Source organism: Rhizobium sp. CF142 (assembly GCF_000281145.1).
In the GTDB taxonomy this organism is placed as follows: Bacteria; Pseudomonadota; Alphaproteobacteria; order Rhizobiales; family Rhizobiaceae; genus Rhizobium.
On record NZ_AJWE01000010.1, the window covers coordinates 1 to 57,671 of the forward strand.

Consider the following 57,671-nt stretch of genomic DNA (forward strand, 5'->3'; position numbering starts at 1 on the left):
TCAAACGTAATCCAGACGTCAGATCAAACTCCTCCGATTTCATCTCCGTCTGAAACCGGGGTTCATAATGCACCGCCGGGAGCGGGACGTTGCGATCTGGCGGAAAAGTTGAAATTGTCATTGTGCGCTAACCCTTGCTTGAGGTTGCGCGGAGATGGTTTCGTAGAGCTTTTCCATCGACCGCATATATGCCTTCATGCTGAAATGGCTGAGATAATGGGCACGCGCCCTGGCCGACAGGTGGCTGCGGATGTCTGGATCCGTAACCAGTCTCGCTAGGGCCGCGGCCAAAGCATCCTTGTCTCCGACAGGGACGAAGACGCCATTTTCGCCGTCGGAGATGACCTCGTCGTGCGCTCCGACACGGGTGGTGACGACAGCAAGCCCGTGGGAAAGTCCTTCGAGCACCGCCATAGCCAAGCCTTCGGCATGCGAGGGCAAGACCAGAATATCGGCACGGGCACACAGCGCACGCGTCTCGTCGGCGCCAAGCCATCCTGGCATCTCCACCAGACCTGAAAGGCCCATGTCTGCAGCCTTGCGGCGATAATCCTCTACAGGCCCGTCGCCTGCCAGCACGGCACGCCACCGAAGGTCTTTCATGACCGGATGGCTGAGGGCGAGCAGAAGTTCCGGAACGCCTTTGCGTTCGCTCAGGCGACCAAGGAAAACGATCAACGGCGGTTCACCGGCACGAACATTGTGCGCGCCGGGATCGGGGACGCAATTGTGAGCGATCACGAGGCGGTGCTCGTCTACGCCCAGAAGTGTCGCGAGTATCATGTGATCTCGTTGGCCCAGCGCCACGACGCAATCAGCACGCTGAAACATGCGGCGTATGAGCGATTGCTGACGCGGCGAGCGGGCAGCAAAGTCGCTGGCATAATCGTAGTCGTGCAGGTGCAATATGTGAAAGCACCCGAGCAAATGGGCAGCCTCGGTCAGGATCAGTTTTCGGGAGGTGCTGCCGCGGCCCGCGATATGGATATGGTGAATGCGTGTCGGATCGACGATTCGATCCTTTGCCATCGTCAGGATGGCGCCTAGCAGGCGCAGCGACGACGTCGCCGCGGACCATCGGGGGCCTCTTGTGTCGGTGACGGCATGGTCTGCCCCGCCTTCTTTCGCGGTGCTGGTTATATAACCGACCAACCTGCCAATGCCGCCGCCGTTCTCGCAGCCACCCGGCACATAGTGACGGACGCTTGCCGTGTTCCGCATCGCCATCTGATGACCATCCGCGAGTGCTTTCATCAGCATGATCCGACCACCTCGCGATAGACGGCTGCGGCCCGGGCGCCGACCTGTTCGGGCGAATTCGGTCCTGTGGCCCATTCGAGCGCGTTGGCGCCGAGATTGTTTCTAAGCTCGCTATTGTCGGCCAATGTCCGGATGGCTTTCGCGAGCTCTTCCGCATCGCCCGGCGGAACCACCATTCCCAATCCGTTGGGCTGGACGGTCGCTCGCAATTCGCCCACGTCAGTCACGATAACGGGTTTGCCGAACGCCGCGGCAAGGTTGAGCACGCCGCTTTGGGATGCTTCGGTGTAGGGAAGGACGACAATGTCGGCATCGAGGAAAAGCTGGGCGACCTCCTCGTCTTCGATAAAACGGTTGCGAATATCGTAGTGACCGGCTTCTCCCATGAGTGGCTTGAAGACCCAGGGATCGTCGCCGCGGCCTGCGACCGTAATGCGCAGATTGGGAAGTGCATCCTTGAGCATGGCCTCGGCGCGGATCAGATGCTCCAAGCCCTTGTAAGCGAAAATCCGTCCAAAGAGCAGGACGCGCACAGTTCCGTCGGCGGCACGCCGCGCCATCTTCTGCCGCCGTGCGAGTTCCGCATAGCGATGGATAGCCGGATGCGACAGGACATGGACGCAGTCCGGGGATTTTGAATATCGATCGAGGACCATCCGCTTCAGCCCCTCGCCATGTACGACGACATGCCCTGACTGTCTCACCATCAATTCCGGAGCCCAGCCGGGCAGCGTGCGCGTATCGGAATCGCCGGGATGCACCTCCACATCATGGACGGTGGTCACGAGCGGGATCGGGCGCCAAAACGGCGCGGCAAAGTTCAGCCAGAGCGTGGAATTGCTTAGGAGATGAATGAGGTTCGGCTGCTCGTGTCGGATGAGACGCGTGAGCTGATGCAGGAACCAGGGATTGGCAAGAGAGCGGTGCCGTGGCCAGTCCAGAAGGTGAAGATCGACGGCTGGATCGAACCAGGAAGCAAGATGCGCGTAACGCCGGCGCGGAACGCCAAGGACGACCGGCATGTGTTGGGCAACGCCGCTCGCGTAGGAAATGGTGTAGTCTTCCAGTTCGGAAACCAGCAGCAGCGCCTTCATTTGGCTGCCTCCGAGAAGCCCACGTCCCGACTGGGGCGAGGAAGGTGGTAGGCGCTACGCAACGCGTCGCGCGTCCGCCGCAGCAGGTTTGGTTCTCCAGCGAAAAACAGCCCTTCGACAGCAAGCTTGAGCCGGGTGCGCGCATTGACGCCATCCAGCTCTGCTGCCGCCATCTGATAGGGATAGTGATCCGAGAGACTGAGCCTTGCCGGCAAGTCGTGGAATGAGAGAAACCGGTTCGTCGCTTCGACACTACGCTGCCAATGCGCCATTCGCCTTTTCAGCATGGAGACATCATCGATTGGCCGGTACCAGTTGTTGTTATGAATTCGGTAGAATCCAAGTGAGTCCGGTAAGGCGGCAACGTCGCCCAGAAATGGATAGATCCCCGTGAGCCATGCGTCGGCGGATATGCGGAACTGTTCGGGAATAGGTCCTGCGGCATCCCACGCGCTGCGCCGTACGGAAACGGCAGATGTCATCGGGAAGGGCCACCAGCCGGCCGATTTGGTCAACTGCGGCGACAGGTCTCCCGAACACAGGGTCCGGGGGATCGGCTTGAGGGTCGGCGAACCATCGATCGAAGTCGGCTGAAGTCGGTGATAGACAAGCGATACTTCGGGATGCGAGCGAAAAGCCGCTATCGTCGCCGACAGCTTGCCCGGCGCCCACCAGTCATCAGCGTCCAGAAAACAGAGGATGCCGCCGCTGCTGGACTTCACTGCGGCGTTGATCGCGGCCGCCTGTCCCGCGTTCTCCTGAAAGATCACCTTCACCCGGCTATCATAGGCTTCCAGAACGGAACGCGACTCGTCGCTGGACCCATCATCGACGACGATTATCTCGGCGTCGGCAATCTCCTGGCTCAAGACGCTGTCGATCGCATGCCCGACGAAACGACCATAATTGTAATTGTTGATAAGAACGCTGATGCCTTGCCGCTCCATGACGCCCTCTCAAGCGGCTTGCTGCGCTGCACCGCGGCGCAGCAACATGATCATGTCCGTTGGGACCTCCATGATGGCGACATCCAGGGGATCCCTATGCTTAACCGGGATCTCGCATGGAGCTGGAGAGGTCGCCGCCAAAAATGCCGGGACGAGTGACGCTTCCATCATGTAATGTGCAGAACTAGGACCAGAACGCGAAACCATAGGAATCCCAACCCTCTAAGCATCAACTACGAACAATCAGCCTGCGCCGGAACCATCGCCTTACGTCATCAGAAACTACCGCCCAGCCATGTCCTTTGCGCTATGCATTCCTTTCCAAGCTACCGGTGAATGGACACACGCAACATCTGCTCTTATTGGCAATCCCCTAGACCCTGGCCGCCACCCTTTGGGGGAGGGAACCGCCGAGGGCGTAAGTGCAACCCGGTCCCTGGATAATGGGTGCATGCTTTAGACGTAGATGCCGCCGCTGTCGGGTAAGTTCGCTGCGGATGCGGTCGGATTGTTGTGAGGCTGTTTTGATTTCGCCAGCCGATGTTGCCGGCGGCGACGGTATCAGGATCGCAGTCAAACTGATCGAAAGTGCCGCACTGTTCGCGCCACCGGCGGCTCACCGTGCGACCGACGTAGCCCTGCGCACCATTTTCGATGGTGCGCAGTCGTGGCCGGTACGATTATGTGCATTGAGATCAGTGCCTGGGTGTGGTTAGGCAGGTGCCCCGATAATCGGTGGAACAACGTTGTTGACAGCGAGCTGTGACAGCACGTCCGCACTGAGCGTTCCCCGAATGCCGGGATGGCGATGGCGGCCTTCCTCGGCATAGGAGTAGGTCTCCGCATCCGATGGACCGAATGTCATGAAAACCGCGACGCGGTCAGGCGTCCTGCTGAGCCGTCGAATGATTGATCGCGTCACGGTGAATGCCTTCTGAACGTCCAGGCGAAGCAGTGGCCCGATCCGCTCGAAGAATTTGCGCAGGCTCCTGTCAATCAGTGTCGGCATCTGCCCGGCATGTTCGATACGCACGTCGAAGATGATCGCATCGCCCGCCCGTACCCCGAGCCCTTTCGCTGGCAGGCTCTGGACCAAACCCTTGAGATGGGATCTTGGGCGTACCTTCAATGTGGCGTTCGAGTTCTCGTCCTGGTCCTGCAGGTAGAATGCGATCTTGTAGACCCTGAAGCTCTCGTCCGAGAAAATACTTCCATCAACGCAACGAGGATGGTGAGGGACGTCATTATGCCACGACGATGTCGTGTTGATCATGAGATCGCATTCGCCTGTAAGAACGACATCGAGCGGTTGCGTAATTTCCTTGAGGCGATTGAGGATCGTATCGGCGGTCATAAACCTGGCGACTTCGTCCACGGCATACATGGCGTGAAGCTGGAATTTGCCGCCGTACAGATACTTGCCGCCGGACCTCAGATATTGTTTGGCAACCCGCCGTAATCTTTCCACCTGCTCAGGCGCCAGGACATCCCTGATGACGATATAGCCATCAGAGGTCAAATCGTTCTGCAGCTGGTTGGTCATGCTGGGCGCCTTTGAAGGCTCTTTGGCGGGCACCCGGAATTCGTCTATTGAATTCACCCCTGTTGAATTCGCCATTGTCTCTCTCCCCGGCTTTGTCGCGCTCAAACCTCCCCAGCTTTGGCCGCGCTAAAGAGACTGTCTTCTGCGGCCGCGCGAAGGTCAAACCGCTCTTTTGGGGTAACGCTTATCAAAAAGAGCAATCAGGCATACCCCGAGGACGCTGCCTTACTTCGAATATTGTAATTCATTTCTATACAGAACGCAGAAATGGGAAGTCTTTCTACGTCCAATAGCTACAGCTGCAAGTATGGAGCCAACAGGCTTGCCAGCATATTCTAGCTGCAGTTTCAGTTGGCAAAAGCGTAGGTCATGAGAAATTCACCAGCAGACAGAAACCAAACTTCAGTCCTTGATCCAAAGGGTTCCCTGAAGTGGACGAATGTCCTTGGTGTTCGAGTTTCCGCAGTCAACCTCAAAAGCGCGACCGGGCTTATCGAAAAGGCGATTGAAGACGGCAGGAAAGAATATGTGTGCGTTCGCGACGCACACGGTGTCGTGCGGTGTCAAAAAGATCACGAGCTTCGGTCCATCCATAACCGGGCGTTCCTCGTAACCCCCGACGGCATGCCGTTGGTTTGGGCACTGAAACACGCTGGTCATGTGGAAAGCGACAGGGTCTACGGACCCGATCTCATGTTGTCCGTTTTCACTGCCGGCAGCTCCAAAGGCTTGCGCCACTTCCTTTATGGCGCGACAGCCGAAACGCTCGAGCAACTGCAGGCGCGCCTTCTCGCAAAATTTCCACAGGCACGGATCGTTGGCTCCTATGCGCCGCCCTTCCGCCAACTGTCGACGCAGGAGGAAGCGGATACTGCCGACCGGCTCAATCGGTCGGGCGCCGATATCATCTGGGTCGGGTTGAGCAGTCCCAAGCAGGAGCTCTGGATGGCGCGCATGCGCGACCGCCTGGAGGCGCCGATGCTCATCGGTGTCGGTGCTGCCTTCGATTTCCACGCCGGCCTCAAGCGCCAGGCTCCGAGGATCATTCAAAGAAGCGGCTTCGAATGGGTGTTTCGTCTTCTATGCGAGCCGCGACGGCTGTGGCGGCGCTATGCGCTCGTCGTGCCGACCTTCATCTCACTGACTGCCTTCCAGAGATTGGGCCTTCGAAAGTTTCCGATCGAAGACGCCGTTTCTGGATCGGGTGCGTCGGGACAAAGGCCGTAGAGGAGTAAAAGCATCATGTCCTCATTTGCGCCGTCAGCGATAACATCGGGTCCGTCGAAGACATCCGCCACAAATGACATGGCGTCCCGGGCAATTCCGGCAGGTTCCGTGCCACCGATAGCAGCCAGGACCATCGACCCCTTAGGGCAGTCAGGGCTGAATATGCCGATTGCACTACGGCGCCGGCTTCCTCGGGTTGCAACGTCGTCATTCCTGGTTGCCGGCGACATTGCAAGCTATCTGGTTGCCTATTTTGTTCTCCTGCCCGTTCTTCCCAGTGGTTCGGAGAGCACAGTTGTGGAGCGTACTTTCACCCTCGCAGCATTGGCTGCGATCGTTCTTTATGCATCGGCCGGCCTCTATCCCGGATATCGACTGCACGACCACGAACATCTGCGGCGGCGCACGATAGCTGCCGTCAAGGTGGCTGTCCTGGTGGCTTTCGGAGCAATCATCCTACCGGAAGGGGAACGACTGCTGCTTGCCATCATTGGTTTCCTCAGCCTCGGGCTGGTCGTTCAGCCATTCATGCATTGGTTCGCACGCGGCCTGTGCTGGAAACTTGGAATCTGGGGGGAGCGTGCGGTGCTCATAGGGGGCCGCAATCTTATCCCTACGCTTATGGCGCATTTCAAGGACCATTGGCAGTATGGCATCCGGCCGGAGCCGTTTTCGCCCGAGGACGCATCGTCCGACGGCGGGCCGTCCATTGCCCTGATTGCGGGTGACGCGGGCTCGCTTGTACCCGATCTGGCGGCGATGCGCGGGAAGTTCGCCGAAGTTATTCTCCTGTCCGATACGCCGAGCCTCAAGGTCAGCGGTTTGCGACCTGCGGATGTCGGCGGAGAGATCGGTATTCGACTCACCACCGGTGGGAGTTCGGTCAATACGGACCTGGTTCGCCGGATCCTCGATCTCGCGATCGCGGTCCCTGCAGCAATCGTGGTTGCGCCCTTCATCGCGATTGCGGCCGCCGCAATCTACGCCATCGATCCGGGACCTGTCTTCTTCCGACATGCCAGGGAAGGACTGTCCGGCAAGCCGGTGCACGTCCTGAAATTGAGGACGATGTACAGAGATGCGGAACAGCGCCTCGAGGCATTGTTCCGAGAGAACCCCGCCATGCGGGCCGAGTGGTTGGCCCATTTCAAGCTCAAGGACGATCCGCGCGTGCTGCCGGTTATCGGACATCTCCTGCGCACTTCGAGCTTCGACGAGCTCCCACAACTGGCGAACATCATTGCAGGCGAGATGGCCATCGTCGGACCGCGTCCGTTTCCGGAATATCACCTCCTGGCGATGGACGGCGAATTTCGAAACAAACGCCGTTCCGTAACGCCGGGGCTCACGGGCCTTTGGCAGATATCCGAACGAAGCAATGCGGATATCGAGCTGCAGCAGCAACTAGACGAGTTCTACATCGACAACCGGTCCCTGTGGTTCGACTGCCAAATCCTTCTCAGCACAATCCCTGCGGTCTTCAAGCGCAGGGGAGCCTACTAGCCATCCTCGTTTCTGCGGGGCAACCATCAACAACGGAGCACACCAATGCACGGACAAAAGCGAATTATGGTAACCGGCGGCACCGGCTTTCTGGGATCATTCCTGTGCGAAAGGCTCTTGCGAGAAGGCAATGATGTCCTCGCCGTGGACAATTACTATACCGGCTCGCGCGACAACGTGCTGCATCTTCTCGACGACCCACGTTTCGAGATTCTTCGCCACGACATTACCTTCCCGCTTTATGTGGAGGTCGATGAGATCTACAACCTCGCCTGTCCGGCATCTCCGGTCCATTATCAGTTTGATCCCGTTCAGACGGTCAAAACCAATGTACACGGGGCCATCAATATGCTTGGTCTCGCCAAACGCACCAAGGCGAAGATCTTCCAGGCATCCACGAGCGAAGTCTATGGCGATCCGGCGGTCCATCCTCAGCCCGAGGAGTATCGAGGCAGCGTCAATCCCATAGGGCCGCGGGCGTGCTACGACGAAGGCAAGCGGTGTGCCGAAACATTGTTCTTCGACTACCATCGTCAATATGGCGTGGAAATCCGGGTGGCACGGATCTTCAATACCTACGGGCCGCGTATGCAGACCAACGACGGCCGCGTCGTCTCCAATTTCATTGTTCAGGCGCTTCAAAACGAACCGATCACCATCTTCGGCAACGGCACGCAAACGCGTTCGTTCTGCTACGTGGATGATCTGATCGAGGGCTTCATCCGCCTGATGGGCGCGCCGGCCGGTGTCACAGGCCCGATCAACCTCGGCAATCCGGGAGAATTCCAGGTTCGGGAACTGGCCGAAATGGTCATCGAAATGACGGGATCGAAATCAAGCATCGTTTACAAGCCTCTGCCGGTCGACGATCCGACGCAGCGCAAGCCGGACATCAGCCGCGCAAAGCAGGACCTGGGCTGGCAGCCGACGGTGAACCTGCGTGAGGGGCTTGAGAAGACGATCGCCTATTTCGAGTGGAAGCTTTCTGGCGGAACCAGGAGCATGCCTGGCGTCAGGTCCCCACAACCGGCTTACACCCATCTGCCCACCCCGGCCGTCGGCCTTCCTGTTCAGGAAGCCGTATCGATCGGCACGTGAACAGCAACGTCGATCACAAGGCGAAGCTCGTTTTCTTTCGATGGGATGGTGCCGGAAACATGAATGTGCACAGCATACCAACAGGAGCCGCCTCTGTGGGCGCAAAACAGCGGTTAGGCCCCATCGTCTTTGCAGTCGATGCGGCCTACGCCGTTCCCTTGGCGACGGCCCTTAGATCGGTCGCCGAGAACAACAAAAGCGCATGGCCTCTGGATATCCATGTCATTCATGAAGGAATAGGCGAAGAAAACAAGCGACGGATCTTTGATTCTCTGCCTGCAAACTCTGCCGTCATCCAGTGGCATCCCATCGGCACTTTGTCCTTCGCGAGCGGATTTTCCACTCGCCCCGGCGTCTCGAAGATGACCTTCGCGAGGATCCTTATGCCGCAGTTCCTTCCGGAGACCTGCAGCCGAGTTCTGTATCTGGATGGTGACATCCTCGTGCTGACCGCGCTCGAACAGTTGTGGAATATCGATCTGGGCGAGGCAGTGATCGGGGCCGTACCGGATTACTGGTTGGATAATGTGGTGAGCAGCGGCCGGGGTGCTACAGGCGGGGCAAGGGTCGAGCGCTACTTCAACGCCGGCATTCTTCTTATCGACCTTGCAAGATGGCGAGCCGAGCGAATATCGGAACGATCTTTGGATTATCTCGATCGCTTTCCGACCACGGAATATTCGGATCAGGACGCTCTCAACGTCGCCTGCGACGGAAAGTGGAAAGTCCTGGACCGCGTCTGGAATTTTCAGTTCGAGCCTACGCAGGCGATCTCCCGTATCGCGCTCGAGCATAAGCCCGCGATCGTTCATTTCGTGACCAATGTGAAGCCCTGGAAATCAGGAAGCTTAAGCCCGAATGTCGCATTCTACGATGCGTTTCGATCCCGGACCCGTTTTGCGCTCACGCGCCGGGAGCGCGCTCAAAGCGGCTTGAAGCGTGCAGGCTCCCGGCTGCTTGCCCGATCCGCCTTCTTGAGAGCTGCATGGTCCTGCACGAAATCGGCCATGCGGGCGCACGCCTCAACGCTGGCGCGAGTGAATCGGGGAGCGAAGAACACATAAGAGTTAAACCTAGCCGAATTCAGGGTTCCATGAAATGCCCCGAACGAAACGATTGCCTGCGGAGGAATAAGTTTGCAACGTGTCGATGTCGTAATTCCATGCTACAACTACGCGCATTTCCTGCAAGAATGTGTTGAAAGCGTTCTTTCGCAAGCCAATGTCGATGTGCGTATCCTTATTCTGGATGACGCCTCGCCAGACAATACGCCGGAAGTCGGAATGGCCTTGGCATCCCGGGACAAACGGGTGACGTATCGGCGGCACACGGTAAACGAGCGCCACATTGCCACTTATAATGAGGGGATCGAGTGGGCCGGCGGCGACTTATTCCTGCTTCTTTCTGCAGATGATTATCTTTTGCCGGGCGCACTGGGCCGCGCCGCAGAGCTTATGCACAATCATCCGGATGTCGGTTTCACGTTCGGGAACGCGCTCATCGCTGAGTCAGATGGCATCATAACCAAGCGGGTCGATCCTCTCGGAGACAATAATGTGCCCGCCATGCAGATCTTGTCCGGTCCGCAGTTCATGCGGTTGAGCGGAGCAAGCAACCTGGTTCCGACGCCGACGGCCGTCGTGAGAACGGCGTTGCAAAAGCAGGTCGGCGGCTACCATAAGGAACTGCCCCATGCCGGCGATATGGAGATGTGGCTGCGGCTCGCATCGCACGCCGGAGTGGGCTACATCAACGAAGATCAAGCAGTATACCGCAGACATGCTTCGAATATGTCGCTGCAATACTATGGACAAAGTATTCTTCCCGACCTTCGACAAAGAAAACAGGCTTTCGATATTCTGTTTCGGCAGGGCGCAGATAGCCTCAAGAAAGATGAGAAACTAAGACGCTTTCTTGCCAGAGATCTCGGGAAAGAGGCGCTTCGACTGGCCGGCATGGCGTTCAATAATTTCGATGTTGCTACAGCCGTGGCTATTCAGCGCTTCGCTCTGGAGGTTTCCCCCGAAGTGCGAAATTCATTGCCCTGGATCAAGTTGGTCTGCAAGCAAACCATCGGGCCCAAATACTGGTGTGCCTTGAATTCTATTGGGCGACGAGTTGCAGGATGAGTGGTTCATCTGGTTCATCCGCAGGGCACGGAAACAATAGCCGATGGTTGAGCGGTTGATCGTTGCTCACGCCAAGACGGGTATGTAAGGCAGAAAATCGGGGATCTTCGACAGTTTCGAACGCGCTATGGCGACTTCAGATATTCGGGTAAGCGACAACGGGTCGAGGTGCAGCGGCTTAAACAGAACCCCGGTGGCCTTTTGGTCTGCGCCACCGGGATAAGTTAGAGCAAGAACGTGCTTGCGGCATGTGAAAAGCTTTGATCGGACGACGGCGTCAGCACGGCGTCTTATTCGCGCTGAAGCCGGAAATACTACCCTGAAACAGATCATTGAGCTTGAACACAACTTCCGTTCTGTTCGTTGCTTTGACCTTTTTCATGATATTGCGAACATGTACCTTGACGGTGCTTTCTCGCAGATTGAGCTCATAGGCGATGATCTTGTTCGCCTTTCCGCGCCGAAGTGCCTCTACGACTTCGGCTTGACGATCCGTGAAGATCCCGGCCAGCGGGCGAGCGGTCGTGTTGCTGGACTCCAGCAAGTGACGCATGGCGAATAGCGTGCTTGCAGGCACGAAAACGCCGCCCGCTACCGACAGCGCGATCAGCTCCATGCAGACGCTGATGCTGACCGAGGCAGGTATGTAGCCCTTGGCCCCGTACTCGATCGCCCTCACGATTTGGCCGAAATCGTCGCTGTCAGCCAATATGATGACTGGTATCGCCCCGAATTCCGCAGCAAGGCTCCTGATCTGCCCCGAAACGGAGGGCTCATCGATCTTCTTGCCGCCAATGTTCAGGAGGATTGCCGAAAGCGGCGGATATTCATCGCATTTCTGCTTCCACTCCTCAACACTTCCGAATGCCAGGATAAGTAAATCCGTCTTGTAGGCGGCCATGCACTGCGCGAGGCATTGCCGATCCAGTTCACGGTTGTCGAGGATCACCAAAGAGTGCTTTGGCCTCGACTGCAAGCTCAAACCAGTGGAACTATTATCTACCTTAAGTGGAAGAGCTACATTTTCCTGCCTAAGGTCTAAATTTGGTACAAGCGCTGAATTCACTGCTTCATCCTCCCCAGCCGAGTTTCACTACGCCTCAACAACAACCGAACACTCAAGCCCTTCAGATATGAGGGTTTGGCAGCACTAAAGTAGGAATTAAATACCACAGTTCCTTTTATCTTAAACTAGCTAATATAGGCTAAAGGAGCAGATTAGTTCCATCGTAAGGTGTAAAGAGGACGTAATTCTTGGTATAGGCTTATGAGATACTAGGCCGTTCGCGGAGGGGTTGATTACGTTGCTCCTTGGTTACGCACGGAACTGCTAAACGCATGAAAATAATGCTCACCCCCGGCGCATGATCGGGGCCGGTCCGCGCCTGTTCCACCACCAACGTTGATCGTTGGCTATGAACTTCGGCTTACATCGTCATGGGTAGATACGTCTTTAGGTGAATAAGCTTAGACGTTTTGTTTCTTTACTCCGATGATGAAAACAATTCTCTTTAAATGGAAAGAAATATTTGTTTTTTCGAAATGAAACCTTGGGCGCAATCATATGGTTGACGGTTTCATTTGGAAATCAGGGTTTGTTGAAGAGTAAGGGGTGCATGCGTATGATTGCATCAAACGTAAAGCTGGATGATAGCTGCGTCATCCATCATCGAGATCTTGTGAATCTCTATGGCTGCACGATCGGCGCGGGAACGCGCGTCGGCACTTTCGTTGAAATCCAGAAAAACGTCCTCGTCGGAAAAGACTGCAAAATCTCCAGCCATTCCTTCATCTGCGAAGGCGTGACGCTGGAAGACGGTGTTTTTATCGGCCACGGGGTGATGTTCACCAATGACACGTACCCGCGCGCCGTCAATGCGGACGGCAGTCTGCAGACCGAAACAGACTGGGTTGTCATCCCCACGCTGGTCAAGCGCCACGCGTCGATCGGCAGCAATGCGACCATTCTGCCTGGCGTAACCATCGGAGAAGCCGCGCAGGTCGGCGCCGGGGCAGTTGTAACGAAGGATGTGCCTGCGGGCGCCATTGTCGCCGGCGTTCCGGCCAGGATTACCGGTCGCGTTCATGACCGATCAGTTGACATGCAAGCGTTGGGAGGAATGCGATGATCGGTATTGCTGTTGTTGGATATGGGTATTGGGGCCCGAACCTGGTTCGCAACATCTCGGAAGCGGCCGGTGCGCAGCTCATTTCAGTCTGTGATCTCAATGTCGAACGGCTGGCGGCTGTCAAAAGCCGCTACCCCGCCGTGACGATCACCGACGATTTCGAGGAAGTCCTGCGTGATCCCAGAGTGGATGCCATCGCTATCGCGACGCCGGTCTTCACCCATTTCAAGCTCGCAATGCAGGCTATGATGGCCGGAAAGCATGTCTTCGTCGAAAAGCCGATGGCTTCGACGACGGAGGAAGCCTCGCGAATGGTCGAAGAGGCCACACGCCGACGTCTCGTGCTGGCCGTGGATCACACCTTCGTCCACACCGGCGCCGTCCGCAAGATGCGCGAACTGGTCGAGAGCGGTTTGGGCGACATGTATTATTACGACTCGGTTCGGGTCAATCTGGGGCTCTTCCAGCATGATGTCAGCGTCATCTGGGATCTTGCAGTGCATGATCTCTCGATCCTGGACCATGTCGTACAGGAAAGGCCGGTGGCTGTTTCAGCGACAGGCATGAGCCATGTACTCGGCGAGCCGGAGAACATCGCCTATCTGACGCTCTTCTTCGAAAGCAAGCTCATCGCTCACATCCACGTCAATTGGCTGGCACCCGTCAAGGTGCGCCGCACGCTGATCGGCGGCAGCAACAAGATGGTCGTCTACGACGATCTGGAGCCCAGCGAAAAAATCAAGGTCTACGACAAGGGCATCACGCTGAACCCGAATTCTCAGGCCTACGGCGAGAAGGTGCATCAGATGATGGTCGGCTACCGCAGTGGCGACATGTGGGCACCCAAGCTCGATATGACCGAGGCATTGAAACGCGAACTGGATCAGTTCGTTGAGTGCATCGAGCAGAATTCGCGGCCCATTACGGACGGCCATGCCGGCCTGCGTGTCGTTCGCATTCTTGAAGCCGCAAGCCGGTCGCTCGCTCAGCGCGGCCGTATCATCGAGCTCGAAGAGGCGAGGCGCATTGCATGATCCCCTTTCTGGACCTGAAAGCACAATATCAATCCATCAAGAGCGAAATCGACGCCGCCGTGCTCGGCGTCCTGGCCTCGGGACAATACATACTGGGCGAGGAGGTCATGCGTCTTGAGCAGGAGTTCGCAGATTATTGCAACGTCAAGCATGCGATCGCCGTCAATACCGGGACAAGTGCTTTGCATCTGTCCCTTCTTGCGGCGGGCGTCGGCCCCGGCGATGAAGTCATCACCGTGCCTTTCACCTTTGTCGCGACGGTGTCGGCGATCTGCTACACCGGTGCACGACCGGTGTTCGTCGATGTCGAGCCAGTGACGCTCACAATGGATCCGGCTGAGATCGAGGCGAAGATAACGCCCCGGACCAAGGCCATTATTCCCGTCCACCTCTACGGCCAGATGGCCGATATGGACGCGATCAAGGCGGTCGCCGACCATTACCGGATACCGGTCATCGAGGATGCCTGCCAGGCGCATGGAGCTCGCTACAAGGGTACTCGCGCCGGCAGCATCGGCACATCCGGTTGCTTCAGCTTCTATCCAGGCAAAAATCTCGGCGCCTGCGGCGAGGGAGGTATCGTCGTCACGAACAGCGACGATCACGCCAAGACGATGCGCATGCTGCGTGACTGGGGTCAGGAGCAGCGCTATCACCATCTGCTGAAGGGCTTCAATTATCGCATGGATGCCATTCAAGGCGCTATCCTGCGCATCAAGCTCCGGCATCTCGAAGCCTGGACCGAGGCCCGTCGTGCTCATGCCCGCCGCTACTCGTCTCTGCTCTCAGGATCAGTGCATTTGAAGACGCCTCTCGAAATTACCGACCGGCGCCACGTCTACCACGTCTATGCCGTCAGAAGCCGCGATCGTGATGCGCTTCAACACACTCTTACTGCGGAAGGCATTCAGTCCGGGCTGCACTATCCGATCCCCGTTCATCTGCAGAAGGCCCATGCCGATCTTGGTTACCAAGCCGGTGATTTCCCAGTCTCGGAAGCCGCGGCACGGGAGGTCCTCTCGCTGCCGATCTATCCCGAGATGCCTGCGTGGCACGTCGATCAGGTGGCCGCTGCGCTGGAGTACGCCTATGTCAGCTAGTCGTGCAGGCGAGGCTAGGGTCGTGCAGGCGGTCCATGGCCGCCACGAAAGGCCGGCGGACCCAGCCTACCACGCTGGGTTAGCCGAAGAACTCAGGCAATCATACGGGCGCGCCGGCCTGATCGAGCTCTACGGTCGCTTCGCCAGCGGTGACGGTGTCGTCGACACCCTGATGCGGAAAGCCATCTGGCAAGCGATTGCGCGCAGCTGCGGCACTGGATTGCAGGTCGCAGGCGGTGCCGGTTTCAAACATCCGGAAACGTTCGAAATCGGCAATGGCGTGTTCATCGGCGCCCAGGCCTATATCCAGGGGCGCTTCGACGGCACTTGCGTGATCGGCGACAACGTCTGGATCGGCCCGATGGCCTATTTCGACGCGCGCGACCTGGTGATCGAGGATTGTGTCGGCTGGGGGCCTGGCGCCAAGGTGCTTGGCTCAGCCCACACGGCAGTGCCGGTTGACGTGCCAATCATCCGCACGGATCTCGAAATCAAGCCGGTCCGCATCGGCGCATGGGCCGATATCGGTACGAACGCGACCATTCTTCCTGGCGTGACGATCGGGAAGGGGGCGATCGTCGGAGCGGGTGCAGTCGTCGTCTCCGATGTTGAGCCGTTTTCAGTTGTCGCCGGTGTGCCGGCGAAGTTCATACGCTGGCGCACGGAAGCCGATCCTGTGCTGGATATATCGCGTGGAGGAAGATCGTGAGAAATCAACGGGTGCTCATTACCGGAGGAGCCGGCCTGATCGGGTCGCATATCGCCGATCTCGTCGCATTGGAAAAACCGCGTGAGATCATCATCCTCGACAATTTCGTGCGCGGACGCCGGGACAATCTCAGCACGGCAATAGCCGGTGGGTCCGTCAACATCATCGAGGGAGATATCCGCGACAGAGCGCTGCTCGCGAAAACCTTCGAAGGCGTCGACATCGTCTTTCATCAGGCGGCCATCCGCATCACGCAATGCGCGGAAGATCCGCGGCTCGCCTTCGATGTGTTGGCCGAGGGCACGTTCAATGTCCTTGAAGCAGCCGTCAAGGCAGGTGTGTCGAAGGTCGTTGCTGCCTCTTCTGCCTCTGTGCTGGGGCTTGCCGAGAGCTTTCCGACCACCGAAGCGCATCATCCCTACAATAACAGGACGATCTACGGCGCGGCCAAGACATTCAATGAGGGGCTGCTTCGCAGCTTCGCTGACATGTACGGCCTGCGTTATGTGGCGCTTCGCTATTTCAACGTCTACGGGCCGCGAATGGACGTTTACGGCGCCTATACCGAAGTGCTGATCCGCTGGATGGAGCGTCTGGCCGCCGGAATGCCGCCCGTTGTCTATGGAGACGGCAGTCAGACGATGGACTTCGTCGATGCACGCGACATCGCCCGGGCAAACCTGCTGGCTGCGAAGAGCGATGTCACGGATGAGGTGTTCAATGTCGCGAGCGGCAGGGAAATAAGCCTCCTGGAACTCGCTCAGATGCTGAGCAGCATCATGGGGGTCTCGCTCGAACCGCAGCACAAAGAGGCCCGTGCGGTCAATGGCGTGACCCGTCGTCTTGCCGATATCACCAAGGCCGAGAAACTCCTGGGATTCAAAGCGGAAATATCGATGGAACAAGGGCTTCGCGACCTTGTGGCCTGGTGGCAGCTGACGACTGCTGCAGCAGGAGGTCAAGCTGCATGAGCCCGTCACCGTCTACAATTCCGGTCGCCAAGCCCGTTCTTGGGGAGGAAGAGGCCGAGGCTGCGCGCCGTGTTATTCTGTCGGGATGGGTGACGCAGGGGCCGGAAGTCGCTGCTTTCGAGATCGAATTTGCGGCCTTTGTCGGTGCGGCGCATGCCTGCGCCGTTTCCAACTGCACGACTGCGCTGCATCTCGCCCTGAAGGCTGTCGGTGTCAGCGCCGGTGATGAAGTCATCACGGTCAGCCATTCCTTCATCGCAACCGCGAATGCCGTTCGGTACTGCGATGGGGTGCCCGTATTTGTCGACATCGAGGCGGACGGCTACAATATCGACGCCAGCCTGATCGAAGCGGCAATCACGCCCCGCACCAAGGCAATTCTCTGCGTGCATCAGCTTGGCATGCCTTGCGATCTCCGCTCGATCGTGGAGATCGGCAAGCGCCTTCAGATACCGGTTATCGAGGATGCAGCCTGCGCGACGGGAAGCGAAATCCTCTGGGACGGGCGCTGGGAAAAGATCGGCAAGGCGCATGGCGACATTTCCTGCTTTTCCTTCCATCCCCGGAAGGTCGTCACGACAGGTGACGGCGGCATGTTGACTACGGCCAATCCCGAATATGACCGAAAATTCCGGCTATGGCGTCAGCATGGCATGAGCGTCACCGATACCGTTCGTCACGGCTCGAAACAGGTGATCTTCGAAGACTATGACGACCTAGGCTACAACTACCGTATGACCGACCTTCAGGCCGCCGTTGGACGCGAGCAGTTGCGTCGGCTGCCGGGGCTGATCGCGCAACGGAGGCTGCTTGCCGAGCAGTATCGTGAGCACCTGTCCGCCATGTCAGGGCTGTCGCCGGTCGAGCCGCGTTGGGCTCGCAGCAACTGGCAGAGCTTCTGTGTGAGATTGCCTGAAACGGTCGATCAACGGGCGGTCATGCAAGCCCTCCTCGATCAGGGGATCTCGACGCGGCGCGGCGTGATGAACATTCATCTGGAGAGAGCCTATTCCGACCGGAGCTCGCATCGCGTTGCCACAAGCCTGATGCGAAGCGTATCAGCGCAACAGCAAACGATTATCCTGCCGCTTTATGCTCAGATGACGGAGCTCGATATCGCACGTGTTGTCGAGGCACTTCGCGGAGCGCTTGCTGAAGCCGTGACCGATCATGCGAGTGTGCAACGCGATCTGGACGTCGCTCTCGCCTGACAGCGTTTTTGCATGACGAACAATGCGCGTATCACCCGATGCGCGCATTGTTCGTTATGCAGACTTCGCAATCCATCCCCGGATGATTGCTGGCACGGACTCCGGCGGAAGCAGATCGACCAGCATGCGCAGCGAATAGAACCCGGTGAGAGCCACGGCGACGGAGCCAATCGCTGTCGCCGGCCATAGCGGCAGGACCGAGAACGCCAGGAAGACCAGTCCCGACACAGGCAGGAAAAGCAAAGCGTGCCTGCGATTGCCGGCGGACCAGCGAAAACCAGTAAGCTTCCGCACGATCACGTAGATGAGGATGCTGTGCCAGACATAGAGGCCGAAAAACGCCATACCGGCTCCTGGCGTGCCGAGCAGCGATACGAAGAGCCAGGCGAGCCCGACATGCACGACTGCGGCCGCTACCTCCGTCCAGAAGAAAATCGCCTGGGTGCGCTTCGCTACGACAATGAAGCCCATTGGCCAGGAGATGATCCGGAGCATCATGCCAAGGCAGATCCAGCGTAGAAGATCCACGGCCCCGTGAAACTCCGCGGAATAGAACAGGCTCATCATGAGCGGTGCCAGGGTCAGCGTGGCGAGCAGACCGGGGCCGGCGAGCAACATGCTGATTTCGGCCTGTTCATTGACCAGCCGATTGCATTCGGCATCGTTGTCCGCTGCTGCGGTCAGGCGTGGATAAAAATCCGTTCCCATCGCCTGCAGGATGAAGCCGGCATAGAGGCCGCCAAGGCCCCAGGCTGCCTGATACAATCCCGCCGCCATGACGCCACCCTCCTTCAGCACGATGAGGCGGATGGCATAGGCTGCACCGAAGGTCAGAAGTCCGCTTGCCATGAAGACGAAGCCGAGCCTGAGCAGCGCCGACACTTCCCGGCCGAACTGGCGCGCGGGCATTGGCGAGGGATGCGGGCAGATGCGCCGGCTGTACCACCAGGTCGGTAGGATTGAGGCAGCCGCGATCACCACGAGCGACGGTGCGATCGCCTGCATGCCGAACAGATAGATCAGCGGGATGCTGACCGCCGTGCCGAAAAGCCCGGCAAGCACGTTGATGCGGGCAAGATCTGCAATACCCCGCAGGCCCTGGATCAATGCGGTCTGCCCCGCAGAAACCAGTCGACAGAAGATTGCCAGCGACAACAATGCAATGCCGCCGGCATGCTGGTAGTCGCCGAATGTGAAATTCGAGACCGGGAATGCCAGCGCGGCGAGAAGGAGCGCACCAAGCAATGCGAGCACCATCGATATGCGTCTGAGCACTGTCGCCGATCGTGCGATCCTTTCCGCGTCATCGGTGCCCGCAGCTTCGGCAATCTGGCGCACGCCGCTGCTTCCAACACCAAGCCCGGCAATCGCCTGCGCGATATCGAGGATTGACCCGTAAAGGCCCATGAGCCCGACGCCTTCCGGCCCGAGCAGCACGGCCATTGCCTTGTTTCTGATAATGCTGAGTGCGACGTTCACGAGCGAGGAGCCGCCCATCAGCATCGTCGACTTGAGAATCTGGGTGTAAGTCTGGCTGCTGGGTGGGGTCATGCGCAAAGTCATCGGACGCCCCCAGCCTGAATCTCGTGATGGCGCTCAACCCTCCGCAGAAGGTAGCTTGGCCGCGGCACATGCTTTTCGCGCATCACCGGCTTACCTGACTGATATGCGCCTCTGTCTGGACAGGCAGCCCAGCGGCGTCCTCCGACGCCGCTTCGGCCATGCGGGCCTGCGTTACCCTGACCACGTCACCCGGTGCCAGTTCAGTCGTTTCGGATGCCTGGAATTCTGCGACCTGTCCGTTGTCGCGCCGGCTTACGGTGAAGGTCAGCGGAAGTTCTTCACCGCGTTCATTCACGTTGCCGCTGCTGGCGAGTTCTTCGAGAAGCAGTTGTTGCGTCGTGTCGCGCTTTAATCTCAGCTGATCGAGATTGGCCTTCTCCGACTGTACTTCGGAAGCGACTTCATTCCGGCGCGTGTCGGAAAGTCCCTCGAGATTGCGCGTCGTCTCGTTGATCGCTTGACGCCCTCGCATGATAGCTGTGACAAGATCCAGCTTGTCAGACCGGTAGGTGTTGAGCAACCGTTCCAGATCCATCTGGCGCGAGGTGATCGTGAGGCCTTTCTCGACCAGCGTCTTGACGCTGGTCAGCTGTTCCTCGACCGACTGGATATTGTCATCCGAGCCCTTCAGCTTTTCGTCCAGCGTATCGATTTCCGCCTTCAGGAGATCGCGCAATTCGACGAGCGCCGTCGACTGCCTTTCCAGCGCACTTGCGCGAGCCTGAAATATGACCCTCTCCTCGTCATAGATACTGGCCGCATATTGCTGGTCGGCGGCGGGCGGCTGATCGAAGGTTATCTCCTTCGCTCCGGCCATCTCCGCTTGCAGCCGCGCGAGCTTCGCGGAGCTTCGCAGCAGCGAATGATCGATTTCCCGCAGGTCTCCGGCAAGCGTGATCGTCTGCGATCGTTGCCGAGCTGCCGGCCGCAGCGGGCCGCCGCTCATGGCCAGGGATTGGAGGACGCTAAGACCGGAGCGAAACTTGTATTCCCCCGGCGTGGTTACGTCTCCCACGACGAAAATGGACGGATAGTCGAGAACGTCGATGGTGACTGCAGGTGTCTGCGCCAAACCCATCTTTTCCTGCAGGCGTTTTGCAATCTCGTTGGTGAGGCCTGCATTGTCCAGATTTCCAATGGACAGCGATCCCAGAAAGGGCAAGGAGACTGCGCCTTCATTCGAAATCGTATATTCGCCGCCAATCGCATCCCATCGCTCGAACTGCCCCTTGGACGGCATCCACTGGACGACCGTCAGGCGGATTTTTGTTTGCGGAGCAAAGGGCGCGCTGTCGGCGAGAGCTGGAGACGCCACACCGGTGAAAAAGACGAGTGCGCTGACGGCAAACGTCGCACGAAAGAACATGTGAGGAACGCGGTACGAAAGCTTCATATACATGTCCAGCCTGCAAAGCATCCTTAAACGGATACAGGTTCAATGCCTTAGGCGCTGCGCGCACGCCGAACGCCGGGTCCGAGGCCGCAACACCAGTGTGCAGCCTGGCGAAGCCTTGAGGAAGATGAAGGCCGGATACTTGGCTTCATCACTATTGATGAGACGGGGTAGGGTGCTTCAACCCAAATCGAGCGGGAACATATGTCCACGGCTCACGAACGGCCGTTGGAAGCGGAGGGGGTTAGGCGTCCCCACGGATTGACGTCATAAGTCAGGAAATCGCAATCAGATCGCGTCACGCTCCGTGCGCAGATTGGCGACGACGCGCCTGTTCTGCACCTTGCAGGAACGTTGCGTGCAGTCGCGGACTTCGCGGTCCGCACCGTAACCCTTGGCCCACATGCGTTTGCCGTCGACGCCCTTCGAGACGAGATAGGTCATAACAGCATCGGCGCGCTGCTGCGACAGGGTCTTCATTTTCGACTCCGAACCGGAATCGTCGGCAAATCCCTGCAGCTTGATCAGCCAGGCCGGATTCCTGTTCAGCCAGGCAGCCTGGTTGTCCAGCGTTGTCATGGCGACGGTATCGAGCTTGGCGGAATCCTGCGTGAAGTAGATCCGTCGGCCGACACTGAGGATGAAATCCTCTTCACTGCCAGCCTTGACGTTCTCGAAACCGGGCGCGGGATCGTTAGTCTGGCCGGTCAGTGGTGCTGCTGCTGGCTCCTCTACGGATGCGATATCGGTGGTGGTGCAGGCCGTGAGCGCCAGAAGCATGGCCGAGGCGGCAAGACGCCTCGCATATGCGGTCAAAACAGACATCAGGGTGATTTCCTCATTCGACCGGGGTGGCCTGGCTGACCTCGGCGGCGGGCGCCTGGTCGGCAATATGCGGCAGAACCTGCACCGCGGTGCCGATCGGGCAACGCTGGTAAAGATCGATGGCGTCTTCGTTGAACATGCGGATGCAGCCACTGGAGGCATCCTTACCGATGCTCCACGGTTCCAACGTGCCATGGAAGCGGTAGCCGGTATCGACGCCATCACGCAGCAGGTACATGGCACGGGGGCCGAGTGGATTCTTCGGTGAGCCTCCCGCCACGAATTCCGGCAGTTCGGGATGACGCTTGCGCATCTCCGGAGGCGGCGTCCAGCGTGGCCAAAGCGATTTGTTGTCGATCGTGGCGCGGCCAAACCATTTGAAGCCCTCGCGGCCGACGCCGACGCCGTAGCGAATGGCTGTCTTGTTCTCCATGATTACATAGAGAAAATGATGGCGCGTATCGACAACAACGGTGCCGATCGGCTCGCTGCTGAAATATTTGACAACCTGGCGGTGCCATTGCTTGTCGATCTTGGCGAAGTTGGTCGCTCGGAACGTGACGCCATTATCGACGGCAGTGCCGGCAAAATAGGAAGCCGCCTGGGCAAAAGCCGGTTTCTGTACCGCGCCAGCGCCAAGTAACGCCAGTCCACCAAGCAGAATATCCCTGCGAGTCCACACCATCGGCCGTATCCCCCTCAAAGCCAAGCAGCGCGGTGCCAGTAAATCAGATTTTTCATTTGTCACAACACAAAACTCTTCTCATCCCCTAAAGACTGAGACGGAGTTGCTAATGTCCGGGGTCTGCGTTGCTCTGATCGTTACTCGGCGAGAACGGTGCTATACCCACCTGCATAACATAGCCAGGAGGCGGCCACGAACTGTGCGGCCTTGCGAAGTTGGATCCCGGTTCCGTGCGCCGAGCTGCTGATCAAACCGTCGCTCAACTCTGAAACTCCTGCAAATTCAATCTTGAAAAAACATGCTGGAAATTGTCAAGTTTTTTTGGTTTACCTCTTTCGTTGCGAAATATGCGGAATTTGGAATCCGGCGTTTGGCTCGCCTGACGGTTGTTCATCTCCGCGTTTCTTTATGGATATTGTTATGGGCATCAGGGAGGACGACCGGCGGTATGCGGTCTATGCGGCACATCGCTCCGACCTCATTCGATACGCTACGCCCATCGTCGGTTCGCGAGAGGAAGCGGAAGACCTCGTCCAGGAGGTCTTCATAAAATTCGTGCCGGAAGACGCAGCCACACCCCAGAAGCTGAAGGCGTACCTCTTCCGCATGGTGCGCAACCTCGCGCTCGATGTGCGCAGGCGCCAGAAGCGCGACTTGCGCGCCCGTCCGGAAGATACGCCATGGTGGGGGCTCCCCCTTGATACGGGAACACCCGAGGAGAACGCACTCTTCTGCGATCAGGTCAGACAGGTCGAGGCGATCCTTTCGGAAATGCCGGAGCAGACGCGCATCGCCGTGGAAATGCATCGTTTCGGCGGATACCGCATGGAGGACATCGCCAGCCACCTCGACATTTCGGTGGCCGGCGTTCACAGGCTGATCAAAGCCGCAATTGTCGAATTCGCCAAAAAAATGGGATGATCCGCTAAGAATCTCGAATCCGCGTGAAAAAAACGGGCGAGATAAACGTCATTGTTCGTGAAGCGGTAAAACAACGGGGATGCGACATGGTTTGGCTACAGGAAAGACTGGGAACTGATGGTCGTCGAACCGGATAAAAGGCCTGATGTTTCGGACGAGGCGCTGGCGGCGGCGGCCGACTGGTTCCTTCTCTTGCAAGAAGGGCCGGAAGACGATGAACTCAAAGCGCGCTTGGAGCGCTGGCTGGGCAGCCATAACGAACACCGCCTGGCCTGGGAGCGCACGGAGAAGGCATGGGCCGCGATGGGGCAGGTGGTCCCGGCCATGCAATCGCAGTGGGAGTATGCGCCAAGATCGGAGGCCCGGCCCGACATGCGCAAGCCGGCAGTTGCTCGGCATCGCGCGCCATGGCGGCGGGTTGCCGTGGCAGCGGCGGTCGTGGCCGCGCTCTGTCTTGGGCTCGTCATTGCGCCCGGCCTGATGCTTCGCTTGAGCGCTGACTATTCAACGTCCACGGCTGAGACCCGCACGATCACCCTTCAGGACGGCAGCACGGTGACGATGGCTGCCGCGACCTCGATCGCTTTGGGTTACGGCGACGGACGGCGTGGCATCAAGCTTCTTGCCGGCGAGGCGTATTTCGAGGTGGTGCCGGACAAGAACAGGCCCTTTACGGTAGAGGCAAATGGCGTCCGCGTCGAGGTGCTCGGCACTGCCTTCGATGTGCAGCTCGCCGACGGGCTGACCAGCATTGCCCTTGCGCATGGTTCCGTTCAAGCCTCTGTTGAGGGGTCATCTGCTACCCCACCCGAACGGCTGGTGCCCGGAGATCTGCTGACCGTCGATCCGAACAGCGCCGTCATGACGAAGGACACGATCCCGGTCGACGAGATCGCCAATTGGCGCAATGGCGAACTCTATGTCGTCAACGCGACGCTCGGCTCTGTGATCGAGCAGATCCAGCGCTACCACCCAGCCTGGATATCGGTTCCCGATGCGGCACTCGCCCATCAGCGGGTCACAGGCTTCTACAATCTCAGGCAACCCGACCAGGCACTGCGCGCGCTAGTCGAACCTTATGGTGGTAAGGTCCGTTCGATATCCTCGCTGGCACGCATCGTCAGCCGGCTCTAAAAAAATTTGACTGTAATTATCAAGATTTAGCGAAATCCACTCAAAACCCTGAAAAAACTCTGAGCACTAATCGTCATTTCGTTGAAAGCGCCGGGCACGACATCGGCGCGGGCTACTGGAGAGACGAGAGTGAGCATGCGAGTGAGGGTAGGGGTTTTGGGGCTTAACGGCGCGCGCCGAACGGGTGGGCGTACGCGACGAGCTCGGCTATCGGCGACAACAGCTTTTGCAATTTTATCTGTCATGACCGGCGCTCACGCGCAGTCGGCGCCGACCGCTCAGGTACAAGCCCAAGCGGCCGCAGCACTCCCTTTCAATATCCCGTCGCAACCCTTGGCGAGTGCGATCCGTGCGTTCGGGCGTCAATCCGGCATGCAAATCACGCTGTCATCGGCGCCTTCCGGCTCGGTAAGCACCAGCCCCGTCGTTGGCCGATTGACGCCTGCGGCTGCGCTTGATCGAATGCTGTCGGGGACGGGAGTATCGGCCCATATTTCCGGAGATGGCGGCGCAGCGGTGATTGGCAGCGCCGAGATCGTGAATGTTATTCCGCAGGAGGATGGCGTTACCCAGCTTGCGCCGATCGTCATCAAGGGCGGTCGGCGTGCGAGTTCCGGCGCGGGCTATCGCGGCACGCCCGACTGGGTCTACGAGGAACCGGCAAGCGTCAGCGTCATCTCGAGGGAGGCCATTCAAAGCTCTCCCGCCCGCAACGCGCGCGACCTGCTCGACACGGCCGCCGGCGTCTATGCCAACCGCTCCGAGGGGCAGAACCCTGGCGTCACGGTCAATATTCGCGGTCTTCAGGATCAGAATCGCGTCGTCACCATGATCGACGGGGCGAGGCAGAATTTTCAGCGCAACGGTCATGGATCGACGCAGCGAACCTATGTCGAAACTGCCTTCATCCGCGAAATCGACGTTGAAAAGAGCGGCGCGTCTGGTGTCGGCGGAGCCGGTGCACTCGGCGGCTCGGTCAATTTCCGCACTATCGAGGCCGATGACCTCATAGAAGACGGCCGCCAATGGGGCGGCGAGTCAAACGCGACCGTTGGCACCAACGAGTTCCAGTTCGATGGCGCAAGCATGGCGGCGGTCAGACTGTCGGACAGCTTCTCGGTGCTCGGTGGCATTAGCCACAAGAAGATCGGCGCCTACGACATCGGTGAAAATGGCGACATCAGGCTTTATGACAGCTCTGTGCATGACGGAGCGGCGATCTTCACCGGACAAGACTCCTACTCCTACCTGCTAAAGGCCGAGGCGGAACTCACCGACGATCTCGATGCGTCGCTGACCTGGCTTCGCAACGATTCCGACTTCAGTCAGGGCTCCTACAACAATGACGGCAACCTCGACGAAGACACACAACAGGTCCTGAACGATACTCTTACCAGCAGCCTCCACTGGGATCCGGACAGCGAGCTCATCGATCTCAACGCACGCCTCTGGTACAACCACACGCGAAACCGCGAGAAACGCTACGGCTCCGCCATCAACGACGACGGTTTTCCCGTCAATTACGCTCTCGGCACGCTGGGCTTCAGCATCGATAACACCAGCCGCTTCGAGACCTCAGGCGGTTCCCTTTCGCTGAACTACGGCGTCGAGGCTTTCTTCGACCGCGGGAAGACGGAGACACTCGAGGATTACTTCCTCAACGGCGTCGACATGACGGCCACTTATACCGGCACAACCCCATCCGGCGATCGCGATGTCTACAGCGCCTTTGCCAGTGCTACATTCGAACATGACGATTGGCTGATGGCGCAGGCTGGCCTGCGCTACGACTACTACAATCTGTCGGGCGATGCATCGCTCTATGGTCTGGAAGTCAAAACCATCGATAACCGGAGATGCCGGTTGTATTTCCCTGATGGCGTGACCTGCCGGATCTGGACAGGCACCATCGATCGCGTGACGATCTATCCGGAAAATGTCATCCCGGTCGACAATTCGGACGGCGCGCTGCTGCCCTCCGCCATGCTCGCCGTCAAACCTGTCGACTGGCTGCAGCCTTTCGCCAAATATTCGCGCAGCTTCCGTCCGCCGACGATCATGGAAACCTTCCTGACGGGCGGTCATCCTGGCGTCAATCTCGTGGAGAACGCTCCCAATCCCGATCTCGTGGCCGAAGAAGGCAACACTTTCGAGCTTGGTGTGAATGTCACGACCGATGGGCTTGTGTCCGCTGATGACAGCCTGCGCATGAAGGCCGTCGGCTTTTACCGCGAGATCGAAAACTATATTGCGCTCGGCACTGTCCATCGCGCCGAGACCGGACGCGACTATGCCTCCTATGTCAATGTCGACGGCACGACGCGCATGAAGGGTGTCGAGCTGGAGGCGAGCTACGACGCAGGCAAATGGTATGCGGGCCTTTCCTATACTTATCTGAAGACGGATTTCGGCACCCACTACAGCTATGACGGCACGAGCTACGAGATCGAGCCCTCGATCATTTTCGTGCCGCCGCGCAACAAGTTCACCATCGATGCGGGCATGCGGCTTTTCGATGACAAGCTGACGATCGGCGGTCGTGCCACCCATGTCGGCGGCACATCACCCAATATCGGCGTGCTGGCGAGCAACTACGTTACCGAAGACTATTCGCTCTACGACATATACGGGTCCTACGCCTTCAACGACACCGTCAAGCTTCGCTTCGCCGTCAACAACGTCACTGATGTCGCCTACGTCCCGGCGCTCGGGACCATCAGTCTGCCGGGACCGGGACGCACGGCGACGGCATCGCTCAACTTCAAGTTCTAAGCAATTTCCCGGCCGACAGGCCGCGGATCCGAGGTTCGTCGATCGACGGACAACCAACCATCAACGGAGAAAGACAATGAGTGTAGGAATTCAGGTCCCTGCCGGTGCGCCCGATTGGGTCAACTATCTCGAAACCACGTGGCTCAACTCCTTCTCATATCGCAGCCATGGCTCGTTCAGCCCGGGCTCTGCGCCCTACGACCAGTGGGTCGCAGGCAACGCCGGTACTGCCCAGTCTGGCGTGGTTCTCAACGGCGATTTCAGCTACATTCCGCCGGGCGGCTTCGTCGGCTCGCTCGACACCCTGGAATTCGGCTCGCACCTCACCGGCAGCACGGCGGCCGGCTACGATCTCAGCACCGTACTGACGCTGGACCTGTCGGACGCGACCGCCTCCACGGCGTTCACCTATGCGATCTACTACCTCTCCAACTTCGCAGACCTGACGCATCTCTACGACTATCTCGGCGAACAGGGCACGACACAGACCGGCAATAGCGGCGGCCTCGGCGAGACCCTTTACAGCTTTGCCGGCGACGACGTGCTGACGGGCGCCGGTGCGAGCGACTTCGACACCTTCTATTATCGCGCCGATCTGAATGCCGGCGGATGGGGCGACGATACCATCAACGACTTCGTTGACGGCAACGACCTGATCGTTCTCGACGGCTATGGCTGGGACGATTACAACGATTTCGTTACGGCTGGCGGCAGTATTTCCGGTTCGACGATCTCTTACGCCGGAAACAGCATCGACGTCGCTTTCGCAGGCGGCGGCACGCTTGACAGCTCCGATCTGATCTTCGTCGCGTGATCGGCCGATGAGGAACCAATTTTTGGTTCGGACGTCGTCGCAGCCTTTTGCTGCGGCGACGATCCTTCCGCTGAAGGGCAACGCTGTCGCCATCGCCCTCATCAGCGGGGTCGTCAACCTGCTTGCCCTGACATCGCCCCTGTTCATGCTGCAGGTCTATGATCGCGTGCTCGCAAGCGGCAGCGTTCCGACGCTGATTGGTCTGGCGCTGCTTGCCGCCGGCCTCTACGCATTTCAGGCTGTCCTCGATATCGTCCGCGCCCGTGTCTTGCTGCGGATCGGTGAGCGGTTCGACGGAAAGCTCAGCGCCCGCGTTCATGAGGCGGTGATACGTCTTCCATTGGTCAGTCGAGCCCAAGGTGACGGCCTGCAGCCGCTGCGGGATCTCGACAATGTCCGCGGCTTCCTGTCCGGCACGGGGCCGACAGCCTTCTTCGACCTTCCATGGATGCCGCTTTATCTCGGCATATGCTCTCTTTTCCATGTCTGGATCGGCGTGACGGCGCTTGCCGGCGCGATCATTCTCGTCTCGCTGACACTGCTTACGAACGTCCTGTCACAAGCCCCCATCCGCGAGACCATCGCCCAGAACATGGCCCGCAACGGCCTGCTCGAAGGCACCCGTCGCAACGCGGAGGTCGTTCGCGCGATGGGGCTGGAAGCGCGGCTCGCCAAACGATGGCTGAAGGTCAACGCCGCCTATCTTGCGGCCAACCGGCGGGCCGGCGACATCGGCGGTGGCTTAGGAAGCGTGTCGAAATCGCTGCGCATGATCCTGCAGTCCGCCATCCTTGCCGTCGGTGCCTATCTCGTGATCACGCAGCAGGCCACGGGCGGTATCATGATCGCAAGCTCGATCATGATGGGCAGGGCGCTCGCCCCGATCGAACTCGCAATCGGCAACTGGAAGCCGTTTCTGATGGCACGCCAGAGCTGGGCAAGGCTTCAGGAGCTGCTTGACAAGATCCCCGAGGCCAATCCCGTCACGGCTCTGCCGCGCCCCGAACGTGAGCTGCGCATCGAGGCCGTGACCGTCGTGCCTCCGGGCGAAAGAAAACCAACGCTCGCAGGGCTCGGTTTCTCCCTGGCCGCAGGAAGCGCACTCGGCGTGATCGGTCCGTCCGGATCGGGAAAATCGACCCTGTCGCGGATCCTCGTCGGCGCCTGGCAGCCCTCGGCAGGCAAGGTCCGGATCGATGGCGCAAGCCTTGACCAGTGGGACAGCGCCGCACTCGGCGAACATATCGGCTATCTCCCGCAGGGCGTCGAACTGTTCGACGGCACCATTGCCGAGAACATTTCGAGGTTCGAGGAGGCTCCTGATGCGGAAGCGATCATCGCTGCGGCGCGCACCGCCGGTGCCCATGAACTCATTTTGAAATTCGAACTCGGCTATGAGACGCAGATCGGCGAGGCCGGAACCGCCCTCTCGGCAGGTCAGCGCCAACGTATCGGCCTTGCGCGTGCCCTTTATCGCGATCCGTTTCTGGTCGTCCTCGATGAGCCCAACGCCAATTTGGATGCCGAGGGTGAAGCAGCTGTCGTCAGGGCCATCGCCGCGGTTCGAGATCGCAAGGGCATCGTCGTCGTCGTTGCCCATAGGCCCAGTGCGCTTGGGATCGTCGATCACGTGCTGATGATCGAGGGCGGCAGGCAAAAGGCCTTTGGTCCCCGCGACGAGGTTCTTGCCAAAGTTCTCAAGAGCGGTTCGGGCCCGCCGGCGGGCCGGGGCTTTCAGGCAACAGGCGTCAGCACTGCACCGCTGCGGGTGATCGCAAACGTCGCCCAGGCGACATCCGATGCAGCAAATGGCGCCGCTCCGGACAGTCAGGAGGATGCCGATGTCAGACATTGATGACCGCGAAGTCAGCCGCTCGATCCGTCGCCACCTGATGGTGGGCGTCATCGCCTCGCTCGCAATGGTCGGGGGCGCTGGGGCCTGGGCCTCGGTGACGGATCTTGCCGGAGCAGTGGTGGCACCGGGGCATTTCGTCGTCGATTCCTATGTCAAGAAAGTCCAGCACCCGACGGGCGGGGTCGTCGGAGAAATCCTTGTCGGTGAGGGTGATGAGGTCAGGGCCGGTGACGTCCTCATGCGCCTTGACTCCACCCAGACTCGCGCCAACCTGGCGATCGTCACGAAGCGGCTCAACGAACTGGCGGCGCGGCTGGCGCGGCTTGAAGCCGAACGTGACGACCTTGATGACATCGCTTTTCCAGACTGGCTGCTTGCCAACAATCGTGATCCTGAAGTGGCTGCTGCCATCCACAGTGAATCTCGTCTGTTCCAGTCCCGGCGCGACGCGAGGGAAGGGCAGAAAGCCCAGCTCAATCAGCGCATCGCACAGTTCGAGCATGAAATTGCCGGGCTGAAGGCGCAGGAAGTTGCTTATGGCGAGGGAATAGAGGTTCTCAATACGGAAATATCCGCTCTGAACAGGTTGCGCGAACAGGGCATCGTTTCCGATCAGCGGCTGAACGGCCTCAAGACTCAGGCTGCGACATTCGGCGGAGAACGCGGCGAGAAGATTGCGTTCCAGGCCCAATCGGCTGGCCGGATTACGGAAACGCGGCTGCAGATCCTGCAGATCGATCAGGACCTCAGAACCGAAGTCGGGCGCGAATTGCGGGAGGTCCAGGCGCAGATCGGCGAATATGTCGAGCGCAAAGTGGCAGCCGAAGACGACCTGAAACGCATCGATATTGTCGCTCCGCAGTCCGGCATCGTGCACCAGTTGGCGGTCCATACCGTCGGCGGGGTCATCTCTGCTGGCGATCCGATCATGCTGATCGTGCCGGAAGGAGACGATCTGGCCCTTGAAGTTCAGATCGCGCCGAAGGATGTGGATCAAATCCAGATCGGACATACCGCCTTGTTGCGCATGACCGCCTTCAATCTTCGTACGACACCCGAACTCAACGGCCTTGTCAGCCGAATTGCGGCGGATCTGACCACCGATGAACGGTCCGGCCAGTCCTACTACCTGGTGCGCGTCGCCATTCCGCAAGCCGAAAAGGAAAAGCTGAAGAACCTCACGCTTGTCCCCGGCATGCCAGCCGAGGTGATGATCAAAACCGGCGACCGCACCGCGCTTTCCTATCTCGTCAAACCGCTTTCCGACCAAATCTCCCGCGCGTTTCGGGAGGACTGAGGCCGATGGCAATCGTTAGAAATAAAAGCGCGGCTGTCGATCGCTACCAAGCTGTCCGCGCGGTGCTGAGCGCGAACGTATGGGAAGAAGTGACAAGGGCCACGTGAGCCTTGAGCGAAACGGCACAGTTCCCTGGATAGGAGAGGTTGTGCTGGATCAGATGTTTAAGCAACTCATCGGCGTTGCGCTTTTCAGTCAGTGGAAATGTCACAGTCATATGCGTTCCTCCGAGGAGCAAATTGACCCTTCGGAGGGATTTAGGCTCGAATTCTTTTGCGCTGCAACAAGAAAATTTTAACCACAAAATTAAAATCGATTAGTTTTTGAAGTGGTTATTTTAAAATCGTTTTAAATCCTGCGGTGGTTCTTGGCGCCGCGCAGAGCGGCTGCGACAAAATGCACACAGCCGGATAAGGCCTTGTTAACCATCCAGGTCTCAGATGGGGAGAAGTTTAAACGTTCTACCAGAGCCGTGAGAATGTGTTCCGCCGCGTAGGGCTTTAAATCCGCACATATCCCCTTGAGAGTCGATGCCGACGGGCGGGTTATGCGCTGGTGCGTTCTGTTCTCGGTGTGTGGCAATGTCGATCATTCATAGTATCAGCGTAAGAAGCGGTCGGCTGGTGAAGCTCACCTTCGAATCTGCGCCCTTCACGCGGGCCGCTCGCAAGACCGCCGGAACGGCACGGCAAGCCAGAAGCCGTATTGTCACCCTCGCAGGCGTCCTCGGCATCGTCTACGTCGGAATGTTCGGCAAGCTGATCTATTATGGCCTTGCCGTCGACACGACGACATCGAGCATTCCGCCAAATCCGATTATGGCCTCCCGGCCGGATATCCTCGACCGCAACGGCGAGCTTCTGGCGACCGATATCCGCACGGTTTCGATGTTTGCCGAGCCAAGCCATATGGTCGATGTTGATGAAGCGGTCGAGAAGCTCACACAGCTTTTCCCGGAACTCGACCGAAAGACGCTCTACCAGAAACTGTCGGACAAGCGTTCGCAGTTCACATGGCTGCGTCGCCAGCTGACGCCGAAACAGCAAAGCGAGGTTCTGGCTCTCGGCCTTCCCGCCATCGGCTTCCGCCCCGAGGTGAAGCGCTTCTATCCTGGCGGGCGCACGGCGGCCCACATTCTCGGCTATGTCGATATCGACAACAAGGGCATGGCCGGCATGGAGAAATATCTCGACATGCAGGGCCTTTCTGATCTGGAATCCACTGGGCTTGCGGTGCGCGAAAATCTGGAGCCGGTGAAGCTGTCGATCGACATCCGGGCGCAGAATGTCGTTCATGACGTCGTCACCGATGCTATCACCACCTATAAGGGCAAGGCCGCAGGCGCCGTCATCCTCGACATCCATACGGGCGAGGTTCTGGCCATGGCTTCCGCTCCCGATTTCGACCCGAATGACCCGCAGGCGACCGGCAGCGAAGGCTGGCTGAACCGCATGTCGAACGGCACTTTCGAAATGGGCTCGACCTTCAAGACCTTCTCGATGGCATTGGCGCTCGACAGCGGCACGGTTAAACTCTCTGACAGTTTCGATGCCACCGGCCCGCTGCACTACGGCGGCTTCATCATCCACGACGACCATGACGTGCCGCGCCGCTGGCTGACCATTCCGGAAATCTTCCGCTATTCCTCCAATATCGGCACGGCGAGGATGATGGATCTGGTGGGCATGGATCGTCAGAAGGACTATCTGACCCGCTTTGGCCTCTTGACGAAAATGCAGACCGAGCTGCCGGAGGTGAAGACACCGACGCAGCCGAAAGTATGGAAGAAGATCAACTCGATCACGATCTCCTTCGGCCATGGTGTCGCGACCACGCCGTTGCAGACGGCGGTCGCCGGTGCCGCTCTCGTCGATGGCGGCGAGCTGATAGAGCCGACTTTCCTGCCGCGCTCGGCCGAAGAGGCGGCGAAAACCGAGCAGCAGATCGTCAAGAAAAGCACAAGCGACACGATCCGCGCTCTCTTCAAGCTCAATGGCGAACAAGGTTCCGGACGTACCGCCGACGTGCCAGGCTTCCATGTCGGCGGCAAGACGGGCACGGCCAACAAGGTCGTCAACGGCCATTATTCGCACACGCTGAGCTTCAACGCCTATCTCGCGGCCTTTCCGATCGATGCGCCGAAATATGTGGTGCTTTCCTTCATCGACGAACCGCTGACCGGCCAGCACGGGCTCACCTTCGCGACGAATACGGCAGCACCCATGGTGCATGACATCATCAGCCGCGCCGCGCCTATTCTGGGTGTCGAACCGGATTTCGGGCAGAACCTGCTGGCCTCATATTGAGGAGTGGCGGGCGCGGTTTGAAATCTCCGTGCCGGTTTTTTGCTGCTGAGCAGTGCAATTATTGACGGCATCGTTGCCGGCAATGAAGTTCATCGAACTTTCATCACGTTGCGTCATCTGGGCTACATACTTGCGGCCTAGGTCATTGGGCGGAGGTGCGCGCCTCATGTCCAGTCGAATGAACGTCACAGCAAAACGCCTCATGGACGCCTGCGAGTTGCTGCTTTGCGAGGCGCATGCCCCCGAAGAGCTGACGGCGCGCCGGATTGCGATCCAGGCGCAGGCGACGCCTTCGGCAATCGCCTATCATTTCGGGTCTCAGGAAGAATTGATCACGGCCGTTGCCGAGCGCGTCTATCGCCGACTGAACGCGGAACGCCTGAGCCTGCTGCAGAAAGCCGTCGATCGGCGGGCACCCAATCCCCCTGATATCGACGAGGTGATAGCAGCTCTCGTTGGCCCATCGATCCGGTGGGCGACCGATCCGACATCTAGCTATCCGGTGCTGTCGCATTTCACTTCGATGGCACACAGCCACCGTGACGGCGCGCCTCACTACCGTCGCATCATCGAGGATGTCGAGCATCACCGGGCCTTCATTCCGCAATTGAAGCGGATCGCGCCCTGGCTCGACGAGGTCGATATCGGCTGGCGCCTGAACTGTGCGCTCGGCATCCGCTCGCAGGTCACCCGCAGCAGGCAGCGCACGGAACTTCTCACCAATCGTCAGATGGATCTCGACAACCCAGACCTCGTCATCGCGCGCATGGTGGAGGTGATTGCGCCGATGTTCCGTCGGGCTTCCTGAGCTTCGCGGATAAAGTCCTAACGTCTTTCGAACAGCATTCGAAATCCGTCACGCCGGCGAAACACGCCCCCTCTATCGGTTTTCATCAGAGAACCGTCAGGGAGCCTTCCGATGCGCCGCGAGACCACTTTCATTCATCTGACTGACCTGCACATCGGCACCGCCGATGACGATCATCTGTACAGTGATACGACCGAGACGCTCAACCAAGTGCTCGATCTGGTCGCCACAGTCACGCCTAAGCCGCAATTCGTGATCGCCAGCGGCGATCTCACCAACCGCGGTGATGCGGAGAGCTTCCGCCGATTAAAGGAGATCATGGATGCACGCATCAACGTGCCGGTGATCTATGCCCTCGGCAATCACGACACGCGTCCCGGTTTTTACGAGGGTATGGCGGTCACAACGGACGATCCGGATGCACCTTACGATCACGATGTCGTCGTCGACGGCATTCACATCGTCACGATCGACTCGTCGACACCGGGACTGATCGGCGGCACCATCGATCCGGAGCAGTTCGACTGGCTTGCCTCGACACTGGATACGCATCCCGATCTGCCGAAGCTGATCGTCGTTCACCATCCGCCGGCTCTGGGTGAGGAACCTGATGCAACCCACTGGCGAACCATTCATTTTCCGCAGTCGGAACGCTTCGGGGCGCTGCTCAAGGGTCGCAGTATCATCGGCATCCTCAGCGGCCATATCCATCATGACCGTGTGTCCGTCTGGCACGGCATCCCGGTCGTTGTCGGCACCGGCCAGCATGCGGCGACCGACATTCTGCGCACTGACATTTTGCGCATGGTGCGCGGCGCCTCTTTCGGCATCGGCACCATCCGTCCGTCCGGCCTCACTATGGCCTTCGTGCCGCTGCCGTCCGACCGCGCCGAACTCAATACCTATCCGCTCGAAATGCTGTTGGCGCGGGCGGTTCCCGTCGCGGCCGAATAAATTTCAGGAGACATCTATGTTGCGCAGGACCACGTTGAAGTTCACGGCAGCACTCGCCGCCGTCTCGCTCTTACCATCGGGCGCATTCGCCGAAATGCCCGCATCCGTCGACAAGCCGGTGACGATCAACTTCTACAACTACAATCTCGCCTCGGCGAGCGCCGGGGCCGATGCGACCAAGGAACTGATTGCCGGTTTTGAAAAGAAATTCCCTAATATCAAGGTCGAGACCGTCGCCGTCCCCTCCAACGAGATCATGGCGCGCGTGCAGGCTGGTATCGTCGCCGGCAAGCAGCCGGACGTGGCGCAATTGGTGTTCCGCGATTTGATCTATATTGCCAGCGATCTCGGCGCCAATGCCCTCGAAGACATGGTCGATGCGAACGAACTGAAGGAACAGCTCACCGGGATGATTCCGCAGGGCCTCGAACTCGGCAAGGTCGATGGCAAGACATATGGCCTTGCCTACACGTTCTCGACTCCGATCCTGTTTTACAATGCCGACCTCTTCAAGCAGGCGGGTCTCGATCCGGACAAGCCGCCGAGGACCTGGGACGATATCAACGTTGCCGGCAAGACCATCAAGGAGAAGACTGGCAAGAATGGCTTCTTCCCCGGCGCCTACGGCCCGACCGACGGCACTTTCGTCTATCAGTCGATCGTCATGTCGAATGGCGGCAAGGTGCGCGACGGCAACAAGCTGACCTTTGCCGACAAGGACGCGGCGGACGCCGTGAAGATGCTGCGCAACCTGGTCGACAGCGGCGCGCATGCCAAGATCGATCCGGCGAGCGCGTCCGACACGTTTGCCGCGGGCAATATGGGCATGTTCCTCTATACGAGCGCACTACTGTCCAGCGTCAAGAAGTCGGCTCAGGGCAAGTTCGAGCTGCGGCTTGCACCGATGCCCTCCTTTGGCGACAAGCCAACGGCGCCGACCAATTCCGGCAGCGCCCTCTTCGTCTTCAGCAAGGACCCCGACAAGCAGCGCGCCTCCTACGAACTCCTCAAATATCTGACGAGCAAGGAAGCCTACACGATCATCACCAGCAAGATTGGCTATCTGCCGCTGCGCCTCGATATCGTCGACGACCCGAATTATCTCGGCCCCTGGCTCAAGGAAAATCCGATGTTCCGGGCCAACATCAAACAGCTCGACCGTCTGACCGCCAATATCGCCTTTCCCGGACCAAATTATCGCCAGGTCGAGAAAATGATGATGGACGGTGTTCGTGAAGCTGTCTTCGGAAGCGGCGACCCGGTCGAAGCGCTGAAGAGTGCGCAGGAGCAGGGTCAGGACCTGATGCCATAAGCCCATCTTGATCTTCATGCGGAAGGTGAGGGGCAGCGGCGAGGGCTGCCCTTCACCGACAAGCGATCGGAGCTTTCACCAATGACAGATACCCAGGCAGAGGTGGCCGGCCCCGCCGCAGTGAAAATGACTCCGGTCCGGTCGGAAATCCCTCGCGAACGGTTTACCATTGCGCCTTGGCTCTATCTGGCGCCTGCGCTCATTCTGCTGATGATCTGGACCTACATCCCGCTTGCCGAGACATTCCGCCTGTCTTTCTATCAGTGGAACATGCTGCCGACGTCGCCGCAACGCTTTGTCGGGCTGACCAACTACCAGCGGCTGCTGGCGCTGCCGGAAATGCGCAACGCTCTCTGGAACACGCTCTATTACACGATCGGCCTGTTTCCGATGTCGGTGATCATTCCGCTTTTCGTGGCGATCTGGACGCAGGATCTCGGCGGCCGTGCCCGGACGATCTACCGGTCGATGATCTTCGTGCCGATGATCATTGCTCCAGTCGTAGCCGCCATCCTGTGGCGCTGGCTGCTGAACGAAGACCAGGGGCTTATGACGCTTGCTCTCGAGGGTCTTGGCCTCGGCCGCATCGGTTTTCTGACCGATCCCGCCTATGCCCTGCCGACGCTGACCTGGATCACCGGCTGGAAGCTGATCGGCTTTTCGACGCTGCTCTTTTCCGCCGCCAATGCGGGTATCAACCCGTCCTATATCGAAGCCGCGCGCATCGACGGTGCCAGCCGCTGGCGCATCATCCGCGATATCAGGCTGCCGTTGCTCTCTCCGACGATCCTGCTTTTGTCGATGATGACGGTGCTTTTCGGCGCGCAGTGGAGCTTTGCTTATATCAATGTGCTGACCAATGGCGGCCCGCTGAAGTCCACCACCAACATCTTCTACCTGCTCTGGGAATACGGGTTCCAGACGCTTTCGGCCGGCTGGAGCTCTGCTGCTGGCATGATCGCTTTTGCCGGCTTCGCGGTGCTTGCCGCCCTCTGCATGTGGTTGACGAAGAGGTTTGCCTTCTATGACAACTGATGCCCTCGACGATCATCACTCGAGCCGATCGGCGCTCTCCCCCGGGTTCGCGCGCAAGTTCGGCGTGCACGCGGTAATGGTCGTACTCTCTATCGTTTCGATCTTTCCGATCTATTGGATGATCGTCACATCGTTGCGACCAGAGAACGAGATCTTCTCCACAGCACTCTGGCCGTCCCGTCCGACCTTCGACAATTACTTCTTCGTGTTGACGCGCGTGCCGATGCTGCAGATGCTCCTCAACACAACGATCGTGTCTGCCGCGACCGCCTTGCTGCAGGTCGTGACCGGCATGTTTGCCGCCTATGCGCTGGTGCGCTGGCGCATGCGGCTTTCATCGGTCGTCCATGGTCTGATTGCGCTCTCCTGGCTCGTACCTTTTCAGGTCACGATGATCCCGAACTATGTGCTGGCCTCCCGGCTTGGCTTGCTCGACACCTTGACGGGTCTGGTCGTGCCGAATGCCGCCCACGCTTTTGCGATCCTGCTCCTCTATCACGCGATGCGTGCTTTCCCGACCGAAGTACTGGAGGCTGCACGCATGGACGGGGCACGCAGCTTCCGCATTCTCTGGCAGATCGTCACGCCCAACATGGGCGCGCCCATCGCCTCCTTGTCGATCATCGCCGTCATTTCCGCCTGGAACGAATATTTTTGGCCGCTGCTCCTGTCGCGAAAGCCCGAGAATTCGGTCGTGCAGATCGGCCTGCAGATGTTCATGACCCAGGAGGGCAACCTCTGGGGGCCGCTGATGGCGGCGGCGGCACTCGCCAGTCTGCCGATCCTGCTGATCTATCTCGTGCTCCAGCGCCACGTCATCGAATCCTTCATGAAATCCGGAATCCGCTGATCATGCAAAATCATCAGAGACTTATCGCGCTGGAAGGCGCCCATAACGTGCGCGACCTTGGCGGCTATCCGGCCGGCAATGACAGGCAGACGCGCTGGCGCTCGGTCCTGCGCGGCGACGCCCTGCATGCGCTGAGTGAGGCCGACATCGAGGCGCTGATCGCCCACGGGGTCACGACGGTGATCGACCTGCGCAATCCTCAGGAACTCGCACGTGAAGCCAATCCGTTCTTGAATGATCCGCGCGTTCACTACGAAAACGTCTCGTTGTTTTCGGCCCTAGCGCCGGTCGAATTGATGGCAGCGGAAACGACCGATTTCGACATGGGCGACCGCTACTGCCATGCCCTCGACAATTGCCAGCCGGCAATCGCCAGGGTGCTGACGACGATCGCACACGCACCTGATGGGATCGTTCTCTTCCATTGCACGGCCGGCAAGGATCGCACCGGCATCATTGCCGCTCTGATGCTGGCGCACGCCGGCGTCGATGAAGCGACGATCATCGAAGATTATACGCTGACCGGTTCGATATTCGCTCCCTTGCTTACCGACTTCCGGGCACGGGCAATCGCACGCGGCGTACCTTCGGACCTTGCAGACCTGATACTCGCCTCGGCACCGCAGAGCATGGCCCGGGCACTCGGGTACCTTGCCGGTCATTATGGCCGCGTTGGTTCCTATCTCGCGCAGATAGGCTTGGGCGAAGCGGAAATCACCAGCCTCAGACAGCGGCTGTGCGATTGAGCGTTGCTCTGACGCGTTGAGCGAGAGGGCAGCCTGCGTAAATCGAACGTCAGCCCGGTCGATAAAGACGCGGTCTGCCATTATCGAAACTCCTGCGTCCGCCCTTCCAGCCGGCAATGACGCGGGCGATCTCGCGTACCGCCGCACGCGGACCGGAACTATCGAGCAGCACGATCGTCGCCTCGGCACCCACTTGCAACCGTCTGACGCCGCCGAGCTGGCTTGCCGCCCCCTCTGTCACCATGTCGAAAACCAGCGCCATGTCCTCTTCCCGCGAGAGCTGGGCGACATTGGCAAAGAGATTGGCCATACGGATCAGCGAGGCATCGCCATAGGGAGTGAAGGGATTGAGGACGTTGTTCGTTGCAATGGAGGTGGCGACACCACGGCCTGCCAGCAGATGAGCGGGCGCGACGCCGCGCGGCACCAGACGGTCATGACTGCGCCCGTTCAGGAATAGATCGGTGGACGGCAGAACGGAAAGTGCAATGCCGGCTTCAGCCAGCCTATCGGCGATGGCGACGATCTCTGCCTGCGACATGGCAGAGAGATTGGTGACGTGGCCGATTGCCACGCGACCCTGCCAGCCGTGACGAAGCGTGGCCTCGATCACTGCCGGCAGATCGGTTCGGTGAGGATCGAGGTTGAAATCGAGATGGAAATCGACCGGCACGTCATGTTTCAGTGCCAGCGCGAAGATCATTTCGATATGCCTGTTGGGATCGGGGTCCGTATAGGGACAGCCGCCGACCAGATCCGCACCATTGGAAAGGGCGGCGTCGAGCATGCCTAATGTCTCGGGCTCGTTCGTCAGCCCCTCCTGCGCGAAGGCGCAGATCTCGATATCGACAGCGAAGGCATAATTCGCGCGGATGCGCTTGATTGCCTCGAAAGAACGGAAACCGGCGCGAGGGTCGATCTCGACGAAGGTGCGCATCCGCGTGGTACCGTACGAAATCGCCTTCTCTACGACGCGTGCGGCCCGGACATAGACATCCTCTCCCTCAAAACCCGCTTTGGCCTTTGCTGTTTCCCGTACCGCCTCGGCAAGCGTCCCTTCGCAAATCGTGCAGCGGTCAAGAATGCAGGCTTTGTCCAGATGGATGTGTGTGTCCACAAATCCACCGAAGGCGAAGGCGCCCTCGCCATCGACGCTTTCGATCGCCTCGCACCTTATATCGGATCCGATGTCAGCGATCCGGCCCTCTCGCACGGCTATGTCGATGAGCGCGCCATTTTCTTCAATGCGGGTGTTGCGGATAACGAGATCGAACAATTGGTTGGTGATCGTCACAGCGAGATAGCGCCTCCGTCGCTACGCGGATCGTGGGCGCCGTCAATCATCCCATCTTGCCCGATGCGGATCACGCCGGCCTGGCCGCCGAGCGGGCTGAAGCTGTCGATCGTCGATATCTCATGGCCCATGGCGGCGAGCGCGGTCACAATTTCCGAGCCGGCATTTTCCTCGATCTTCAGGCTATCCCGGCTATCGGAGAAGGTGCGGCCGAGCAAAAAGCGCGGGCGGGATAGCGCGGCGGCTGGATCGAGCCCATGGTCGATCAGCAGGCTGAGAAGCAGCGACAGAGTCTGGGGCTGTCCATCGGCTCCTTGCGTGCCGTAGACGAGATGCGGTCGACCGTTCTTGAGAGCGAGCCCGGGATTGAGCGTGTAGAACGGTCGCTTGCCGGGACTGGCGACATTGGGGCTGGCGGGGTCGGTGCTGAAGGCCGCTCCCCTGTTCTGCCAGAGGATACCGGTATCGCCGACCACAACGCCACTGCCCCAGTCGAAGTAGAGGCTTTGCAGCAGCGAGGCGCAGCGCCCCTTGCTATCGACAGCCGCAAGCAGGGCCGTGTCGCCATGCCGATAGGGCTGCGGCCATGCTAATGCGCGGCCGGGATCGATTGCCGCCGCCTTTGCTGCGAGCCGCAACGGATCGAGCAGTTCCTGTGAAACATCGGTTGCGAAGCGGGGATCGGCGATCGCGTGCCGGTCGAGGAAGGCTTGTTTCACCGCTTCGACAAGCCTGTGGTAGAAGCCCGCGTTATCGGGAGGGAAATCCGTCATCGGCAAATGGTCGAGCACGCCCATGATACCGAGCGTCGTTATTCCCTGGGTTGGGGGAGGCGGTGCGAGCAGGGTTGTGTCGCGATAGGTCTGCCGGAGCGGGGTCGCGATATCGGTTCGTGTTGCAGCGAGATCGGCGGCCGAAAGCGGCGAGCCGGCTTCTGCAAGCCCAATGGCGATCCGCCGGGCAAGCGCGCCCTCATAGAATTCACGGATGCCATGGCGGGCAATGGCCTCAAGCGTCTTGCTGAGCGCCAGCTGCCGCTGAATGCCTTTTGCCTGGAAGAGGTTCGTGAAGCCCGGCCAGCCGCCCAGCTCGCTGCAGCGGAATTCGTACCAGAAGGCATGCGATCGGCTGACTTCGAAGCCGTCGTCCGCCAGGGCGATTGCATCGTCAAGCAGGCTTGGTAGGCTCTCCGACCCCGCCCATTGGGCCACGGAATGGGCAAGCACCTTCTCCCAGCTATCGACGAGGCAGGCGCTCGTCAGCGTGGAGCGGGCACCGCGAAGTGGGATGTCTCCGTCCGGAATGATGCCCGCCGCCTGACCAATGCCCAGGAAGGTTTGTGCTTTGCCCGTCTCATCCGCGACCAGCCAGACGCCATCGCCGCCGAGCCCGCAGAAATGCGGGTAGGTGACCGAAAGAGCTGCGCCGGCGGCAACCAGCGCTTCAATGGCATTTCCTCCGCGCCGGAGCACCTTCGCGCCTGCCTCGCTGGCAAGCCAATGCGGCGTCACAATCATGGCGCCGCGGGACGACGTGTCAGCTCGAGTATTCTGGGTGACGGGATTGGACATCAGCGTATCACGGAGCCGTTTTCGGCAACGAGGCGGCCTTCCTTGAAGACGCGGCGTGGCTTTGGAATGGCGACGACGGCCTCCGGCACATGCTCGGCGGCAAGGGTGACGAAATCGGCCTTTGCGCCGACAGCAATACCGTAGCCTTCCAGTCGTAGCGCCTTGGCACCGCCTGATGTCACCACGTCGAAGGCGGCGCTGAGTTCCGCATCGGTGTAGAAGCCGGAGCGGTAGGCGATAATCTCTGCGCGGCGCAGCATGTCGCCATCCCCGAAGGGCCACCAGGAATCGCGGATATTGTCGCTGCCGCTGAAGACGGTGACGCCGGCGGCGCGCAGCAGTGCGACCGGAGGGAAATTGTGGTTGCCGGGCGCATTGGTCATGATCAAGACGCCGCTTCCGGCGATCAGGGCAGCGATCTTCTTGGCTGCGTCAGGCGCGAGATCGCCGAGGCCGTAGGCATGGCTGACGGCGACATGCCCCTGCATGCCAAGCGCAGTCGTGCGAGCACAGATCTCCTCGATCGTCATCGCGCCGAGTGTGCCGGCGTCATGAAGATGGATGTCGACATCGACGCCACGCTTTTCGGCAATGCCGAAGACCACGTCGAGATGACCCTTGATATCGCGGTCGAAAGAGAGCGGATCGAGCCCGCCGACGAGATCGGCGCCCATTGCTATCGCCTCGTCCATCAGTTCCGGCGTACCCGGGCTCCTCAGGATGCCACTTTGCGGGAAGGCGACGAGCTGGATGTCGATGATGTCAGCGTATTCCTCACGCACTTTCAGGATGGTTTCGAGCGATTTCAGCCCGACCGATCCATCGACCATCACGTGGCTGCGCATCTGCAAGGCGCCGTTCGAAATGCAAAGGTCGAGCTGGTTGCGGGCACGCTCGTCCATGGGCGCTGCGGCAGCCATATTCTCAGCCTGAAAGGCGACACGCTCATGCACGTCGAAACCATTGGTGCACGGTTTGTGCGGGATCCATTTGCCTCCATAGAAGCTCGTGTCGAGATGAATGTGCCCCTCTACGAAGCTCGGCACGAGGAGCGCTCCGCCGATATCGACGACATCTTTCGCGCCTTCGCTGGAGCTTGCCGGCTCTATCGCCGCGATCCGGCCGTCCCGCACCACGATGTTTTTCAGCGAACCGTCGGCAAGCCTTGCGTTGGTGAAGACTGTTTCTACTGCACTCACTGATGTTTCCTTTCCCTTCCATTATCGGCCATACCCCGCCCGATGCAGGGTCCGGATATTCTCCAGCGATGGAGGATCAGTTCTGCGGCAGCGTACCTTGTATGCGCTGAGGTCGATCCCATTATTAGCGATGACGCCCGGATAGGCAGATGCCTCGCAGCTCCAGACAGTATTCCGGCAATGATGACGCGGTATGCGACATGAGCAAAATTTAGTCTACATGATATTGAGAATTAGGTATGCAATATGGATGCCAGAATGTATCGAAAATGGCGAATTCAAATCCATAAGAGACTAAGCACACGAATTCGTTTAGTGAAAAGTAGCAATGAACGGCCTCACCGGAAAGCGTGGCTACTGACCCGGAAAATGTGGGAAGCAGATCACGCCTACATAATAGTCAGAATCTTGTATACGCGATTGAAAAACCGGCAGATCAGCCAGCTGCGCGGGTGGAAAATCGCGACAGGATCGAACCAATATCGGACTCTGCGGCAAGATCATCTTCGATCAGAGCGCGGCTTTCAACTGACAATAGATGTTCGTCCACCAGATGTTCCGCCGCAGCCTGGTCGCCCTTTTTCAATATGTTGATGAGGCCCGAATGTTCGCTGATCGCGCATTCGCTCGAATGCGGCCGGCTATACATGGCAAGGATGAGCGAGCAGCGGGAGACGAGTTCGGAGAGGTAGCGTTCGAGCAGAGCATTGCCGGACAATTCAGCAAGCTTCAGGTGGAATTCACCCGCCAGACGGGTCGACAGGCGCACATCTCCCTTGGCGTGAGCGGCCTCCTCTTCCTGCACATGTTCCCGCAACAGTTTTTCGATTGCTGGGTTCCAGCGCTTGATGACGGCCTTCATCATCTCGCGCTCGAGTGCTCGGCGGATGGCAAAAGCATCACGCGCCTCATCAAGGCTCGGCTGGGCCACAGTGGCCGTGCGCTTGTGGTGGGTGTCGACCAGCCCCTGGGCCTGCAACTTGGCCAGCACCGTGCGGACCAGAGTGCGGCTCATCGAAAAATGCCGGCCTATCTCGTCTTCGGGAAGCTTGGTGCCGGCTTTCAGCGCCTGCTCGATGATGGCCTGCCGAAGTGTGCGATGGGCGATATCCACCCGGTCGGAATTGGATGACATAATTTCAAGGGCTCGGTTGATGCTGCATACATTATCGCGCCATCAGGGATACAACAAGGCGATACTTGTTATGCGAACCCGTCGATGCCACGCTGAAATATTCTGCATCAGATGATAGAAGCCTACCCTCTTTTGAAGGCTAAATCGCGCTACCTACAGACCTTAGACGCTGGTCTTCGGTGCGATCGTCAGCTCCGAACCATAGGCGCCGCGCATTTCCGTCGCCGCAGATGGATCGCGGTCGTCGGCCTTGTGCAGAAGCATCGAGCGATAGCCTTCTACATGCGGACCCTGGATCAGAGTCACATCGGCATTGCCCGGATTGTCGGAGCGCTCGAACCATTCGACGCTGTGATGCAGGAAATTCATTTCGAAGGCACGGTTGGTGACGCCGTGGCCGACGATGATTACGGTGTCGTTGCCGCTGCCGATGTCATGCATGACAGTTTGCAGAAACAGGCGCAACCGCTGGGCAACGTCCGCCCGGCTCTCTCCATCAGGCGGGCGGGCATAGAACTTGCCGCTATTGTTGCGAAGGCGCGCCCATTTCTCAAATTCCTCCGGAAATTTGCGCCGCTGCTCGGCCCGGTCGTAGATCTCGGTAAATAGGCCGAAATCCTGTTCGCGCAGCAGGTAATCCTCATGCACATCGCCGATGGCACCCGCAGACGCGGCCTCGATGATCGCGTCCTTCGTCTGGCGCGTCCGCAGATATGGCGAATGCCAGATGGTCGCCTTCCGCGTAACACCAGGTAGCGCTGCCAGATAGGAAGCGATACTGCGCCCCGCTGCCAGCGCCTGCCGGTAACCCCATTCCGTCAGCGGAACATTGTGATCGCCGAACTGCCGGTAAGCGGTCTCGCTGATGTTGCCGAGAGATTCGCCGTGTCGAACGAGAAAGATGTGCATGGCCGTCCGTGTATGCTGAGGATGAGGCATCATGACGGGCGTGAGGGCGGTGTGCAATGGCCGGGAAGCGTTGGATAGCGGGGCGCCCCCAAAACGCCGGCCGAATGGGCGGGTATCGTTCTGCCAGTACGTTCAGCACCGCATTCAGCCAGAGGGTCGGTTGCCGCGGAGCGAATATGCAAAGATGTCGCTTGCGGCATGAGCCACGGCGCTTCGTATTGGCCGCCCGACTGACGGGCGGCCGGCAGCATCTTCGGGGCAGATTAGGGCAGAGTATGTCCTGCAGCTCGGAACAGACGATACCATTCCTCGCGGGTCAGTGAGACAGATGAACCGGCCGCGGCTTCGACGACACGTGCCGGCTTCGTGGTGCCGAGCACGACCTGGATTTTTGCCGGGTGACGGGTGATCCACGCAACCGCAATACCCGTCGGCGTGACGCCATAGGCCTTCGCGAGTTCATCGATGGCGTCGTTCAGATCGGCGAAATTTTCGCGATCATCGAGGAAGACGCCGTCGAAGAAGCCCTTCTGGAACGGCGACCAGGCCTGCAGTATCATACCGTTGATGCGGGAATAATCGAGCAGGCCGTTATCGCGATCGATCGATTGATCAAGCCCGGCCATATTGGCGGCAACGCCCGATGCGATCAGCGGCGCATGGGTGATGCTGAGCTGCACTTGATTGACGATGAGCGGTTGCGTGACCGCGGTCTTGAGTAGTTCGACCTGGCTAGGTGTATGGTTGGAAACGCCGAAATGGCGGACCTTGCCGGCAGATTTGAGCGTGTCGAAGGCTGCTGCGACTTCCTCGGGTTCGACAAGCGTGTCTGGGCGATGCAGCAGAAGCACGTCCATATAGTCAGTCTTCAACGCTGCGAGCGACTGATCCACCGAGGCCAGAATATGCTCGGCAGAGAAATCGAAAAATCCCTTGCGGATGCCGACCTTGCTCTGGATGACAAGCTTCTCGCGTTCGGCGGCGGTGAGGGAAATCGCCTCCCCGAAACGAGCCTCGCAGCGATGCGGAGCACCGCCATAAATGTCCGCGTGGTCGATAAAGGTCACGCCGGCATCGCGTGCGCCGCCGACCAGCTGCTGGATTTCGCCATTGCTCATATTGGCGATCCGCATCATTCCGAGGACGATGCTCGACACGTCGAGGTCGGTCTGCGGAAGCCTATAGAATTTCATGATGAATACCTCAGGGGTTGCGAAATAACTAAATGGTTATCCGCTTATTACGGGAACGGCAGCCGCGTGGCTAGCCGGAGCTGTTGCTGTCAACGACCGATGGTGTCGGGAATTCGCCGATGTCGGCTTCGGATTCCGCTGCTCCCTTTGGACGAAGCTCCCATGATAGGCTAGAGATCGCCGTGGTCCAGCAAGGACATCGGCTGTCGAATTGGAGGAAATCTGCGTGGCGGATCAAGCAAAACTGGCGGCATCCCGCCGGGCAGCACAACGGGTGACCCTGCGCACTGTAGCGAAGTCGCTCGGCCTTTCCGTCACGACCGTCAGCCGCGCCTTGAAGGATGGCCCTGAGGTTAACCGCGAGACGATCGACCTCGTCAAAAAAGCCGCGTCTGATCTCGGTTACCGACCGAACCTCGGCGGCATCAATCTGAGAACGGGCAAGACACATGCCGTCGGCGTCATCATGCCGTTCCATCGGGAGGGCGAGATGAATATCGTGGTGGCCTCGCTGATCGAGGGCTTCTGCGGCGCAATGAAGCAACATGGCTACCGCACGACGGTCGCCCCGCAGTTTCAGGCTGACGACCCACTCGCAACGGTGCGGGACCTTGTCGAGGAGGGGACCGTCGATGGTCTCATCCTTACCCATACGAGGCCGCAGGACGAACGGGTGAAATATCTGCTGGAGGTCGGCATGCCCTTTGTCACCTTCGGACGCACCGAGCTGCTCAGCAAACATCCGAGCATCGATATCGACCACGAGGAGATCGGCGCGGCTGCAGCGGCGCGGCTGCTCGATGCCGGACACAAGGCGCCTCTGCTGGTCGCGCCCTCCAGCCAGTTCACCTACAGCCTGCAATTCATCAAGGGTTGGACAGCTGAATTCAACCGCAGGAACCTGACTGTTCCTGACGAGCGGATGTTCTTCACTGCAACCACACCTGATAGCGGCAAGAAGATTGCCGTTGATGCGCTTGCCAAATATCCTGATGTCATGAGCGCCTTCGTGGCAAGCGACGAGGCAGCCCTCGGCTTCGTTTCCGCTCTCGCGGATCTTGGGCGAAAAGTCGGCGAGAATTTTTCCATCCTGACCTATTCCGGCAGTCGTCTCCATGATTTCTACAATCCGCCGCTCAGTACCTACTATTTTCCGAATTTCATCATCGGACAGCGTCTCAGCGACCTCCTCTACAGGTCGATACACGGCGAGCCGGCATCCGGCCTGATCGAGATTGTCCGCGCCAGTTTTGTCGAACGCCGCAGTGAATTCAGCCTGCGCTAAAAATCCCTCAGAAATCTTACGCAGGTCAAGTCATTCGTAACGTTACGAATTCATCTTTCCCTACCGCAATGCGGCACAAATTCCATGGGTGACGACGTTGACAGGGTAGTTGCCATCATGCATTCGTAACGTTACGAATTGACTTCTGGAGCGGGTTGGAGCGCTCCAGAAGGAAGATAAAGACGCTGCGATAATGATGGGAGGACGGCGTGGGTGCTCAAGCACTTTTTTTCGGTTCGCCAATTTGGACGTTCAACTGGAATCCGCCTTATGCGGCGCCTCTGCGCCGGCTGGCGGCCACCGGTTGCAAAGGTTTCGAGCTGACTGCATGGTCGGTCGACATGCTCGGTTATTACACCGACGAGACGATCCGCGAACTCAAGTCGATCGCAGACGGTGAAGGGCTGACGCTGACCAACTTCTTCTACAATCTGCCATTTTCGCGTGATGATAACGCACCGATTTCTCGCGTAGACCTGGATGCCTATAAGCGCGGCGTCGAGCTGGCTGCAAAGATCGGCACGCCGATCATGACAAGCATGACGCCTTATCCTTTCCAGTCGGATATCAGGCCGATCCTGCAGCGGCCGACGGCCCAGGAATGGTCGGCCGTCGTGAAGCCCGAATGGGATTGGGCGGAGGAATATGAGGTCGTCGTCGAAGGTTTCGCGGCAGCCTGCACCATTGCCGCTGATGCCGGGCTGCGTGTCGCGATCGAACCGCATCCCTATCGCTGGGTCAGCTCAGGTCAGGGAATGCTGCGGTTGATCGAGCGCACGGGCGCCCCCAACCTAGGGCTCAATTTCGATCCAAGTCATCTCTTTCCTGCCGGCGACATGCCGCATTACGTGGTGCTGTCGCTCGGAGACCGGATCTACAACACGCATTTCTCCGACAATGAAGGGCACACTAATGCCCACTGGCGCCCCGGCCGCGGCAAGATCGACTGGAAGGCGATTTTCGCAGCCTTGCGAACGATCGGTTATTCCGGGCCGATCACGCTGGAGCTCGAGGATGCACCGGGCGCATCGCACTGGACCCATTTCCGGGAAGCCACACCGGAATTCGATTCCGAAATGAAACGCGGCATCCGCTACCTGCGCGACTGCGCTGCAGAACTCGACATCATCATCGCCTGAGGAACAAAAATGAGCGGGAACGGCCCCATGAAAGTCGGCATCGTCGGTGCCGGGAATATCAGCGCCACCTATGTCGCGACGCTGCATATGTTCGATTTCATTCGCGTGAAGTCGATCTACGATCTCTACCAAGAGCCTGCGCGCAAGCTTGCCGAGCAGTTTGGCGTCCAGTCGGTGTCGCTCGATTCAATGCTCGCCGACCCCGAAATCGGCCTCATCATCAACTTGACCACGCCGACCGCTCACTATTCGATCAGCAAGAAGGCGCTGCTTGCCGGCAAACACGTCTACTCCGAAAAGCCGCTCGGGGTTTCCATGGAAGAGGCCGAGGAACTGATGGCCCTTGCCCGCGCTGGCGATCTGCGACTCGGCTGCGCGCCCGATACTTTCCTTGGCGGCGGTCATCAGCTGACGCGGCGTCTCTACGATGAAGGCCGCATCGGCACGGCGATTTCCGCAACCGCCATGCTGCTTCTGCCTGGTCACGAGCATTGGCATCCCAATCCGGCCTTCTTCTACGGTCGCGGCGGCGGGCCGATGCTCGACGTCGGCCCCTATTACGTCACCAATCTGATTGCTCTTCTCGGGCCGGTTCGCGAAGTCTTCGGCGCGGCCAAAGTCACCCGCATAGAGCGGACTGTGAAGACGCAGCCACGTTTCGGCGAGACGATCAAGGTGCTGACGCCGACGCATCTGACCGGCGTCATGGAGTTCCATAGCGGCGCGACGGTGACGATCGCCACAAGCTTTGACGTCATCAAACACAAGCACAACCAGATCGAAATCTACGGTTCCAAGGGCTCGATGGTAACGCCGGACCCGAACAACTTCACGGGCAAGGTCGAGATCTTCACCGAGGGCGATCAGGCCTGGGAGGAGGTGGCAATCGACCATCCCTATGTCGAAGGTGTTCCCGGTCATCTCGGCCTGAGAGGGCTTGGTGCTGCCGAGATGGTGGATTCACTGCGTTCCGGCAGGCCGCATCGCGTTTCGTCGGAACTCGCCTTCCACGCGCTCGAGGTGATGACCGCCTTTGAACGGTCTGCTCAGTCGAAACGCCCGGTTGCCATCCAAAGCAGTTGCGGCCGCCCAGATCCGATCCCGAAGCATTTGAAGGAGGGCAAGTTCACGTAGGGCTCCTCCCGGCCGGCCGGGCGATGCGCGAATGCACCGTCCGCCGAGGGGAAGAGGCCTTGGGCTGCTAGACGTCTATCACTGTTTCGGCTTTGCCACCGTCTTCTGAGCTGAACGTTTTGGTGCAGGCTTTTCTGTGGCGAGCCCCACCGCTGGCGCCGCGGGCGTTGCGGATCGGATGTCGTTGGTGATCGATTGCGCTGCCGCGATCACCGCCTGTTTGATGTCTGCTACGCGCTTTTCGTCGACGCCTGTGACGAAAGGAACGCTGACGGCTGCAATGACCGTGTCCTGATGGTCCCTGACCGGGGCTGCGATCGCATGAACGCCGGACATCTGCTCGCCCATGTCCCGCGCCCAATTCCGCTTGCGGATCTGCGCAAGCTCTTCAAGCATCTGCTTGGGATCGGTAATCGTCTGGTTGGTGAAGCGCTCGAGCTTGGTCAGACGCCGCTCGATGTCCTCCTGCAGTGAAAAGGCAAGCAGGATCTTGCCGGCCGCACCTGCATGAAACGGCAGGCGCTGGCCGGCCGTCGCCGATAGCGCATATTGGCCATGCCCCTGCGCCGAGGCGACAACCAGAATATTGTCGCCTGACGGTACCGTCAGCTTGCTGCCTTCACCCAGAAGCTCGGAGATCTTGTTCAGATGCGGCTGCGCGATCGCTAGCAGGTCGTAACTCGCAACGGTCGGCGCGACATGGGCCGCAAGTGTCAGGAGGCGGCGGCCGAGCGTATAGCTTCCCGCTGGCGAGCGATGCACGAAATCGTAGGCGCTCAGCGTGTTGAGCATCCGGTAGACGGTGGTGCGTGACAGCCGTACCGCTTTGACCACGTCGCGGATCGTCGCGCCTTCCGGCGTGCGCTCCAGAAGCGCGAACACCTCCACCATCTGTTCGATGACGGGGATACGATATTTCTGCGCGGCGTCTTCACTAATGTCGGTCATTGAAAATCCTGCCAGGCCCATCAGGCAATGCTTAGCCTTCCATAAGCAATGCGCGGAGTTCACGCAATCGCGGCTCCTTTCGATTGACTCCGGCACGCGAATGCCGATAAATTCTTACGTGAACTTATATCAGTTCAAATAAGAAACGTCACGTCGATTTATTCCGCACGCGGCGTTCCGAAAAGATGCCGGATCGGGAGGTTCGGCGAGTGGCTGCGCCAGTACGCGCGGAGAAACGGAAAGACGGAGGAGGATGCAATGAAGAGTGTGAAATCGATCGGACACGTGGCCGTCAGTGTGAAGAACATCGACAGCTCGCTCGACTTCTATGTCAACAAGCTCGGCTTCGACGAAATGTTCCGGCTGGAGCGCGACGGCCGCCTGTGGATCGTTTATCTCAGGATCACCGACACGCAGTTCATCGAGCTGTTTCCGGAAGGTGTCGGCGACAGCGCGCCGCCTTTTGCCAATGTCGGCTATAACCATCTTTGCCTCGAGGTCGAGAATATCGACGAGGCGATCGCCGATATCACCAGCCGCGGTGTTGTCCTGACGGCTGAAAAGAAGCTCGGCGTGGACAACAACTATCAGGCCTGGATCGCCGATCCGGAAGGCAACCGCATCGAGCTGATGCAGCTTGGCGCCGACGCCATGCAGACGGCAGCCGTTCGCCGCATCAACGGGCGGGGTTGAGCCATGGATCTTTTCAAGCATCTCGGCCATATCGCATTGCGCGTCAATGACCTGGACAAGTCCTTGGCGTTCTATCAGAAACTCGGCTTTCGCGAGATGACGCGACTGCTCAACGATCAGGGCGAGGCGTGGATCGTCTATCTTCGCATCAACGATGATCAATACCTCGAGCTTTTCCCGAAGGGCGTGAAGAGGCCGGAAACCGGCCCTGATGTCATCGGCATCTTCCATATCTGCCTCACCGTCGAAGATATCGACAAGACGTTCGAAGAGCTTGCGAAAGTTGGCATCCAGCCCAGCAAGCCAAGGCCAACCAAGATCGGCATCGACGGTAATCGCGGCGCTTGGATCGAGGATCCCGATGGCACGCAGATCGAGGTCATGGAGATGGCGCCGGATTGCATTCAGCTGCAGGCCATCAAGAAATTGCGTGACGAATCAGTCTAAATGGACTGTTTTCTGCTGCAGCGGCAAGTAACAAGAAAGAACCCGGCAGCCACCTGCCGGGTTCTTTCGTCGTGGGATGTCAGAAGATCTGATCGTAGGCGTCCTGCATCGCCTGCACGAACTCGTCATCTGTCCGCTTCGGATCGCTCCAATATTTGTCGGCTTCCTGCCAGATGGTGCGATACCAGTCGGCATCAGCCGTATTGAAGGGGTTGGAAACCTGCTTCGTCGGATCCTTCAGCGTCTCCAGGACGAGCTTGTTGCAGGCATCAAGGTTCGTCGTATCGGCATCGGTACGAACAGGGCTTGCGCCCTTCTTCAAGACGAACTCGGCATTGAGCTTCGGATCGACATCGAGCTTGGCGAAGTCTTCCTGGGCTTTTGCCGTGTCAGCATCGTTGGTGTTGAGGAAGCCCCAGGAATCGACGGTGACGACGACGGCCTTGGTTCCCGGGATGTTGATGCAGTCGAAGTCCTCGCCGAGCTTCTTCTGCGCGGCCATGAACTCGCCCTTCATCCAGTCGCCGTGGATCTGCAGCAGGGCCTTGCCGGTAATAACGAGATTGGTCGTGTCGTTCCATTGACGGTTCGGGGAACCTGGATCGGTGTGGTCGGCGATCTGGCGGAAGCGTTTCAGCGCCGCCCGCATTTCCGGCGTATCGATCACCGTACGGTCGGGCTTTTCACCGTAGAACCGATTGTAGATGTCAGGACCTTCTTCCGAGGCGATCAGGGCCTGCAGCAGATAGGCCTTCTGGAACTGATCGCCGCCCTGGGCGATCGGGATGTAGCCGGCGGCCTTTACCTTGTCGAAGGCTGCGAAGAGGTCGTCGAGCGACTTCCAGGACTTCGGGTCGACGCCCGCGGCTTCGGCGACATGTCTGTTGTAGTAAACCATCCCGTCGATATGCACCGTTGCCGGCGCCTTCATGATCTCGCCATCGACGGTGATGTTCTTCAGAACCGAGGGCGGGAAATTCTTCGTGGCGCCGATGCTGTCGAACAGCTTTGTGAGCGGCACGCCGAGGCCCTGCTTGTTCAGATCCCGATAGATGCCGGGATCGGAATTCATGAAGATCGCGGGCGGATTGCCGCCGGTGATCATGTTCATCAGGCTGACATTGGCGCCGGAATCATGGGCGATGGACAGGTCTTTCCATTGGTGGCCGTCCTTTGCCCAGGCATCCCTGAGAACGCTAAGTGCCGCGATCTCAGATGGCTTGGACCAGGTGTGATAGACCACGACTTCATCCGCCCAGGCGTTCGCGGCAAGTGGCGTCGCGGCAAGCAGGAGCGATAGTCTCTTCAGCGAATTCCATTTCGTCATGCAACATTCCTCCCTTTTAATCTGGTTATAGCCGCTGGCCGGTTGGTGCGTCGAAGACGTTCAATTTGGTCAGCGGCAGATAAACGGGCAGAGCCGGCTTGCCCCGATAGCGGTTTGCATCACGCCCATCGATACGGACGGCGATGCTTCTTCCCGACATGGTCAGAAAGGCGAAGGCGTCAGGTCCGGATTTCTCGAAATACTCGACCGGGCAGTCGAAGCGGACGGTATTTCCGGCGTCCTGGCGCTCCTCGGTCAGAAGCTCCTCTGCCCGGAAGCCGATCTTGACGGGCTTGCCTTCCGCAGCCTTTGCCTTCCACCTGTATTCGCCGAGGCTGATGCGGATACTGTCCTTCTCATCCACCGCAACGAGATCGCTGCCGTTACGCCTGACGACGCAGTCGAGCAGGTTCATGGCAGGCGAACCGACAAAGTCGGCGACGAAGAGATTAGCCGGCTCGTTGTATATTTCATCAGGCGTGCCGAACTGCTGGATGACGCCCTTGTTCATCACGGCGATCTTGGTCGCCATGGTCATGGCCTCGACCTGGTCGTGGGTCACGTAAACGACGGTATTCTTGAGCTGGTTGTGGAGTTTCTTGATCTCGATGCGCATCTCGTTGCGCAGTTTGGCGTCGAGATTCGAAAGCGGCTCGTCAAACAGGCAGACGCCATATTGCTTGACCAGCGCCCGTCCGATCGCAACGCGCTGGCGCTGGCCGCCTGAAAGCTGGGACGGCTTGCGGTCGAGCAGGTGCTCGATCTGCAGCAGTTTGGACGCCCAGTCGATCCGCCTATCCGCCTCCGCCCGCGTGATGCCGCGAGAGGACAGCCCGAAATTCATGTTTCCGCGCACGGTTTTAGTGGGGTAGAGCGCGTAAGACTGGAAAACCATGGCGAGGCCCCGATCCTTGGGATCGAGATAGCTCACATCCCGCTCATCGATGAGGATTTCCCCGTCGTCGATTTCGAGCAGCCCGGCCAGAAGATTGAGAAGCGTTGTCTTGCCGCAGCCGGAAGGTCCGAGCAGCACCAGAAACTCGCCGTCGCCAACGCTGAGGTTCAGGTTTTCGATGACCGTCAGCGCACCGAACTTCTTGACGATATTGTTGAATGCGATGGAAGGCATGCCTCTATCCCTTGATGGCGCCGGCAGTAATGCCCTGCACGAAGAATCTGCCGAGAACGAAATAAATGACGAGCGGTGGCAGCGCGGTGAGCAGCGCCGAGGCCATGTCGACGGCGTAGTTCTTGGCGCCTGTCGTTGTCACCGTGATGTTGTTGAGCACGACCGTCATCGGCTGCGTGTCTTGTGCACCGAAGGTCAGCCCGACCAGAAAGTCGTTCCAGATGCCCGTGATCATCAGGATCAGCACGACGATCATGATATTGCCCGACATGGGCAGGACGATCTCGAAGAAGATCCGCCAGAAGGAGCCGGAATCGATCATTGCCGCGGCGATGATCTGCGGCGGCATTCCCTTGAAATAATTGCGGAAGATCAATGTGAGGAAAGGCATCGACAAGACGCTGTGAATGACCGCGATGCCGAATGTCGTGCCGTAGATATGCAGTGAGCCGGTGATCTTGATCAGCGGATACATGATGATCTGAAACGGCACGAAGGCGCAGATGAAAAGCACGAAAAGAAAGGCGTTTGCCCATTTGACGTTCCAGAGCGCCAGCCCGTAGCCGGTGACGATCGAGAGCGCGATCGTCAGCACCAGACTGGGAGCGAGGATATAAAGCGAGTTGACGAAGCCGACGCGCACGCCGTTGCAGTTCATGCCGGAACAGGCCTGCATCCACGCATAGGACCAGGCATCGACCGTCCAGGGCGAGGGTAGCGAGAAAATCTGTCCCTCGCGGATCTGATCCATCGTCTTGAAGGATGTGACCACGACCACATAGAGAGGAACCGCGAAGAAGGCGGCTGCCATCAGCAGGAAGACGAAGATGACCACCCGGCTTGGCCTGATCAGCGAGCGCCGGCGCACTTTCGTCGCGCGGCCGGGTTGCGATGTCGCGGATATCGCCGTCATGCGTCCCTCCTTTGCCGGATTGCGGTGATGATGACGAGCGGCAGGAAGAGGACGAGTGTCGTCAAAAGCATGACGGTAGCACCCGCCGAGGCGAAGCCGAGATTTTGCTTCTGCCAATAAGCATCGATAACGAAATAGGCCGGCATGACCGATGCCCCACCCGGTCCGCCATTGGTCATGGCGACGATGATGTCATAGGCCTTCACAACGCCGATGCAGAGCAGGATGATGCAGGTCAGGAAGGTGAGTTTCATCATGGGAATGATGACCTCGATATAGAGCCGCCAGAAGGGCACGCCATCAAGGCGCGCGGCCTGCCAGATCTCGGTATTGATCGACTTCAGGCCAGCCAACATAAGCGCCATGAAGAAGCCTGTCGATTGCCAGACCGCCGCCAGAATGACCCCGAACATGACGGTGTCCTGGCTCGCAAGCCAGTTGAAGGAGGCGCTCTCCCAGCCCATCGAGTGCAGAACATTCTCGACGCCGAGGCCTGGATTGAAGAGCCAGCGCCAGACGAGGCCGGTGACGATCAGCGAGACCGCAAGCGGATAGAGAAAAATCGTGCGGAAAATGCCTTCGCCATGCACTTCCTTGTCGATCAGGGCCGCGAGAATAAAGCCCATCACGATCGACAGCAGGCTGCCGATGGCAAAGATGACGAGGTTCTGCAGCGACAGGGTCCAGGACGGATCGTGAAACAGCCGCCAATACTGCTTCCAGCCGACCAGTTCATAGTCGGGAAAGCGTCTAGATGCCGTGAAGGAGAGATAGACGGTCCAGCCTATCGCTCCAATGAAAAAGACAAGCGTCAACAGCGCCGCAGGCGCAACGGCCAGATGCGGAATGACGCGGCTCCATCGGATTCCCATGAGCCTCCTCCTCAGATCGACAGCGCTCCGCTCCTCCGGAGCGCCATAACCTGTTCCTATATGAACTGTATATAGTTCATAACGGATCAAATATAGGAATCAAAAAATCGCGATGTCAATGACAATTGGCTGCGCCTGAAGGCGTCGCTTGCGTGGAAGTTGGATCGGGCAGAGCTGTCGGACCGCCGATCAATCGAAGAACGTCTGGTCGTCTTCTGCGAGATACTGTCTTGCCCGTTCGGGCACGAGGTCGACGCCCATGCCCGGCCGTTCGATCACATCGACGAAGCCATCTTTGACGATCGTTTGCGGCAGCCCTTCAACGATGTCGTACCACCAGTCCGGGTCGCCGGTCGTATATTCGAAGGCGATGAAGTTATAAGGCAGGGTGGCGCAGACTTGGATCAGCGCGCCGAGGCCAAGCAGCCCGTTCGCCGTGCCGTGCGGCGCCATTATGATCGAATGAAGGTCGGCATATTCTGCAATCCATTTGAGTTCGGCGATGCCGCCGACATCGGCTGGGTCGGGGCCGACGACATTGACCGCATGGGTTTCGATCAGTTCCTTGAAGTTCTGGCGCAGATAGATCTGCTCGCCGGTATGGATCGGCGTCGTGCTGGAGCGTGTGAGCTCGCGATAGACGCCGGCATTGACCCAGGGCGTATAGTCGCCGGAAAGCAGATCCTCGATCCACAGCACATGATAGGGCTCCAGCATGCGCGCAAGGCGGATCGCATCCGGCAGCATCCATCCCGGGCCGCAATCGAGCGCGAGGCCGATCCGGTCGCCGGCGACTTCCTTCATCGCCGCGACGCAGTCCACCAGATGGCGCAGGCCCTTTTCGGTGATCGGGCCGCGGTCGAGCGCGCCATGGAAAGGGCTGGCATTGGGCTCGCCATAATAGAAGTCAGGGATACGCTTCATCGGCGAATGAAAGCCGATCGGCTGTTTGATGACGGTAAAGCCCTCGGGCAGATCCATCATCTTTTTCAGGTCGTCAGCCATATCCTCAGGCTCATAGCCGTTGATGGGAAAGCGGATGGAACCGTTATAGACGCGGATGCGATCGCGCACTCGACCGCCGAGCAATTTGTGCACCGGCAGGTTTGCGGCCTTGCCCGCCACATCCCAGAGCGCCATCTCGATGACGCTGACGGCAGATCCCCAGGGTTTGAAGCTGCCGCGCTGGCGGATCTTCAGCATGACGCGCTCGACATTGGTCGGATCCTCGCCGATCAGTGCCTCGCGCAAGGCAAGG

At 59.0% G+C, this 57,671-nt stretch carries 50 protein-coding genes (1 of these 50 running past the window's edge); 29 read left to right on the top strand and 21 right to left on the bottom strand.

Annotated features, from left to right (window positions below; translation table 11 throughout):
• Positions 1 to 117 precede the first annotated feature (117 nt).
• The 4 genes from PMI11_RS02620 to PMI11_RS02635 all read right to left on the bottom strand — a co-directional run bounded on the left by PMI11_RS02620 (position 118) and on the right by PMI11_RS02635 (position 4,844).
• A complete protein-coding gene (locus PMI11_RS02620; protein WP_007813009.1) occupies positions 118 to 1,260 on the bottom strand; it encodes a glycosyltransferase family 4 protein in 1,143 nt (380 codons plus the stop codon).
• Positions 1,254 to 2,354 (bottom strand): glycosyltransferase family 4 protein, encoded by a 1,101-nt coding sequence (locus tag PMI11_RS02625; protein ID WP_007813010.1) that lies wholly within the window; start codon positions 2,352 to 2,354, stop codon positions 1,254 to 1,256. Before PMI11_RS02625 ends, PMI11_RS02620 begins: the two co-directional genes overlap by 7 nt.
• Positions 2,351 to 3,301 (bottom strand): glycosyltransferase family 2 protein, encoded by a 951-nt coding sequence (locus tag PMI11_RS02630; RefSeq protein ID WP_007813011.1) that lies wholly within the window; start codon positions 3,299 to 3,301, stop codon positions 2,351 to 2,353. Before PMI11_RS02630 ends, PMI11_RS02625 begins: the two co-directional genes overlap by 4 nt.
• Before the next feature lie 712 nt (positions 3,302 to 4,013).
• Positions 4,014 to 4,844, bottom strand: coding sequence for a phytanoyl-CoA dioxygenase family protein (locus PMI11_RS02635; protein ID WP_244430524.1), 831 nt, complete (start codon positions 4,842 to 4,844; stop codon positions 4,014 to 4,016).
• A gap of 369 nt (positions 4,845 to 5,213) precedes the next feature.
• Between PMI11_RS02635 and PMI11_RS02640 the strand changes: the two genes are divergently transcribed.
• The 5 genes from PMI11_RS02640 to PMI11_RS02660 all read left to right on the top strand — a co-directional run bounded on the left by PMI11_RS02640 (position 5,214) and on the right by PMI11_RS02660 (position 10,801).
• Positions 5,214 to 6,071 carry a WecB/TagA/CpsF family glycosyltransferase gene (locus PMI11_RS02640; protein ID WP_037070577.1) on the top strand — a complete coding sequence of 286 codons (858 nt, stop codon included), beginning with the start codon at positions 5,214 to 5,216 and terminating at the stop codon, positions 6,069 to 6,071.
• A 15-nt stretch (positions 6,072 to 6,086) separates the two neighbouring features.
• Positions 6,087 to 7,574, top strand: coding sequence for a sugar transferase (locus PMI11_RS02645; RefSeq protein ID WP_007813014.1), 1,488 nt, complete (start codon positions 6,087 to 6,089; stop codon positions 7,572 to 7,574).
• Between the two features lie 45 nt (positions 7,575 to 7,619).
• The gene (locus PMI11_RS02650) at positions 7,620 to 8,672 is read left to right on the top strand and encodes a UDP-glucuronic acid decarboxylase family protein (RefSeq protein WP_007813015.1); all 1,053 of its coding nucleotides are present in this window, start codon (positions 7,620 to 7,622) and stop codon (positions 8,670 to 8,672) included.
• Positions 8,669 to 9,736: a glycosyltransferase family 8 protein gene (locus tag PMI11_RS02655; protein WP_244430525.1), complete on the top strand. Its 1,068-nt coding sequence runs from the start codon at positions 8,669 to 8,671 to the stop codon at positions 9,734 to 9,736. The genes PMI11_RS02650 and PMI11_RS02655 overlap by 4 nt, the downstream gene beginning before the upstream one ends.
• 72 nt (positions 9,737 to 9,808) lie before the next feature.
• Entirely contained in the window at positions 9,809 to 10,801 is a 993-nt protein-coding gene (locus PMI11_RS02660) for a glycosyltransferase (RefSeq protein ID WP_007813017.1), read from the top strand.
• A 277-nt stretch (positions 10,802 to 11,078) separates the two neighbouring features.
• On the opposite strand, the gene PMI11_RS02665 is transcribed toward PMI11_RS02660, so the two are convergent.
• Positions 11,079 to 11,867, bottom strand: a complete 789-nt coding sequence (locus PMI11_RS02665) for a response regulator transcription factor (RefSeq protein ID WP_007813018.1) — start codon at positions 11,865 to 11,867, stop codon at positions 11,079 to 11,081.
• A 556-nt stretch (positions 11,868 to 12,423) separates the two neighbouring features.
• On the opposite strand from PMI11_RS02665, the gene PMI11_RS02670 reads away from it, so the two are divergent.
• Genes PMI11_RS02670 through PMI11_RS02695 form a run of 6 tightly spaced genes read left to right on the top strand, consistent with a single transcriptional unit; the run spans position 12,424 to position 17,955 of the window.
• Positions 12,424 to 12,930 (top strand): acyltransferase, encoded by a 507-nt coding sequence (locus PMI11_RS02670; protein WP_037070578.1) that lies wholly within the window; start codon positions 12,424 to 12,426, stop codon positions 12,928 to 12,930.
• A complete protein-coding gene (locus PMI11_RS02675) occupies positions 12,927 to 13,964 on the top strand; it encodes a Gfo/Idh/MocA family protein (protein WP_007813020.1) in 1,038 nt (345 codons plus the stop codon). Before PMI11_RS02670 ends, PMI11_RS02675 begins: the two co-directional genes overlap by 4 nt.
• Complete coding sequence (locus PMI11_RS02680) at positions 13,961 to 15,064, top strand: DegT/DnrJ/EryC1/StrS family aminotransferase (RefSeq protein ID WP_007813021.1); 1,104 nt, start codon at positions 13,961 to 13,963, stop codon at positions 15,062 to 15,064. The genes PMI11_RS02675 and PMI11_RS02680 overlap by 4 nt, the downstream gene beginning before the upstream one ends.
• Complete coding sequence (locus PMI11_RS02685) at positions 15,054 to 15,773, top strand: acyltransferase (protein ID WP_007813022.1); 720 nt, start codon at positions 15,054 to 15,056, stop codon at positions 15,771 to 15,773. Before PMI11_RS02680 ends, PMI11_RS02685 begins: the two co-directional genes overlap by 11 nt.
• Positions 15,770 to 16,744, top strand: coding sequence for an NAD-dependent epimerase/dehydratase family protein (locus tag PMI11_RS02690; protein WP_007813023.1), 975 nt, complete (start codon positions 15,770 to 15,772; stop codon positions 16,742 to 16,744). Before PMI11_RS02685 ends, PMI11_RS02690 begins: the two co-directional genes overlap by 4 nt.
• A complete protein-coding gene (locus PMI11_RS02695) occupies positions 16,741 to 17,955 on the top strand; it encodes a DegT/DnrJ/EryC1/StrS family aminotransferase (protein WP_007813024.1) in 1,215 nt (404 codons plus the stop codon). Before PMI11_RS02690 ends, PMI11_RS02695 begins: the two co-directional genes overlap by 4 nt.
• Before the next feature lie 54 nt (positions 17,956 to 18,009).
• On the opposite strand, the gene PMI11_RS02700 is transcribed toward PMI11_RS02695, so the two are convergent.
• The 4 genes from PMI11_RS02700 to PMI11_RS02715 all read right to left on the bottom strand — a co-directional run bounded on the left by PMI11_RS02700 (position 18,010) and on the right by PMI11_RS02715 (position 22,421).
• The gene (locus PMI11_RS02700) at positions 18,010 to 19,518 is read right to left on the bottom strand and encodes an O-antigen translocase (RefSeq protein ID WP_007813025.1); all 1,509 of its coding nucleotides are present in this window, start codon (positions 19,516 to 19,518) and stop codon (positions 18,010 to 18,012) included.
• A gap of 82 nt (positions 19,519 to 19,600) precedes the next feature.
• Complete coding sequence (locus PMI11_RS02705) at positions 19,601 to 20,911, bottom strand: polysaccharide biosynthesis/export family protein (protein ID WP_193385589.1); 1,311 nt, start codon at positions 20,909 to 20,911, stop codon at positions 19,601 to 19,603.
• A 288-nt stretch (positions 20,912 to 21,199) separates the two neighbouring features.
• Positions 21,200 to 21,736 (bottom strand): OmpA family protein, encoded by a 537-nt coding sequence (locus PMI11_RS02710; RefSeq protein ID WP_007813027.1) that lies wholly within the window; start codon positions 21,734 to 21,736, stop codon positions 21,200 to 21,202.
• 13 nt (positions 21,737 to 21,749) lie between these two features.
• Positions 21,750 to 22,421: a L,D-transpeptidase gene (locus PMI11_RS02715; protein ID WP_007813028.1), complete on the bottom strand. Its 672-nt coding sequence runs from the start codon at positions 22,419 to 22,421 to the stop codon at positions 21,750 to 21,752.
• 420 nt (positions 22,422 to 22,841) lie between these two features.
• Here PMI11_RS02715 and PMI11_RS02720 point away from each other — a divergent pair, with 420 nt between their 5' ends.
• The 13 genes from PMI11_RS02720 (at position 22,842) to PMI11_RS02780 (ending at position 39,225) form a co-directional block, all read left to right on the top strand.
• Complete coding sequence (locus PMI11_RS02720) at positions 22,842 to 23,342, top strand: RNA polymerase sigma factor (RefSeq protein WP_007813029.1); 501 nt, start codon at positions 22,842 to 22,844, stop codon at positions 23,340 to 23,342.
• Positions 23,343 to 23,459: 117 nt separating this feature from the next.
• On the top strand, positions 23,460 to 24,476 hold the full coding sequence (locus PMI11_RS02725) for a FecR family protein (protein ID WP_007813030.1): 1,017 nt from the start codon (positions 23,460 to 23,462) through the stop codon (positions 24,474 to 24,476).
• 372 nt (positions 24,477 to 24,848) lie between these two features.
• Complete coding sequence (locus PMI11_RS02730) at positions 24,849 to 27,248, top strand: TonB-dependent receptor (RefSeq protein ID WP_081493206.1); 2,400 nt, start codon at positions 24,849 to 24,851, stop codon at positions 27,246 to 27,248.
• Positions 27,249 to 27,324: 76 nt separating this feature from the next.
• Positions 27,325 to 28,062 (top strand): hypothetical protein, encoded by a 738-nt coding sequence (locus PMI11_RS35925; RefSeq protein WP_007813035.1) that lies wholly within the window; start codon positions 27,325 to 27,327, stop codon positions 28,060 to 28,062.
• Between the two features lie 61 nt (positions 28,063 to 28,123).
• Positions 28,124 to 29,917 (top strand): type I secretion system permease/ATPase, encoded by a 1,794-nt coding sequence (locus PMI11_RS02740; protein ID WP_244430528.1) that lies wholly within the window; start codon positions 28,124 to 28,126, stop codon positions 29,915 to 29,917.
• Complete coding sequence (locus PMI11_RS02745) at positions 29,904 to 31,214, top strand: HlyD family type I secretion periplasmic adaptor subunit (protein ID WP_007813039.1); 1,311 nt, start codon at positions 29,904 to 29,906, stop codon at positions 31,212 to 31,214. Before PMI11_RS02740 ends, PMI11_RS02745 begins: the two co-directional genes overlap by 14 nt.
• Positions 31,215 to 31,795: 581 nt before the next feature.
• On the top strand, positions 31,796 to 33,520 hold the full coding sequence (locus PMI11_RS02750; protein WP_037070581.1) for a peptidoglycan D,D-transpeptidase FtsI family protein: 1,725 nt from the start codon (positions 31,796 to 31,798) through the stop codon (positions 33,518 to 33,520).
• Between the two features lie 166 nt (positions 33,521 to 33,686).
• Positions 33,687 to 34,328 carry a TetR/AcrR family transcriptional regulator gene (locus PMI11_RS02755; RefSeq protein ID WP_007813047.1) on the top strand — a complete coding sequence of 214 codons (642 nt, stop codon included), beginning with the start codon at positions 33,687 to 33,689 and terminating at the stop codon, positions 34,326 to 34,328.
• 111 nt (positions 34,329 to 34,439) lie between these two features.
• Positions 34,440 to 35,282, top strand: coding sequence for a metallophosphoesterase family protein (locus tag PMI11_RS02760; protein WP_007813049.1), 843 nt, complete (start codon positions 34,440 to 34,442; stop codon positions 35,280 to 35,282).
• 16 nt (positions 35,283 to 35,298) lie between these two features.
• Positions 35,299 to 36,594, top strand: a complete 1,296-nt coding sequence (locus PMI11_RS02765) for an ABC transporter substrate-binding protein (RefSeq protein WP_007813051.1) — start codon at positions 35,299 to 35,301, stop codon at positions 36,592 to 36,594.
• 81 nt (positions 36,595 to 36,675) lie between these two features.
• Positions 36,676 to 37,629 (top strand): carbohydrate ABC transporter permease, encoded by a 954-nt coding sequence (locus PMI11_RS02770; RefSeq protein ID WP_007813053.1) that lies wholly within the window; start codon positions 36,676 to 36,678, stop codon positions 37,627 to 37,629.
• A complete protein-coding gene (locus tag PMI11_RS02775) occupies positions 37,619 to 38,479 on the top strand; it encodes a carbohydrate ABC transporter permease (RefSeq protein WP_007813054.1) in 861 nt (286 codons plus the stop codon). The genes PMI11_RS02770 and PMI11_RS02775 overlap by 11 nt, the downstream gene beginning before the upstream one ends.
• Positions 38,480 to 38,481: 2 nt before the next feature.
• Positions 38,482 to 39,225 carry a tyrosine-protein phosphatase gene (locus tag PMI11_RS02780; protein ID WP_007813056.1) on the top strand — a complete coding sequence of 248 codons (744 nt, stop codon included), beginning with the start codon at positions 38,482 to 38,484 and terminating at the stop codon, positions 39,223 to 39,225.
• Positions 39,226 to 39,274: 49 nt separating this feature from the next.
• Here PMI11_RS02780 and PMI11_RS02785 read toward each other — a convergent pair whose 3' ends face one another.
• The 6 genes from PMI11_RS02785 to PMI11_RS02810 form a co-directional block, all read right to left on the bottom strand.
• Complete coding sequence (locus PMI11_RS02785; RefSeq protein ID WP_007813057.1) at positions 39,275 to 40,519, bottom strand: amidohydrolase family protein; 1,245 nt, start codon at positions 40,517 to 40,519, stop codon at positions 39,275 to 39,277.
• The gene (locus PMI11_RS02790) at positions 40,516 to 42,090 is read right to left on the bottom strand and encodes a gamma-glutamyltransferase family protein (protein WP_007813059.1); all 1,575 of its coding nucleotides are present in this window, start codon (positions 42,088 to 42,090) and stop codon (positions 40,516 to 40,518) included. The genes PMI11_RS02785 and PMI11_RS02790 overlap by 4 nt, the downstream gene beginning before the upstream one ends.
• A complete protein-coding gene (locus tag PMI11_RS02795) occupies positions 42,090 to 43,289 on the bottom strand; it encodes an amidohydrolase family protein (protein WP_007813061.1) in 1,200 nt (399 codons plus the stop codon). The genes PMI11_RS02790 and PMI11_RS02795 overlap by 1 nt, the downstream gene beginning before the upstream one ends.
• A gap of 436 nt (positions 43,290 to 43,725) precedes the next feature.
• Positions 43,726 to 44,424: a GntR family transcriptional regulator gene (locus PMI11_RS02800; protein WP_007813063.1), complete on the bottom strand. Its 699-nt coding sequence runs from the start codon at positions 44,422 to 44,424 to the stop codon at positions 43,726 to 43,728.
• Positions 44,425 to 44,586: 162 nt separating this feature from the next.
• Positions 44,587 to 45,333, bottom strand: coding sequence for a phosphoglycerate mutase family protein (locus tag PMI11_RS02805; protein ID WP_007813065.1), 747 nt, complete (start codon positions 45,331 to 45,333; stop codon positions 44,587 to 44,589).
• Positions 45,334 to 45,596: 263 nt separating this feature from the next.
• Positions 45,597 to 46,526: an aldo/keto reductase gene (locus tag PMI11_RS02810; protein ID WP_007813068.1), complete on the bottom strand. Its 930-nt coding sequence runs from the start codon at positions 46,524 to 46,526 to the stop codon at positions 45,597 to 45,599.
• A 226-nt stretch (positions 46,527 to 46,752) separates the two neighbouring features.
• On the opposite strand from PMI11_RS02810, the gene PMI11_RS35930 reads away from it, so the two are divergent.
• The 3 genes from PMI11_RS35930 (at position 46,753) to PMI11_RS02825 (ending at position 50,084) form a co-directional block, all read left to right on the top strand.
• Positions 46,753 to 47,811 (top strand): substrate-binding domain-containing protein, encoded by a 1,059-nt coding sequence (locus PMI11_RS35930; RefSeq protein ID WP_007813070.1) that lies wholly within the window; start codon positions 46,753 to 46,755, stop codon positions 47,809 to 47,811.
• Positions 47,812 to 48,020: 209 nt separating this feature from the next.
• On the top strand, positions 48,021 to 48,950 hold the full coding sequence (locus PMI11_RS02820) for a sugar phosphate isomerase/epimerase family protein (RefSeq protein WP_007813072.1): 930 nt from the start codon (positions 48,021 to 48,023) through the stop codon (positions 48,948 to 48,950).
• A gap of 9 nt (positions 48,951 to 48,959) precedes the next feature.
• Positions 48,960 to 50,084 (top strand): Gfo/Idh/MocA family protein, encoded by a 1,125-nt coding sequence (locus tag PMI11_RS02825; protein ID WP_007813074.1) that lies wholly within the window; start codon positions 48,960 to 48,962, stop codon positions 50,082 to 50,084.
• A 78-nt stretch (positions 50,085 to 50,162) separates the two neighbouring features.
• Here the strand turns inward: PMI11_RS02825 and PMI11_RS02830 are convergent, their stop codons facing one another.
• Positions 50,163 to 51,032, bottom strand: a complete 870-nt coding sequence (locus PMI11_RS02830; RefSeq protein ID WP_051034528.1) for an IclR family transcriptional regulator — start codon at positions 51,030 to 51,032, stop codon at positions 50,163 to 50,165.
• Positions 51,033 to 51,290: 258 nt separating this feature from the next.
• Between PMI11_RS02830 and PMI11_RS02835 the strand changes: the two genes are divergently transcribed.
• Both PMI11_RS02835 and PMI11_RS02840 read left to right on the top strand, forming a co-directional pair.
• Entirely contained in the window at positions 51,291 to 51,725 is a 435-nt protein-coding gene (locus PMI11_RS02835) for a VOC family protein (protein ID WP_007813078.1), read from the top strand.
• Between the two features lie 3 nt (positions 51,726 to 51,728).
• Positions 51,729 to 52,172, top strand: a complete 444-nt coding sequence (locus PMI11_RS02840) for a VOC family protein (RefSeq protein ID WP_007813080.1) — start codon at positions 51,729 to 51,731, stop codon at positions 52,170 to 52,172.
• A 79-nt stretch (positions 52,173 to 52,251) separates the two neighbouring features.
• Here PMI11_RS02840 and PMI11_RS02845 read toward each other — a convergent pair whose 3' ends face one another.
• The 5 genes from PMI11_RS02845 to PMI11_RS02865 all read right to left on the bottom strand — a co-directional run.
• Positions 52,252 to 53,499: an ABC transporter substrate-binding protein gene (locus PMI11_RS02845; RefSeq protein WP_007813083.1), complete on the bottom strand. Its 1,248-nt coding sequence runs from the start codon at positions 53,497 to 53,499 to the stop codon at positions 52,252 to 52,254.
• Between the two features lie 25 nt (positions 53,500 to 53,524).
• Positions 53,525 to 54,628: an ABC transporter ATP-binding protein gene (locus PMI11_RS02850; RefSeq protein ID WP_007813084.1), complete on the bottom strand. Its 1,104-nt coding sequence runs from the start codon at positions 54,626 to 54,628 to the stop codon at positions 53,525 to 53,527.
• A gap of 4 nt (positions 54,629 to 54,632) precedes the next feature.
• Positions 54,633 to 55,541 carry a carbohydrate ABC transporter permease gene (locus tag PMI11_RS02855; RefSeq protein WP_007813087.1) on the bottom strand — a complete coding sequence of 303 codons (909 nt, stop codon included), beginning with the start codon at positions 55,539 to 55,541 and terminating at the stop codon, positions 54,633 to 54,635.
• The gene (locus PMI11_RS02860) at positions 55,538 to 56,413 is read right to left on the bottom strand and encodes a carbohydrate ABC transporter permease (RefSeq protein ID WP_007813088.1); all 876 of its coding nucleotides are present in this window, start codon (positions 56,411 to 56,413) and stop codon (positions 55,538 to 55,540) included. Before PMI11_RS02860 ends, PMI11_RS02855 begins: the two co-directional genes overlap by 4 nt.
• Before the next feature lie 189 nt (positions 56,414 to 56,602).
• Positions 56,603 to 57,671: the 3' portion of a mandelate racemase/muconate lactonizing enzyme family protein gene (locus tag PMI11_RS02865; protein WP_007813090.1), read on the bottom strand. It continues 125 nt past the right edge of the window; the window shows 1,069 of its 1,194 coding nt (coding positions 126-1,194); its start codon lies off the right edge, out of view; its stop codon occupies positions 56,603 to 56,605.

Bases quoted from the DNA above. Each gene is read 5' to 3' on its own strand.
- PMI11_RS02645 (WP_007813014.1), top strand. From the start codon at position 6,087: ATGTCCTCATTTGCGCCGTCAGCGATAACATCGGGTCCGTCGAAGACA.
- PMI11_RS02695 (WP_007813024.1), top strand. From the start codon at position 16,741: ATGAGCCCGTCACCGTCTACAATTCCGGTCGCCAAGCCCGTTCTTGGG.
- PMI11_RS02760 (WP_007813049.1), top strand. From the start codon at position 34,440: ATGCGCCGCGAGACCACTTTCATTCATCTGACTGACCTGCACATCGGC.
- PMI11_RS02700 (WP_007813025.1), bottom strand. From the start codon at position 19,518: ATGACTTTGCGCATGACCCCACCCAGCAGCCAGACTTACACCCAGATT.
- PMI11_RS02860 (WP_007813088.1), bottom strand. From the start codon at position 56,413: ATGGGAATCCGATGGAGCCGCGTCATTCCGCATCTGGCCGTTGCGCCT.
- PMI11_RS02725 (WP_007813030.1), top strand. From the start codon at position 23,460: ATGGTCGTCGAACCGGATAAAAGGCCTGATGTTTCGGACGAGGCGCTG.
- PMI11_RS02805 (WP_007813065.1), bottom strand. From the start codon at position 45,333: ATGCACATCTTTCTCGTTCGACACGGCGAATCTCTCGGCAACATCAGC.
- PMI11_RS02635 (WP_244430524.1), bottom strand. From the start codon at position 4,844: ATGACCAACCAGCTGCAGAACGATTTGACCTCTGATGGCTATATCGTC.
- PMI11_RS02630 (WP_007813011.1), bottom strand. From the start codon at position 3,301: ATGGAGCGGCAAGGCATCAGCGTTCTTATCAACAATTACAATTATGGT.
- PMI11_RS02670 (WP_037070578.1), top strand. From the start codon at position 12,424: ATGATTGCATCAAACGTAAAGCTGGATGATAGCTGCGTCATCCATCAT.
- PMI11_RS02755 (WP_007813047.1), top strand. From the start codon at position 33,687: ATGTCCAGTCGAATGAACGTCACAGCAAAACGCCTCATGGACGCCTGC.
- PMI11_RS02825 (WP_007813074.1), top strand. From the start codon at position 48,960: ATGAGCGGGAACGGCCCCATGAAAGTCGGCATCGTCGGTGCCGGGAAT.
- PMI11_RS02705 (WP_193385589.1), bottom strand. From the start codon at position 20,911: ATGAAGCTTTCGTACCGCGTTCCTCACATGTTCTTTCGTGCGACGTTT.
- PMI11_RS02710 (WP_007813027.1), bottom strand. From the start codon at position 21,736: ATGTCTGTTTTGACCGCATATGCGAGGCGTCTTGCCGCCTCGGCCATG.
- PMI11_RS02640 (WP_037070577.1), top strand. From the start codon at position 5,214: ATGAGAAATTCACCAGCAGACAGAAACCAAACTTCAGTCCTTGATCCA.
- PMI11_RS02745 (WP_007813039.1), top strand. From the start codon at position 29,904: ATGTCAGACATTGATGACCGCGAAGTCAGCCGCTCGATCCGTCGCCAC.
- PMI11_RS02750 (WP_037070581.1), top strand. From the start codon at position 31,796: ATGTCGATCATTCATAGTATCAGCGTAAGAAGCGGTCGGCTGGTGAAG.
- PMI11_RS02845 (WP_007813083.1), bottom strand. From the start codon at position 53,499: ATGACGAAATGGAATTCGCTGAAGAGACTATCGCTCCTGCTTGCCGCG.
- PMI11_RS02730 (WP_081493206.1), top strand. From the start codon at position 24,849: ATGCAAATCACGCTGTCATCGGCGCCTTCCGGCTCGGTAAGCACCAGC.
- PMI11_RS02680 (WP_007813021.1), top strand. From the start codon at position 13,961: ATGATCCCCTTTCTGGACCTGAAAGCACAATATCAATCCATCAAGAGC.
- PMI11_RS02675 (WP_007813020.1), top strand. From the start codon at position 12,927: ATGATCGGTATTGCTGTTGTTGGATATGGGTATTGGGGCCCGAACCTG.
- PMI11_RS02650 (WP_007813015.1), top strand. From the start codon at position 7,620: ATGCACGGACAAAAGCGAATTATGGTAACCGGCGGCACCGGCTTTCTG.
- PMI11_RS02810 (WP_007813068.1), bottom strand. From the start codon at position 46,526: ATGAAATTCTATAGGCTTCCGCAGACCGACCTCGACGTGTCGAGCATC.
- PMI11_RS35925 (WP_007813035.1), top strand. From the start codon at position 27,325: ATGAGTGTAGGAATTCAGGTCCCTGCCGGTGCGCCCGATTGGGTCAAC.
- PMI11_RS02830 (WP_051034528.1), bottom strand. From the start codon at position 51,032: ATGACCGACATTAGTGAAGACGCCGCGCAGAAATATCGTATCCCCGTC.
- PMI11_RS02790 (WP_007813059.1), bottom strand. From the start codon at position 42,090: ATGTCCAATCCCGTCACCCAGAATACTCGAGCTGACACGTCGTCCCGC.
- PMI11_RS02720 (WP_007813029.1), top strand. From the start codon at position 22,842: ATGGGCATCAGGGAGGACGACCGGCGGTATGCGGTCTATGCGGCACAT.
- PMI11_RS02800 (WP_007813063.1), bottom strand. From the start codon at position 44,424: ATGTCATCCAATTCCGACCGGGTGGATATCGCCCATCGCACACTTCGG.
- PMI11_RS02715 (WP_007813028.1), bottom strand. From the start codon at position 22,421: ATGGTGTGGACTCGCAGGGATATTCTGCTTGGTGGACTGGCGTTACTT.
- PMI11_RS02765 (WP_007813051.1), top strand. From the start codon at position 35,299: ATGTTGCGCAGGACCACGTTGAAGTTCACGGCAGCACTCGCCGCCGTC.
- PMI11_RS02775 (WP_007813054.1), top strand. From the start codon at position 37,619: ATGACAACTGATGCCCTCGACGATCATCACTCGAGCCGATCGGCGCTC.
- PMI11_RS02780 (WP_007813056.1), top strand. From the start codon at position 38,482: ATGCAAAATCATCAGAGACTTATCGCGCTGGAAGGCGCCCATAACGTG.
- PMI11_RS02685 (WP_007813022.1), top strand. From the start codon at position 15,054: ATGTCAGCTAGTCGTGCAGGCGAGGCTAGGGTCGTGCAGGCGGTCCAT.
- PMI11_RS02770 (WP_007813053.1), top strand. From the start codon at position 36,676: ATGACAGATACCCAGGCAGAGGTGGCCGGCCCCGCCGCAGTGAAAATG.
- PMI11_RS02625 (WP_007813010.1), bottom strand. From the start codon at position 2,354: ATGAAGGCGCTGCTGCTGGTTTCCGAACTGGAAGACTACACCATTTCC.
- PMI11_RS02850 (WP_007813084.1), bottom strand. From the start codon at position 54,628: ATGCCTTCCATCGCATTCAACAATATCGTCAAGAAGTTCGGTGCGCTG.
- PMI11_RS02840 (WP_007813080.1), top strand. From the start codon at position 51,729: ATGGATCTTTTCAAGCATCTCGGCCATATCGCATTGCGCGTCAATGAC.
- PMI11_RS02620 (WP_007813009.1), bottom strand. From the start codon at position 1,260: ATGCTGATGAAAGCACTCGCGGATGGTCATCAGATGGCGATGCGGAAC.
- PMI11_RS02835 (WP_007813078.1), top strand. From the start codon at position 51,291: ATGAAGAGTGTGAAATCGATCGGACACGTGGCCGTCAGTGTGAAGAAC.
- PMI11_RS02855 (WP_007813087.1), bottom strand. From the start codon at position 55,541: ATGACGGCGATATCCGCGACATCGCAACCCGGCCGCGCGACGAAAGTG.